58 protein-coding genes and 1 tRNA gene (2 of these 59 running past the window's edge) are annotated in these 55,890 nt (G+C 58.3%); 27 read left to right on the top strand and 32 right to left on the bottom strand.

Annotated features, from left to right (window positions below):
• Positions 1-1,951, bottom strand: the beginning of a protein-coding gene (locus DY251_RS05880) for a DUF4082 domain-containing protein (protein ID WP_116622934.1). The gene continues 3,515 nt to the left of window position 1, outside the view; the window shows 1,951 of its 5,466 coding nt (coding positions 1-1,951); the start codon lies at positions 1,949-1,951; the stop codon falls past the left edge of the window.
• Positions 1,952-2,261: 310 nt separating this feature from the next.
• Here DY251_RS05880 and DY251_RS05875 point away from each other — a divergent pair, with 310 nt between their 5' ends.
• The 5 genes from DY251_RS05875 to DY251_RS05855 all read left to right on the top strand — a co-directional run bounded on the left by DY251_RS05875 (position 2,262) and on the right by DY251_RS05855 (position 6,754).
• Positions 2,262-3,209 (top strand): ring-cleaving dioxygenase, encoded by a 948-nt coding sequence (locus DY251_RS05875; protein ID WP_116622933.1) that lies wholly within the window; start codon positions 2,262-2,264, stop codon positions 3,207-3,209.
• Positions 3,210-3,313: 104 nt separating this feature from the next.
• Entirely contained in the window at positions 3,314-3,862 is a 549-nt protein-coding gene (gene hslV, locus DY251_RS05870; RefSeq protein WP_116622932.1) for an ATP-dependent protease subunit HslV, read from the top strand.
• Complete coding sequence (locus DY251_RS05865; RefSeq protein ID WP_116622931.1) at positions 3,852-4,361, top strand: GNAT family N-acetyltransferase; 510 nt, start codon at positions 3,852-3,854, stop codon at positions 4,359-4,361. The genes hslV and DY251_RS05865 overlap by 11 nt, the downstream gene beginning before the upstream one ends.
• A 54-nt stretch (positions 4,362-4,415) precedes the next feature.
• Positions 4,416-5,723, top strand: coding sequence for an ATP-dependent protease ATPase subunit HslU (gene hslU, locus DY251_RS05860; protein ID WP_116622930.1), 1,308 nt, complete (start codon positions 4,416-4,418; stop codon positions 5,721-5,723).
• A gap of 68 nt (positions 5,724-5,791) precedes the next feature.
• Positions 5,792-6,754: a DUF1402 family protein gene (locus tag DY251_RS05855; protein ID WP_116622929.1), complete on the top strand. Its 963-nt coding sequence runs from the start codon at positions 5,792-5,794 to the stop codon at positions 6,752-6,754.
• Positions 6,755-6,785: 31 nt separating this feature from the next.
• Here DY251_RS05855 and DY251_RS05850 read toward each other — a convergent pair whose 3' ends face one another.
• From DY251_RS05850 to DY251_RS05835, 4 genes are read right to left on the bottom strand one after another with little or no spacing between them, the layout of a single operon-like run.
• A complete protein-coding gene (locus DY251_RS05850) occupies positions 6,786-7,160 on the bottom strand; it encodes a helix-turn-helix domain-containing protein (RefSeq protein ID WP_116622928.1) in 375 nt (124 codons plus the stop codon).
• Positions 7,157-7,714 (bottom strand): Smr/MutS family protein, encoded by a 558-nt coding sequence (locus DY251_RS05845; protein WP_116622927.1) that lies wholly within the window; start codon positions 7,712-7,714, stop codon positions 7,157-7,159. Before DY251_RS05845 ends, DY251_RS05850 begins: the two co-directional genes overlap by 4 nt.
• Positions 7,711-8,817, bottom strand: coding sequence for a murein transglycosylase A (mltA, locus tag DY251_RS05840; RefSeq protein ID WP_116622926.1), 1,107 nt, complete (start codon positions 8,815-8,817; stop codon positions 7,711-7,713). Before mltA ends, DY251_RS05845 begins: the two co-directional genes overlap by 4 nt.
• 17 nt (positions 8,818-8,834) lie before the next feature.
• Complete coding sequence (locus tag DY251_RS05835) at positions 8,835-9,539, bottom strand: Tim44/TimA family putative adaptor protein (RefSeq protein ID WP_116623131.1); 705 nt, start codon at positions 9,537-9,539, stop codon at positions 8,835-8,837.
• Between the two features lie 168 nt (positions 9,540-9,707).
• Here DY251_RS05835 and DY251_RS05830 point away from each other — a divergent pair, with 168 nt between their 5' ends.
• On the top strand, positions 9,708-10,193 hold the full coding sequence (locus DY251_RS05830; protein ID WP_116622925.1) for an FxsA family protein: 486 nt from the start codon (positions 9,708-9,710) through the stop codon (positions 10,191-10,193).
• An 82-nt stretch (positions 10,194-10,275) separates the two neighbouring features.
• The gene (gene secB, locus DY251_RS05825) at positions 10,276-10,815 is read left to right on the top strand and encodes a protein-export chaperone SecB (protein WP_116622924.1); all 540 of its coding nucleotides are present in this window, start codon (positions 10,276-10,278) and stop codon (positions 10,813-10,815) included.
• Here the strand turns inward: secB and dnaQ are convergent, their stop codons facing one another.
• From dnaQ to DY251_RS05800, 5 genes are all read right to left on the bottom strand, one after another.
• Positions 10,816-11,541, bottom strand: coding sequence for a DNA polymerase III subunit epsilon (dnaQ, locus tag DY251_RS05820; protein ID WP_116622923.1), 726 nt, complete (start codon positions 11,539-11,541; stop codon positions 10,816-10,818).
• Positions 11,542-11,615: 74 nt separating this feature from the next.
• Positions 11,616-12,203, bottom strand: a complete 588-nt coding sequence (gene coaE, locus DY251_RS05815; protein ID WP_116622922.1) for a dephospho-CoA kinase — start codon at positions 12,201-12,203, stop codon at positions 11,616-11,618.
• Positions 12,203-13,042, bottom strand: coding sequence for a shikimate dehydrogenase (locus DY251_RS05810; protein ID WP_116622921.1), 840 nt, complete (start codon positions 13,040-13,042; stop codon positions 12,203-12,205). Before DY251_RS05810 ends, coaE begins: the two co-directional genes overlap by 1 nt.
• Positions 13,035-13,634, bottom strand: coding sequence for a Maf-like protein (locus DY251_RS05805; protein WP_116622920.1), 600 nt, complete (start codon positions 13,632-13,634; stop codon positions 13,035-13,037). Before DY251_RS05805 ends, DY251_RS05810 begins: the two co-directional genes overlap by 8 nt.
• A 9-nt stretch (positions 13,635-13,643) precedes the next feature.
• Positions 13,644-14,465 (bottom strand): pyruvate, water dikinase regulatory protein, encoded by an 822-nt coding sequence (locus tag DY251_RS05800; protein ID WP_116622919.1) that lies wholly within the window; start codon positions 14,463-14,465, stop codon positions 13,644-13,646.
• A 374-nt stretch (positions 14,466-14,839) separates the two neighbouring features.
• On the opposite strand from DY251_RS05800, the gene hemE reads away from it, so the two are divergent.
• The 3 genes from hemE (at position 14,840) to rho (ending at position 17,838) form a co-directional block, all read left to right on the top strand.
• Complete coding sequence (gene hemE, locus DY251_RS05795; protein ID WP_116622918.1) at positions 14,840-15,877, top strand: uroporphyrinogen decarboxylase; 1,038 nt, start codon at positions 14,840-14,842, stop codon at positions 15,875-15,877.
• Entirely contained in the window at positions 15,874-16,407 is a 534-nt protein-coding gene (hemJ, locus tag DY251_RS05790; protein ID WP_116622917.1) for a protoporphyrinogen oxidase HemJ, read from the top strand. The genes hemE and hemJ overlap by 4 nt, the downstream gene beginning before the upstream one ends.
• Before the next feature lie 165 nt (positions 16,408-16,572).
• Positions 16,573-17,838, top strand: a complete 1,266-nt coding sequence (gene rho, locus DY251_RS05785; RefSeq protein WP_116622916.1) for a transcription termination factor Rho — start codon at positions 16,573-16,575, stop codon at positions 17,836-17,838.
• A 20-nt stretch (positions 17,839-17,858) separates the two neighbouring features.
• Here rho and DY251_RS05780 read toward each other — a convergent pair whose 3' ends face one another.
• On the bottom strand, positions 17,859-19,886 hold the full coding sequence (locus tag DY251_RS05780) for a thioredoxin domain-containing protein (protein WP_116623130.1): 2,028 nt from the start codon (positions 19,884-19,886) through the stop codon (positions 17,859-17,861).
• Between the two features lie 36 nt (positions 19,887-19,922).
• Between DY251_RS05780 and mnmE the strand changes: the two genes are divergently transcribed.
• The 5 genes from mnmE to DY251_RS05755 all read left to right on the top strand — a co-directional run bounded on the left by mnmE (position 19,923) and on the right by DY251_RS05755 (position 25,524).
• Positions 19,923-21,221, top strand: coding sequence for a tRNA uridine-5-carboxymethylaminomethyl(34) synthesis GTPase MnmE (mnmE, locus tag DY251_RS05775; protein WP_116622915.1), 1,299 nt, complete (start codon positions 19,923-19,925; stop codon positions 21,219-21,221).
• 85 nt (positions 21,222-21,306) lie between these two features.
• Entirely contained in the window at positions 21,307-23,184 is a 1,878-nt protein-coding gene (gene mnmG / locus DY251_RS05770) for a tRNA uridine-5-carboxymethylaminomethyl(34) synthesis enzyme MnmG (protein WP_116622914.1), read from the top strand.
• A complete protein-coding gene (gene rsmG / locus DY251_RS05765) occupies positions 23,181-23,825 on the top strand; it encodes a 16S rRNA (guanine(527)-N(7))-methyltransferase RsmG (protein WP_116622913.1) in 645 nt (214 codons plus the stop codon). Before mnmG ends, rsmG begins: the two co-directional genes overlap by 4 nt.
• A gap of 2 nt (positions 23,826-23,827) precedes the next feature.
• A complete protein-coding gene (locus DY251_RS05760; RefSeq protein ID WP_116622912.1) occupies positions 23,828-24,619 on the top strand; it encodes a ParA family protein in 792 nt (263 codons plus the stop codon).
• A 17-nt stretch (positions 24,620-24,636) separates the two neighbouring features.
• The gene (locus DY251_RS05755) at positions 24,637-25,524 is read left to right on the top strand and encodes a ParB/RepB/Spo0J family partition protein (protein WP_116622911.1); all 888 of its coding nucleotides are present in this window, start codon (positions 24,637-24,639) and stop codon (positions 25,522-25,524) included.
• Between the two features lie 34 nt (positions 25,525-25,558).
• Here DY251_RS05755 and holA read toward each other — a convergent pair whose 3' ends face one another.
• Both holA and DY251_RS05745 read right to left on the bottom strand, forming a co-directional pair.
• Positions 25,559-26,584 carry a DNA polymerase III subunit delta gene (holA, locus tag DY251_RS05750; RefSeq protein WP_116622910.1) on the bottom strand — a complete coding sequence of 342 codons (1,026 nt, stop codon included), beginning with the start codon at positions 26,582-26,584 and terminating at the stop codon, positions 25,559-25,561.
• Positions 26,585-26,622: 38 nt separating this feature from the next.
• Complete coding sequence (locus DY251_RS05745; RefSeq protein ID WP_116622909.1) at positions 26,623-27,552, bottom strand: LysR family transcriptional regulator; 930 nt, start codon at positions 27,550-27,552, stop codon at positions 26,623-26,625.
• A gap of 81 nt (positions 27,553-27,633) precedes the next feature.
• Between DY251_RS05745 and DY251_RS05740 the strand changes: the two genes are divergently transcribed.
• Positions 27,634-28,536 carry a DMT family transporter gene (locus DY251_RS05740; RefSeq protein ID WP_116622908.1) on the top strand — a complete coding sequence of 301 codons (903 nt, stop codon included), beginning with the start codon at positions 27,634-27,636 and terminating at the stop codon, positions 28,534-28,536.
• Here the strand turns inward: DY251_RS05740 and DY251_RS05735 are convergent.
• From DY251_RS05735 to DY251_RS05715, 5 genes are read right to left on the bottom strand one after another with little or no spacing between them, the layout of a single operon-like run.
• Positions 28,533-29,309, bottom strand: coding sequence for an ABC transporter ATP-binding protein (locus DY251_RS05735; protein WP_116622907.1), 777 nt, complete (start codon positions 29,307-29,309; stop codon positions 28,533-28,535). The two genes, DY251_RS05740 and DY251_RS05735, sit on opposite strands and share 4 nt — an antisense overlap.
• Positions 29,306-30,088, bottom strand: coding sequence for an ABC transporter ATP-binding protein (locus tag DY251_RS05730; protein WP_116622906.1), 783 nt, complete (start codon positions 30,086-30,088; stop codon positions 29,306-29,308). Before DY251_RS05730 ends, DY251_RS05735 begins: the two co-directional genes overlap by 4 nt.
• Positions 30,085-30,915 carry an ABC transporter permease gene (locus tag DY251_RS05725; protein WP_116622905.1) on the bottom strand — a complete coding sequence of 277 codons (831 nt, stop codon included), beginning with the start codon at positions 30,913-30,915 and terminating at the stop codon, positions 30,085-30,087. The genes DY251_RS05730 and DY251_RS05725 overlap by 4 nt, the downstream gene beginning before the upstream one ends.
• A complete protein-coding gene (locus DY251_RS05720) occupies positions 30,912-31,895 on the bottom strand; it encodes an ABC transporter permease (protein WP_116622904.1) in 984 nt (327 codons plus the stop codon). The genes DY251_RS05725 and DY251_RS05720 overlap by 4 nt, the downstream gene beginning before the upstream one ends.
• 25 nt (positions 31,896-31,920) lie before the next feature.
• The gene (locus DY251_RS05715; RefSeq protein WP_116622903.1) at positions 31,921-33,525 is read right to left on the bottom strand and encodes an ABC transporter substrate-binding protein; all 1,605 of its coding nucleotides are present in this window, start codon (positions 33,523-33,525) and stop codon (positions 31,921-31,923) included.
• 335 nt (positions 33,526-33,860) lie between these two features.
• Between DY251_RS05715 and rimM the strand changes: the two genes are divergently transcribed.
• Both rimM and trmD read left to right on the top strand, forming a co-directional pair.
• Positions 33,861-34,460, top strand: a complete 600-nt coding sequence (rimM, locus tag DY251_RS05710) for a ribosome maturation factor RimM (protein ID WP_116623129.1) — start codon at positions 33,861-33,863, stop codon at positions 34,458-34,460.
• Positions 34,457-35,152 carry a tRNA (guanosine(37)-N1)-methyltransferase TrmD gene (trmD, locus tag DY251_RS05705; protein ID WP_116622902.1) on the top strand — a complete coding sequence of 232 codons (696 nt, stop codon included), beginning with the start codon at positions 34,457-34,459 and terminating at the stop codon, positions 35,150-35,152. Before rimM ends, trmD begins: the two co-directional genes overlap by 4 nt.
• On the opposite strand, the gene DY251_RS05700 is transcribed toward trmD, so the two are convergent.
• On the bottom strand, positions 35,134-35,886 hold the full coding sequence (locus DY251_RS05700) for a sulfite exporter TauE/SafE family protein (RefSeq protein ID WP_116622901.1): 753 nt from the start codon (positions 35,884-35,886) through the stop codon (positions 35,134-35,136). The genes trmD and DY251_RS05700 overlap by 19 nt on opposite strands.
• Before the next feature lie 278 nt (positions 35,887-36,164).
• Between DY251_RS05700 and rplS the strand changes: the two genes are divergently transcribed.
• Positions 36,165-36,689 (top strand): 50S ribosomal protein L19, encoded by a 525-nt coding sequence (rplS, locus tag DY251_RS05695; RefSeq protein WP_116622900.1) that lies wholly within the window; start codon positions 36,165-36,167, stop codon positions 36,687-36,689.
• A 125-nt stretch (positions 36,690-36,814) separates the two neighbouring features.
• On the top strand, positions 36,815-37,231 hold the full coding sequence (locus tag DY251_RS05690) for an organic hydroperoxide resistance protein (RefSeq protein ID WP_116622899.1): 417 nt from the start codon (positions 36,815-36,817) through the stop codon (positions 37,229-37,231).
• On the opposite strand, the gene trxA is transcribed toward DY251_RS05690, so the two are convergent.
• Positions 37,228-38,220 (bottom strand): thioredoxin, encoded by a 993-nt coding sequence (trxA, locus tag DY251_RS05685; RefSeq protein WP_116622898.1) that lies wholly within the window; start codon positions 38,218-38,220, stop codon positions 37,228-37,230. The two genes, DY251_RS05690 and trxA, sit on opposite strands and share 4 nt — an antisense overlap.
• 46 nt (positions 38,221-38,266) lie before the next feature.
• The gene (locus DY251_RS05680; protein WP_116622897.1) at positions 38,267-38,758 is read right to left on the bottom strand and encodes a prolyl-tRNA synthetase associated domain-containing protein; all 492 of its coding nucleotides are present in this window, start codon (positions 38,756-38,758) and stop codon (positions 38,267-38,269) included.
• Positions 38,759-38,924: 166 nt separating this feature from the next.
• Here DY251_RS05680 and DY251_RS05675 point away from each other — a divergent pair.
• Together DY251_RS05675 and DY251_RS05665 are read left to right on the top strand one after the other, a co-directional pair.
• Positions 38,925-38,999, top strand: a tRNA-Gly gene (locus tag DY251_RS05675).
• A 333-nt stretch (positions 39,000-39,332) separates the two neighbouring features.
• On the top strand, positions 39,333-40,400 hold the full coding sequence (locus tag DY251_RS05665; protein ID WP_116622895.1) for a tellurite resistance/C4-dicarboxylate transporter family protein: 1,068 nt from the start codon (positions 39,333-39,335) through the stop codon (positions 40,398-40,400).
• Between the two features lie 60 nt (positions 40,401-40,460).
• Here DY251_RS05665 and doeB read toward each other — a convergent pair whose 3' ends face one another.
• The 10 genes from doeB to ehuR all read right to left on the bottom strand — a co-directional run bounded on the left by doeB (position 40,461) and on the right by ehuR (position 50,082).
• A complete protein-coding gene (gene doeB / locus DY251_RS05660) occupies positions 40,461-41,453 on the bottom strand; it encodes a N(2)-acetyl-L-2,4-diaminobutanoate deacetylase DoeB (RefSeq protein WP_116622894.1) in 993 nt (330 codons plus the stop codon).
• 6 nt (positions 41,454-41,459) lie between these two features.
• Positions 41,460-42,641, bottom strand: a complete 1,182-nt coding sequence (gene doeA / locus DY251_RS05655) for an ectoine hydrolase DoeA (protein ID WP_116622893.1) — start codon at positions 42,639-42,641, stop codon at positions 41,460-41,462.
• Positions 42,642-42,677: 36 nt separating this feature from the next.
• A complete protein-coding gene (gene eutC, locus DY251_RS05650) occupies positions 42,678-43,670 on the bottom strand; it encodes an ectoine utilization protein EutC (protein WP_116622892.1) in 993 nt (330 codons plus the stop codon).
• Positions 43,670-44,680: a hydroxyectoine utilization dehydratase EutB gene (gene eutB, locus DY251_RS05645; RefSeq protein WP_116622891.1), complete on the bottom strand. Its 1,011-nt coding sequence runs from the start codon at positions 44,678-44,680 to the stop codon at positions 43,670-43,672. Before eutB ends, eutC begins: the two co-directional genes overlap by 1 nt.
• Entirely contained in the window at positions 44,677-45,468 is a 792-nt protein-coding gene (eutA, locus tag DY251_RS05640; protein WP_116622890.1) for an ectoine utilization protein EutA, read from the bottom strand. Before eutA ends, eutB begins: the two co-directional genes overlap by 4 nt.
• Complete coding sequence (gene ehuD / locus DY251_RS05635) at positions 45,465-46,124, bottom strand: ectoine/hydroxyectoine ABC transporter permease subunit EhuD (RefSeq protein WP_116622889.1); 660 nt, start codon at positions 46,122-46,124, stop codon at positions 45,465-45,467. Before ehuD ends, eutA begins: the two co-directional genes overlap by 4 nt.
• Positions 46,124-46,783, bottom strand: coding sequence for an ectoine/hydroxyectoine ABC transporter permease subunit EhuC (gene ehuC / locus DY251_RS05630; protein WP_116622888.1), 660 nt, complete (start codon positions 46,781-46,783; stop codon positions 46,124-46,126). Before ehuC ends, ehuD begins: the two co-directional genes overlap by 1 nt.
• A gap of 83 nt (positions 46,784-46,866) precedes the next feature.
• Positions 46,867-47,694, bottom strand: coding sequence for an ectoine/hydroxyectoine ABC transporter substrate-binding protein EhuB (ehuB, locus tag DY251_RS05625; RefSeq protein WP_245415880.1), 828 nt, complete (start codon positions 47,692-47,694; stop codon positions 46,867-46,869).
• 99 nt (positions 47,695-47,793) lie between these two features.
• Positions 47,794-48,579, bottom strand: a complete 786-nt coding sequence (gene ehuA / locus DY251_RS05620; protein ID WP_116622886.1) for an ectoine/hydroxyectoine ABC transporter ATP-binding protein EhuA — start codon at positions 48,577-48,579, stop codon at positions 47,794-47,796.
• Between the two features lie 117 nt (positions 48,580-48,696).
• Positions 48,697-50,082, bottom strand: coding sequence for a MocR-like ectoine utilization transcription factor EhuR (ehuR, locus tag DY251_RS05615; protein WP_116622885.1), 1,386 nt, complete (start codon positions 50,080-50,082; stop codon positions 48,697-48,699).
• A gap of 83 nt (positions 50,083-50,165) precedes the next feature.
• Between ehuR and DY251_RS05610 the strand changes: the two genes are divergently transcribed.
• The 3 genes from DY251_RS05610 to DY251_RS05600 all read left to right on the top strand — a co-directional run bounded on the left by DY251_RS05610 (position 50,166) and on the right by DY251_RS05600 (position 53,637).
• Positions 50,166-50,645: an Lrp/AsnC family transcriptional regulator gene (locus DY251_RS05610; protein ID WP_116623128.1), complete on the top strand. Its 480-nt coding sequence runs from the start codon at positions 50,166-50,168 to the stop codon at positions 50,643-50,645.
• Positions 50,646-50,762: 117 nt separating this feature from the next.
• The gene (locus DY251_RS05605; protein WP_116622884.1) at positions 50,763-52,253 is read left to right on the top strand and encodes an NAD-dependent succinate-semialdehyde dehydrogenase; all 1,491 of its coding nucleotides are present in this window, start codon (positions 50,763-50,765) and stop codon (positions 52,251-52,253) included.
• A gap of 10 nt (positions 52,254-52,263) precedes the next feature.
• Positions 52,264-53,637, top strand: coding sequence for an aspartate aminotransferase family protein (locus DY251_RS05600; RefSeq protein WP_116623127.1), 1,374 nt, complete (start codon positions 52,264-52,266; stop codon positions 53,635-53,637).
• Positions 53,638-53,697: 60 nt separating this feature from the next.
• Here DY251_RS05600 and DY251_RS05595 read toward each other — a convergent pair whose 3' ends face one another.
• The gene (locus DY251_RS05595) at positions 53,698-55,017 is read right to left on the bottom strand and encodes an NAD(P)/FAD-dependent oxidoreductase (protein ID WP_116623126.1); all 1,320 of its coding nucleotides are present in this window, start codon (positions 55,015-55,017) and stop codon (positions 53,698-53,700) included.
• A gap of 137 nt (positions 55,018-55,154) precedes the next feature.
• Between DY251_RS05595 and DY251_RS05590 the strand changes: the two genes are divergently transcribed.
• Both DY251_RS05590 and DY251_RS05585 read left to right on the top strand, forming a co-directional pair.
• Positions 55,155-55,796: a sigma-70 family RNA polymerase sigma factor gene (locus tag DY251_RS05590; RefSeq protein WP_116622883.1), complete on the top strand. Its 642-nt coding sequence runs from the start codon at positions 55,155-55,157 to the stop codon at positions 55,794-55,796.
• Positions 55,793-55,890: the start of a ChrR family anti-sigma-E factor gene (locus DY251_RS05585; protein WP_116622882.1), read on the top strand. It continues 556 nt past the right edge of the window; only the first 98 of its 654 coding nucleotides appear in the window; its start codon is at positions 55,793-55,795; the stop codon falls past the right edge of the window. Before DY251_RS05590 ends, DY251_RS05585 begins: the two co-directional genes overlap by 4 nt.

Raw genomic sequence — 55,890 nt, 5'->3', positions numbered from 1 at the left:
CCATTGCCTGCTGCACGTTCGGATCGGTCGGTGTCGGAGTGCCCAGGTGGGCGTCGCTCAGACCCCAGCTCCAGAACACAGTACCAGCGCCGAACACCAAAGCGCCGCTCTCGGCGCGATACATTGTCAGGCTGTGGTCGACGGTATTGGAGCCAATCTGCGTACCGTAGTCACGCAGATAGGATTCGACCGAAACCGTCGACAGGGACATGTTGATCAGGCCCGCCGGGCGGTAGCCGTTTTCAACGTCCGAATCCCATTCATAACCCAACAGGTTTTTGACGAGCGAATATGTCTGCCCCTGCTGAAGATCGGCAACCGAGGTGTCGCGCCAGAACCGGAAATTCGACATTTCGTAAGGAACGGTAATCGTGTCTGCACGATAGCTGTCGACCGTGAACATGGTGCCGGTGAGTGAGTTCTCCGGCTCCTGACCCGGATCAGAATAGCGCGGGTCGCGCCACGTACCGGTGGAGATATTACTTGGATCTTCGCGCACACCCCACGTTTCCTTGTAGGAAACCATGGTGCGGTAGGCATTTCCTGCTGCGTCGGTTTCCCAACGGACTTTCCAGTAAACTTCGTTGCCGCTCCAGAACGCGAGGTTCACGCCCGAATCGCGCGCGTTCTCTACGTTTGCGCGTTGCTCGGCGGACCAATACTCGTCGTGTCCGACCGACAGGAACGCTTCGTGATTGAGCAGCTGCGCGCCATTCCGGGTCGTATCAACGCCCGAAATGTACGAGACGTCATAGCCGTTCTGCTCAAGCCAGTTAACCGCCGCCATTTCAGGACCAAAGACAAAGTCCCAGGTCCCGCCCATGGCGCTGGTTTGCGTCACAAACGGGCGGTTGTAGCTTACAGCTGTCGCCTTGCCGATCGCGTTGATCGAGCAATTGCAGTTTGGTGGAACCCAACCAATCATATTGTTTGGATCGACTGGCAGATCGCCTTCATACAGACTTGCACCGCCCCAGGCATTGTAAGCCTGCCAAGTGGTATCTGAGGTCTGGAACACGATATTGCTGGTGGAACCATCCTCGCGAACGATGAACGGAATCATGCTGGCGCCGCCATTGGACCCGCCGCCATCTTCGCGCACGAGCTTGGCGAAATAGATACCGGACGTGGCATCGGACGGAATTGCCCAGCTTGCCGAAACTGACCAGTTGGAGCAGTCGATAAGGCCGGTCGTATAATCGACGATCGGGTGTGGCTGAACCTGCGCCGTGGTCAGGTTCTTGTCGATGGTCGCAACCTTGCGCGCGCCGTCGCCGCCATAATAGCCCATACGATAGATTTCGATGCGGTAGTCTTTCGAATCCGTCGCAATCTTGAAATCGACCGTGCCGCCGACATTGGTGCTGATCTGCGTCGCAAAACCTTGAATCGAGGGATCGCCGTCACCCTGTACGGCCCATTCGCTCTGCGGATTACCCTGCTTCTGGTTTTCCAGAACGATCTTGTTAGGCGTTGCGGCAAGTGCCGTCAGTCCCGCGGCAGCCGGGGCGGCGGCTGGTGCAGAAAGCGTGTTCAGCGAGGTGGTGCGAGGAGCAATCGTTGCGCTGGCAGAGGTTGAGAACGTGTCGGCCGCGGACGCGTCGGTCGAGCTCGACAATGCGTTGAACGCGCTGCCAAGGTCCAATGTCGATGAGCCACCGGCTTCGCTGGAAGACGAACTGGTCTGAGAAGCGGAAGGACCATCGACCGTGGCGAACGTCGCCGAATCCACAGTGAAGGTGCGAACAGCCTGTTGGCCCGAAGTCGTTACAGCCGTCGTAGCCTCTGCCTGAGAAGTCGTTGTCTGTGCGACAGTCCAGATGCCCGCCTGGACACCATCCTGCTGCGTTACATCGCCCTGCTGCCCGGCATAGCGGAAAACCTTGTCCGCCTTGTCGCCCTTTTCGGCCGCACGCTTGTTGATGAGTTGGCGCTTGCCAATCTTCTGCATAGTCCGCCCCTTAACTTTGCCAGACTGCACAATGACGCAAAGGCAGACCAGACAAACGATGGCAAATCAGACGGGGGGCGGCCTCATTGGTGGATAGGATTACGATTATTCCCACGGCGTAAGGCGTAGTCTGTTCTACGCCATAGCCCGTAAAGTTCTACGCCTTTGGAGGTAAATTCCGGGAAGCGACCGAATCACACGACGATGCGCGCCGTTCGCTATTGCGCGACAAACTGTTTCCGAAAGGCCGCTTTTAAATAGGGTCCGGCGCGCCAATATGGGCTAAAAGCAATTAAGCAGGAGAAAGCCCATGCAACTCGAAGGCCTCCACCATCTCACCGCAATTACTGCGGACGCGCCCGGCAACAAGCGATTCTATACGGAAACGCTGGGCCTGCGACTGGTCAAGAAAACCGTCAATCAGGACGACACCAGCGCGTACCATCTCTTTTACGCCGATGCGGTCGCCACGCCGGGAACCGATATAACCTTTTTCGATTGGCCCGTTGGTCGTGAAAAGCGCGGAACACATTCGATCAGCCTGACTGGTTTGCGTGTTTCCGGGCAGCAGAGCCTGAACTATTGGCGTGATCGGCTGTCAGCAGCCGGCGTCAAGACATCCGATGTTCTGGAAATCGATGGCCGCGCCAGTTTGAATTTCGAAGACCCGGAAGGCCAGCGCTTCCGTCTGGTTGACGATGGCGGCGATGCACCAGCCCATCCGTGGTCTGGCACCGACGTTCCAGCTTTGAACCAGATCAAGGGACTTGGCCCTGTGACCATTTCGATACCGGACAAATATGCGACAGATCTCGTGCTTACGCAGGTTCTCGGCATGAAGGAGGTACGCGAATATCCATCGCCAGACGGCAGTGGCATCGTGCACGTCTATAAAATGAATGGCGAGGGACTGGCGTCGGAGCTTCATGTGGCGGTTCAGCCAGACCTCCCTGTCTCCCGGCAGGGCGCTGGCGGCGTTCATCACGTTGCATTCCGCACGCCGGACGTAAAAGCCATCAACGAATGGGCGAATCGGCTGCAGGAGCTGCGCATTCCCAACTCCGGCGAGGTTGAACGCTATTATTTCCGCTCGCTCTATTTCCGTGAGCCGGGCGGCAATTTGTTCGAAATCGCAACCGATGGACCCGGCTTTGCAGTGGACGAACCGCTGGCGAACCTTGGCGAGAGCCTTGCCTTGCCTCCATTCCTCGAGCCACGGCGCAAGGAAATCGAGGCCAATCTGAAGCCTTTGGGCTGATGGTTGATTGGCGGTTTGCATTCGCGCCGCCGCAGCCTACATAACGCTGCATCAACTCGTACCGCGCGGCTGCTTTTCAGGGCCGCGCGCCATCGGAGAAGCGTATGTCGAATGAACAGAGTATGCACGCCACGACAATCGTGACCGTGCGCAAGGGTAATAAGGTTGTGATTGCTGGCGATGGGCAGGTAAGCCTCGGCCAGACCATAATGAAGGGCAACGCCCGTAAGGTCCGCCGTCTCGGCAAAGGTAATGTTATCGCCGGTTTTGCCGGTGCGACCGCCGATGCCTTCACGCTGCTTGAGCGTCTCGAAGCCAAGCTTGAACAATATCCAGATCAGCTAACGCGCGCCTGTGTCGAGCTGGCCAAGGATTGGCGCACCGACCGCTATTTACGACGGCTGGAAGCCATGATGCTGGTTGCCGACAAGAGTGTCACTTTAGCGCTTACCGGAACCGGCGATGTGCTGGAGCCGGAACATGGCGTCATGGCCATCGGTTCGGGCGGAAACTATGCACTTTCCGCAGCTCGCGCGCTGATGGATACCGATATCGACGCCGAAGCAATTGCTCGCAAGGCGATGCAGATCGCGGCTGACATCTGCGTCTACACGAACCACAACATCGTGGTCGAGACGCTCGATGCCGAATAGCGCAAAGCAGACCTACGTCTTTCGCGACGTTGAAGAAGACGACCTGCCGCTTCTGCACGACTGGCTCGCACAGCCCCACAATGTGGAATGGTGGGACGATGCAGACGAAGCGATTGAGGAAATCCGCGAGGCGATGGATTCGGTCGAAACCGAGCCACTGATCGTAGAATTGAAAGGCAAGCCCATTGCCTATCTGCAATGCTACGATCCGCATCTCGAAGAAGGCCACCCATATCAGGATCAGCCCTTTGGGACCCTCGGCCTCGATATTTCCATAGGCGAGCCGGAACTGATCGGCGTGGGCCACGGCTCAGCAATCGTCAGCCAGTTCGCCGAGCAGCTTTTCGAGGAAGGCTGTCCGCGCGTCATCATTGACCCGCATCCGGACAATGCGCGGGCGATTCGCGCCTATGAAAAAGCAGGTTTTCGCGAGCTATATCGCATCGCGTCAATCTACGGCGAGGCCGTGCTGATGGCATTGGATGCGCCTGCGGACTGAAGCCACACAGCAATCACGCTCTCTACCAGGAGCATTGAATTCATTGAGGATACCATGAGCAGTTTTTCTCCCCGTGAAATTGTTTCGGAACTCGACCGTTTCATCATCGGCCAAAAGGACGCGAAGCGCGCCGTCGCAATCGCGCTGCGCAATCGCTGGCGGCGCCAGCAACTCGAAGGCCAGATGCGCGAAGAGGTCATGCCGAAAAACATTCTGATGATCGGACCGACCGGCGTCGGCAAGACCGAGATTTCCCGCCGTCTCGCCAAGCTGGCGGGTGCGCCGTTCGTCAAAGTCGAGGCAACCAAATTCACCGAGGTCGGTTATGTCGGCCGCGATGTCGAGCAGATCGTTCGCGATCTGGTGGAAATCTCAATCGGCCTGGTGCGCGACAAAATGCGCGAAGATGTGAAGGCGCGCGCGCATATCAATGCCGAAGAACGCGTTCTGGAGGCGCTGGTCGGCAAGACCGCCAGCCCTGCTACCCGCGATTCTTTCCGCAAGAAATTGCGGGACGGCGAGCTGGACGACAAGGAAATCGAAGTCGAGATTGCCGATACCGGCACCGGCGGTATGCCCGGATTCGAAGTACCGGGAATGCCGGGTGGCGTGGGCATGATCAACCTGTCCGACATGATGCAGAAGGCGATGGGCGGCAAGCGGTCAAAGACCATCAAGACCACCGTCAAGCAATCCTACGACCTGCTGATAAATGACGAGTCGGACAAGCTGCTGGATCAGGACGAGGTTATCCGTCAGGCGCTGATCTCTGCGGAAAATGACGGCATCGTCTTCCTTGACGAGATCGACAAGATCGCGGCGCGCAGCGACATTTCCGGAGGTCCGTCGCGGGAAGGTGTGCAGCGCGATCTGCTGCCTTTGGTGGAAGGAACGACCGTTGCGACCAAGTATGGGCCGGTGAAAACCGACCACATCTTGTTCATTGCATCGGGCGCCTTCCATGTTTCAAAGCCGTCGGACCTGCTGCCGGAACTGCAGGGTCGTTTGCCCATCCGCGTTGAATTGCGCGCGCTCGAAAAGGACGATTTCCGGCGGATTCTGACCGAAACCGAGGCCAGCCTCATCAAGCAATACATCGCGCTGATGAAGACCGAAGGCGTGACGCTCGACTTCACGGACGATGCAATCGACTCCCTTGCGGGCATTGCGGTTGACCTGAATGCATCCGTCGAAAACATCGGCGCACGGCGTTTGCAGACGGTCATGGAACGGGTGCTTGATGACATTTCGTACGATGCGCCGGACCGTTCGGGAACGAGTGTGACGATTGACGCGGATTACGTGAACAAGCATGTCGGCTCGCTCGCAAAGAATACCGACCTTTCGCGGTTTATTCTCTAGAAACGGCCCAAAATCATTATCGGCGGCGAGTGGTGACTTTCGCCGCCTTCCCGGTTACTTACAAACCTATGAAACGAACCCTTCTCGCAGGGCTGCTTGCGGCCTTCACACTTGCGCAAGCGCCATTGGCATATGCATTGACGGTGGTGCCACCGGGCAATCGCAATGAGGAACAGCCCGCCGTTCCGGGCGCTTCGATCAAGCGCACCAAGGCTTCAAAGGGCAGCTTTGAAGGGAAATACCAGAAGGTTTACAACCTCTTGGCCAATGACGCCAAGCTGCGATCCAAGATCAAGCAGGCAGCAGCGGCTTATGGGATCGACCCGATGCACATCGTCGGAGCAATCGTCGGCGAGCATACGTACAATGTGGATGCCTATGACCGGCTGCAGACCTACTACGTCAAGGCAATCGCATATCTCGGCAATAGCCTCGAATTTGCCTATAAGGGCGAGGACGTAGACGATTTTATCCAGCGCCCTCAATTTTCGGTTTGCGCAGGAAAATCAGATAGTTATTCGCTTTGGACCTGCCGCGAGCAGGTATGGAATCGCGAGTTTCGCGGCCAGACGGTTGATGGGCGAAGCTATCCCAACAACAGGTTCAGCGCCGTTTTCTTCCAGCCTTTTTACGCCGGGCAGACGTTTGGGCTGGGTCAGTTGAATCCGCTTACCGCGCTGCAAATGAGCGATCTTGTCAGCCGCGTTTCAGGCTTTCCCAAGCTTGATGCCGCAGACCCGAACGGCGTCTATGAAACGATCATGGATCCCGATAAATCAATACCTTACGTGGCGGCGACCTTGAAGAAATCAATCGATGCGTATCGCTCGATTGCAGACTTCGACATTTCGCAGAATCCAGGGGTAACGGCTACACTCTACAACCTCGGAAATCCCGAGGCGAGGGCGGCAGCGTTGCGCAACGAAAATGAGAAGCGCAAGGCGGCTGGGGAGCCCGAAAAATTGCCCGAAGAGAACTATTATGGGTGGCTTGTGAACGAGAAATTGCCCGAATTGCGCGCACTTTTCTGAGAATAGACGCCATTTCTCAGCGCAAAATGGATCATTTTTCGGTTTTTACGGCCGTATAATTCCGAAGTTGCGCGATAAAGTCGCTCAGTTTCGCCGTATCAAGCAGCCGAATCCGCTCCGCGATGAGGTTCGCGAACTCGGTCGCCTGAGGTGACAGACCGGACGTATCGACGATCACGCGAGGGTCTGACGCGTTGGCGAGACTGCTCAACTCTTCCGCCTCATCCCAGATCACATTGAAGTATCCGAGGATCTTCTGAAGCATCGGCCAGCTTGGCTTTCCGCGCCTTCCATGTTCGAGCGCGGAGAGATAGGCGGCCGAAACGCCGATAGCCTCAGCCATCTCTTTTTGCGAGACGCCTTTCTCTTCGCGAAGTTCGCGCAATCTGACACCGAACGGAGTCATTGGGCACGTACCCTCTTGAGCCGAACATACAACGCACCCGTTCCGCCATGGCCACGGGCAGCACCATCATGGGCAGAAACATATTGCCGGAAAGGCGCGGTAGCCAGCCAGCCCGGAACGGATCGCTTCAAAACGCCATCACCACCAGAAGACAAGCCCTTTCCGGTGATGACAAGCACATAACGAACGCCGCGCGCATGGGCACGAGCAACGAATGAGAGCAACAGGCTATAGGCTTCGTCCTGTCGCATTCCATGAAGGTCAACACGCGCTTCCAGAGCCAGGCGACCTCGCGCCAGCTTGTCGATGGTCTGCGCATCCATATGACCGCGAGGCGTATGCGGCGCAGGTGATGGAGCCTGATAGCTCGGCAGATTGATGGGCTTGGTGCGCTCAGGTTTTGAGGGGGCGGCTGGCTTCTTTTCAGGTGAAACCTGAGCCAAATCCGGCTTTGGCGACCGTTTGGGCGTTGTCGCAGGTGTGACGGATCGGGCCACCAAATCCCAAAGAATCCGGTCTTCCTCAGTCAAATCTTTGGAGCGGCTTCGGCTCATTGCGAGCCTCCAGCCAGCGAACGCGGCAGCAAGGCATAGAATGTCGCCTGATTTCGCACCACGCCGGCAATCTCGCCAGCGGCAAAACCAGAACCGGCAAACAGATCGCCGCGGGCAGGTCCGACAATTGCGGAGCCGGTGTCCTGAGCAATCATCAAGCGGGCGAAGGGTTTGCCATCAAAAGCGGTGAGACTTGGCGATTCGATGAAGAAGGGCGTTCCGAACGTATGCAGCAGACGATCCACCGCGACGGACCGCCCCGGCGTCAAAGGAACCTTGGCGGCAGCGACGGGACCGAGGCCAGGATTGTCGACCGGTGCATTCCGGAAGAAAATATAGGAACGGTTTCGCCAGAGAATTTCGTTCACGCGATGCGGATTGGCTTTGAACCATGCACGTATGGATTGCATGGTTACGTCTGCCAGCGGAATTTCCCCAAGCTCGACCAGCACCTTGCCGGCACCGGTGAAGCGTTGGCCGGATTTCGCAGCATAGGTGACGCGCCGAACCTCGCCGCCCGGCATAAGCAAACGCGCAGCGCCCTGCACATGCACGAAATAGGCGTCAACGGGATCGGCCAGCCATGCGATTTCCAGCGCTTGACCGGAAAGCACGCCCTGATCGATGGCGGATCGATCAAAATATTCGACAAGCCCAGAATCGGTTTTTCGTGCGAATGCCAGATAAGGGTCCATGGCGGCGGGGCGATTTGATTCGTCTACATCGACAAGATCGGCTGGGCGCGACAGCAACGGCACTTTGAAGTGCTCAGTGCGGATTGGCGAAGCCTCGACCTCCGGCTCATAGAAGCCAGTGACCAGACCGGTGCGTTCTCCGTTTTCGGACAGAACAAGGGCGGGAACGAAATGGCGTTCAAAGAACAGGCGCGCTTGCTCGCGGTCCAGAACGGGATTGCGCAATGCCTCGTCATAGGCAGCGCGAAAGGCATCGAACGCTACGCCCAACGCACCCGTTTTGTAGGGCTTATAGGCTGCATGTTCGGCCGACCGCCGAAAAGCCAGATAGGCAGTTGAAGCATCATCGAACCGCCAATTGGGGATATCGTCAAAGCTGAAAGGGAGAAAACCCGCCGGACAAGGCATTGCCGCTTGCCCCAGAGTTATTCTTCCTCTTCGGTAGCGACCAGCTTCCAGTTCGGATCCTTGGAGCGGGTATCTCGCGCGAAAGTCCAGACGTCTTTGACTTCTGCCACGGTTTCAGGATCGCCATTGATGACCGCACCGGTCTTGTCCCGTGTGGCGGAAATCAACTCGCTGACCAGCCGCAGTGTGACGTGAGCTTCTGTGCCCTTCAACTCTGCAGAGACATAATCGGCCTTATCAATGCCGACGAAAGACGACTGGATTTGCTCCGACTTGCTTTCGCGCTCGTTGATGGCGGCTACGAAGCCGTCAAAAACTTCCTTGGAAAGAAGATTTTTCAGGGTCTTTCGGTCGCCAGCCGCGAAGGCCGAGACAATCATCTCATAGGCCATTTTCGCGCCTTCAAGGAAAGCTTTCGGATCGAATGATGGATCGGCATCGCGGATCGCGCGCAGCCCCTTGTTCAGGTCCGTGCCGGGCTTAGCCATCGAATCGATTGCCAGATAAGCGATTTCAGGCTCGCCGGGCGCGCGCTTGCGCTGCAGCGAAACCACGTTTTCCGGCTTGGCGGGGTCAGGCGCGCCATTTGTGGTCGGGCGTGAATACGGATCGAAGGGTGGGCGCTCATTTCCCGTGCGGCGACCCAGCACGCTGCGCAGCTGGTAGAAGATCACTACCGCGGCGACCATGAATATAATCGTGCCAAAGTCCAGGAATTCCACGCTACTCATATCCTCGTTATGGTCAGTGCGCGCAAATGCGCGAATTCCCATCGCATATAGAACGCATGATCACATCATTCAAATCAAGCAATATTGTCCCTATGTAGACAAAGTGGCTCGCCTTATGACTGATCGCGGGCAGATTGTTCCAATTTTGAGGCTTCGTGCGTGAGATTTCCAGCGATATTCCTTCTCTTATGGCCCCTGCTTGAAATTGCGGGCTTTGTAATCGTCGGCAAGCAGGTTGGCGTGTTGGCAACCATTGCGCTGGTGATTGCAATGGGCGTTCTGGGTGCGGCCCTGATGCGGTTTCAGGGATTCGGGGTATTGGCGCGCATTCGAACCGAGATGGAAGCAGGGCGAAATCCCGGTCGGGAGTTGGCGCACGGCGTGATGATCTTGCTGGCCGGGGTTTTGCTTCTGGTGCCGGGATTTGTCAGCGACATAATCGGATTGGCCTTGTTTATTCCGCCGATCCGCGACCTTGCCTGGAAGTATCTCAGCCGCAATGTCGATTTTTCATCTGTGGTCGTTACGCGCGGTTTTGGTGGACGCCAACAGGGCGCGAAGACCATCGATCTGGACGAAGAGGATTACACGTCGAACCCGGACCCAAACTCGCCCTGGCGGCGAATTGACCGGCCAGACGTATAAACTTGTGTCCATCTAAGCAGCGTGGTAGCTCACCACAACTTTTCTGGGCCCAAGGGCCATATTTAGCGAGGATGGGTGGCATATGGCTGCTGAAAAAAAGACCAAGGACAAAAGTCCAGCAAGTGAAACGGCCAACACTGGACCGGCTGACGCCTCCACTATCGGGAACGGCAAGCCGCCTGTTCTGAATGTGCTGGCGCAGTATTTGAAGGATCTTTCTTTCGAAAGCCCCGGCGCGCCCAAGTCCCTGCGCGCGCGCGACAAGGCTCCGAACATCAGCATCGGCGTGAACGTCAATGCGAACCCGCTTTCTGATACGGAGTTCGACGTTCTGCTTTCGCTGAACGCAAAGGCTCAGATCGACAACGACATTCTGTTCAATGTCGAGATGCTTTACGGCGGCGTGTTCCACGTTGAGAATTTCCCGCAGGAACACATGCTGCCGATTCTCTTCATCGAGTGCCCGCGCCTGCTGTTCCCGTTCGCTCGCCAGATCATTGCCGACGCGACGCGCAATGGCGGCTTCCCGCCGCTGATGCTCGACCCGATCGATTTCGTGCAGATGTTCCAGCAGCGTATCGCTGAGGATCAGGCCCGCGCTCAGGTGCAGGCGCCGAACTGATTATTCTTCTGCCGGAGCTTCGGGTCCGGCAGCGAATTTTGACCAGATCGAATTTTCTCCGAGGCCTGCGACCAGACGGTTGTGGGCCTCGCTCTCTTCCGGGGATATGCGCGGAGGCAGAGGTACTGGACGCGAGCGAATGACGATAGGCGCATCTCGCGACGAACCACGCCCGCCAAATCCGCCAATCGGCGAATCCAGAAGCATGGCGGCCTGCTTGCCGCCAATCAGTTCCACATAGACTTCAGCCAGCAGTTCAGAGTCGAGCAACGCGCCGTGCTTGGTGCGGCGGCTGTTGTCGATGCTGTATCGACGGCAAAGGGCGTCGAGCGAATTCGGCCCCATCGGGTGCTTGCGGCGGGCGAGCACAAGTGTATCGACCACAAGCGAAGCATCGACTGCCGCAACGCCCAAGCGCTCGAACTCGGCATTGATGAAGTTCATATCGAAGGTGGCATTGTGGGCGACCAGCTTTGCGCCGTCGATAAATTCCATGAAGCGATCTGCGATGCCGGAAAAGACCGGCTTGCCGACAAGCGACTCCATAGAAATGCCGTGGACGGCCAAAGCGTCTGGATGGATATCACGGTTTTCCGGGTGGATGTATTCGTGGAATACCCGCCCGCTGGGAAAGCGATTGACCAACTCGATCGCGCCGATCTCAATCACTCTGTCGAGCTTGAAATCGAGGCCGGTGGTCTCGGTATCGAATATTATTTCACGCATGAAGTCGCCGCTTGTTTCACGTGAATCGTAGTCCGTTTGGATTCCCGAGGGAATCCCCCGATGGACAATTTCGCCTATTCGGCGCGGGACAACGCATCAATTATAACGGCTACGGCTGATCTGGCGGCGTCCAAACCCTTGCCGGTATCGATGATAAAATCAGCGCGGGCGCGCTTTTCGTCATCCGGCATCTGCTTGGCCAGGATGGTGCGAAACTTTTCCTCGGTCATGCCAGGACGGTCCAGAACGCGCTGGCGCTGAATTTCGGGCGCGGCTGTGACGACAACAACCTTGTCCACCCGGTTGCGGCCGCCGGTTTCAAACAAAAGCGGAATGTCCAGAACTGCGATGGGGGCGCCCAGCTTTCGGTGATGCTCAAGAAACGCGTCGGCATCGGCGCGAACGAGCGGGTGAATAATTGCCTCAAGCAGCTTGAGCGCTTCAGGATTGCCGAGAACCTTTTGGCCGAGCAGATTGCGGTCCACTACGCCGTTATGGGTCGAGCCAGGAAAGGCTTCCTCAATGAGAGGAGTGGCCTTGCCGCGATAAAGGCGATGCACCGCTTCGTCGGAGTCGTGAACCGGCACGCCAGCCTCCTCGAACATTTTCGCGGTGGTTGACTTACCCATGCCGATTGAGCCGGTGAGGCCGAGGACGATCATCAATGCGCGTCCATGCTGGCAAGCACGCGCTGGCGCAACTCATCCGTGACCGTGGGGCGAACGCCAAACCAGCGCTCGAAACCGGGCACCGCCTGATGCAGCAACATGCCGAGCCCGTCCACGGTTCGCAAACCGCGCTCCCGGGCCGCAGCCAGAAATGGCGTTTCGAGCGGGACGTATACGATGTCGGTCACGAGCGCCGTATCGGGCATGTATTCCGGATTGGCCGGAAGGCCGGAATCGCCATCCATGCCAAGCGCAGTCGTGTTGACCACCAAACCGGCGTCGGAAACGAGTTCATCAACGCCTTGGAGATCATGCGCGGAGACGTTTTCGCCGAACGTGTCGGCGAGTTCATGGGCGCGCGCGGTGGTGCGGTTCAGGATGCGAATGTCGGTTATGCCGCGCTCTTTCAGCGCGTGGATGATGGCGCGGGCAGCACCGCCTGCGCCGAGCACCACTGCGACGCGGACATCGCTCCAGCCGGGAGCGAAGGCGTCGAGATTTGCTGCGAAACCGTAGGCGTCGGTATTGGTACCGCACAGTTGGCCGTCTTCCAGCCAAAGCGTATTGACCGCGCCGATCTGTTCGGCGGCGGGTTCGCGGCGCGCGACCAACCGAAACGCCGCTTCCTTGTGGGGGATCGTGACATTGCCGCCGACAAAGCCACGCCGGCTGAGGCTGCTGGCGAAGGCATCGAAATCAGCGGGGGCGACATCGACGGCCTCATAGCTGCCGGCCAGGCCGTGTTGCTGCAGCCAGTAATTGTGGATTATCGGCGAGCGGGAATGCGCAATGGGATGGCCGCAAACGAATGCGCGGCGAATATTCTCAACCATCTATAGCGCCCATGCGACGAAGCTCTGCGAGCAGCGGCAGGAGCGGAAGCCCGACAATGGTGAAATAGTCGCCGTCGATTTTTTCGAAGAGCTGAATGCCCCTGCCCTCTATCTGATACGCGCCGACGCTGGTCAGCGCCTTATCGCCAACCGCCGCGAGGTATCGACCGATGAAGGTTGGCGACAGGTCGCGCATCGTCAGGTTGGCGACCGACACATGCCGCCAAAGCGCTTCGCCATCCCGCATGAGAACCAGCGCGCTGTTCAGGCTATGCGTCTTGCCGGACATGCGCAGCAATTGGCGGCGCGCGGCCTCCATGTCTGCGGGCTTGTGCAGCACATCTTCACCGAGCGACAATGTCTGGTCGCAACCCAGCACCAATGCGCCGCGCTTACGACCGCTCACCTCATCCGCCTTGGCTTCGGCAAGCACGACAGCGACGTCATCCGGCGTGAGGCCGGAACCTTCGAGAGTGGCTTCGACGGCGCGCTCATCGACATGCGCCGGCACCGCTTCCATGTCGATGCCTGCATTTTCAAGAAGCGCTTTCCGGTATTGGCTGCCGGATGCGAGGATCAATTTTTCTGTCATGGGCGTGGCCTATCTATTCTTACGCCGCAAGGCAACGATGGCCGCGGCCGTCTCTTCAATGGATCTGCGGCTGACATCGATCATCGGCCAACCATGTCGAGTACAAAGCTGACGGGCATACGCAAGTTCCTCAGAAATATGCGCACGGTCGGCATAAGCGTTCGGATCAAAGCCCGAAGTCGAGCCAAGCAGGCGATTCTGGCGGACATGAGATATGCGCTCGGCAGTAGCGACCAGACCGACAATGAGCGGATTTTCCGCATCGAACAGACTTTGCGGTAGCGGCACGCCAAGCACAATCGGGATGTTGGCGGTCTTGATACCGCGGTTGGCGAGATAGATGCTGGTGGGTGTTTTCGACGTGCGCGAAATGCCGATCAGCACGATGTCGGCATCATCAAGGTCATGCTGAAGCTGGCCGTCATCATGCTCCATCGTGAAATTGAGAGCGTCGATGCGTTTGAAATAATCCGCATCGAGTGCGTGTTGCGCCCCTACCCGACGACCAGCCGGCGCACCAAGGAAGGTCTGGAATACCGCCAGCACCGGCTCCAACACCGACACACATGGCAGGCCCATGCCCGCGCAGTGCTCGTCGATGCGGCGGCTGAGTGCCTGATCGACCACGGTGTAAAGGACAATGCCCGGCTCATCCTCGATGTCTTCAAAGACCTTGGTGAGCTGCTTTTCGGTTCGAATGAGCGGATAGATGTGCTCAATCGCCCGCGCCTCTTTATATTGTGCGGACGCAGCGCGACCTGCAGCAAGCAAGGTCTCCCCCGTCGCGTCTGAAATGAGGTGAAGATGGAAGAAATTTTGCGATCTATTCACACGCTATTCCCAGCCCTGTGGGTAAGTGTGGACAAGGCTGTAGAGAAACCCGGTCCGGTTCGGAGCGACTGTATCAGAACGCCACTTGTCCACAATTCACACCAGCAAATGGAGACTCTCCGGCCTGTGGAGGAATGCGTGGATGATTTTGACGGCCAGCAAATCTGGCGAATCCGCCCGGATTATGGAATTAAGTAAGTGTTTACTTTTATTCCCGAAATCAAAATGGTTCACGGAATTAACAGGCAGCTGTCAAAAATTCCGCGACACTATGCAATCTGGCTCTCGGGTGGGCCTTTGTGAAAAATGGCTCATTCCCGATTCCAACAGAGTCAAAGAATCAAAAGACTCTTTTCTATAAAGATTGATTATTTATGAATCCTTCCGTCGAACGACGTGTTGTTCAGGTATTGAAGGGTAAGGCGGAAGGCACTCCGCCTATCTGGATGATGCGCCAAGCAGGCCGCTATCTGCCCGAATATCGCGCAACGCGCACAAAGGCAGGAAGCTTCCTCGACCTCTGCTACAATCCGGATTTTGCCGTTGAAGTAACGCTTCAGCCAATACGCCGCTTCGGGTTCGACGCCTCTATCCTCTTCTCCGACATTCTCGTGGTGCCACATGCGTTGGGGCGCGATCTTCGCTTTGAGGAAGGTCGTGGACCATTGATGACGCCAATTCAGGCTGCAGAGATTGCCACGATAGAAACGGATAAGTTTCACGTGAATCTTTCGCCGGTCTACGAGACGGTGCGGCGGCTGCGCAAGGAACTGCCCGCCGAGACGACGCTGATCGGCTTCTGTGGTGCGCCGTGGACGGTTGCGACCTATATGATCGCCGGGCATGGAACGAGCGACCAGGCACCCGCGCGTAAATTTGCTTATAGCCACCCAAAGGAAATGAAAGCGCTGCTTGATCTGCTGGCGAAGAAGTCCGCCGAATATCTCATACGCCAGATCGAGGCCGGGGCCGATGTTATCCAGATATTCGATTCATGGGCTGGCGTGCTGGACCAGGAAAGCTTTGAGCAGCTATGCGTGCAGCCGGTGGCGGAAATCGTACGGCGCGTCGCAGAGGTCTATCCAGAAGTGCCGATCATCGCGTTTCCGCGCGGTGCCGGCAGTCGCTACTCCAACTACCGAGAAGCAACCGGCGCGACTGCGCTTGGCCTCGACTGGACTGTTCCGCTGTCGCAGGCGCGTGAGCTTCAAAAGATTGGCGCCGTGCAGGGCAATCTCGACCCGATGCGACTTGTGGCCGGTGGCGAAGCGCTGGAAAAAGGCGTGGATGCCATTTTGCAGAATCTTGGCAGTGGACCGTTGGTATTCAATCTCGGTCATGGCATTACGCCGGAGACACCTATTTCTCATGTCGAAGCGATGCTCAAACAAGTGAGGAGCTGGCCACGATGAGCCTTCAACCTGTAATGACACCGAGCATTGCCTATAAGCGAATGGTAATCTCGATTGCGGTGCTTGTTATCGGAACCGCCCTGCTCTTCCTCGTAGCCGGTGACGGATTTTATAACTGGGCGAAGGCAATCCATGTTATCGCGGTGATCTCGTGGATGGCGGGAATGCTCTATCTGCCGCGCCTGTTCGTCTATCATGTCGACGCCGCAAAAGGCTCGGTTCAATCTGAAACGTTCAAGGTGATGGAGCGGCGCTTGATGCGCGGCATCATCAACCCCTCAATGATCGTTTCGTGGATGTTTGGCCTTTGGCTGGCCTGGAAAGGCTTTGGCTTTATGGGCGGCTGGCTGCATGCGAAGATTGCAGCGGTCCTTGTTTTGTCAGGCGTGCATGGCTATCTGTCTGTTGCTGTTCGGCGCTTTGCCAATGATGAAAATACCAAGTCGGCTCGCCATTGGCGCATCGTCAACGAAGTGCCCACGGTGTTGATGATCATTATCGTCATTCTCGTTATCGTGAAGCCATTTTGATGCATTGCCGCCTATGTGCGGCTCTTGCTCTTTGCTGCAAGCAGGCGTAAGAAGAAATTCTTCCTTCCCGTGTGGCGACATTTCGATTTTTTTGAAGATCGGTCGCGTTCGGCATTCATAGCACCCGCCGGCATCTCCCCCTTACATACCCAGAGTCTAAATCTAATGCAGGAAATGAAACTCCAAGAATTCAAAAACAAGAAGCCGACCGATCTGATCGCCTTCGCGGAATCGCTTGAAGTCGAGAACGCCAGCGTGATGCGCAAGCAGGAGCTGATGTTCGCGATTCTCAAGAAACTCGCCGCGCAGGACATCGAGATCATCGGTGATGGCGTTGTTGAAGTGTTGCAGGACGGCTTCGGCTTCCTCCGCTCGGCAAACGCCAACTACCTACCCGGTCCGGATGATATTTATATTTCTCCTTCCCAGATCCGCCGGTTCTCGCTGAAGACCGGTGACACGGTGGAAGGACCAATTCGCAGCCCGAAAGAGGGAGAGCGCTATTTCGCCCTTCTTAAGGTCAACACGATCAACTTCGATGACCCGGAAAAAATCCGTCACAAGATTCATTTCGACAATCTGACGCCGCTCTATCCGACCGAACGTCTCAAGATGGAAATGGCGGTTCCGACCGGCAAAGATATTTCGCCGCGCGTCATTGATCTGGTTGCACCGCTCGGAAAAGGTCAGCGCGCGCTTATCGTAGCGCAGCCGCGCACGGGCAAAACCGTTTTGCTGCAGAACATTGCGCATTCCATCACGACCAATCATCCGGAATGCTATCTCATTGTGTTGCTGATCGATGAGCGGCCCGAGGAAGTCACCGATATGCAGCGCTCCGTGAAGGGCGAGGTTGTTTCGTCTACGTTTGACGAGCCTGCCGCGCGCCACGTTCAGGTTGCGGAAATGGTGATCGAAAAGGCCAAGCGCCTTGTCGAACATGGCCGCGATGTCGTGATCCTGCTGGACTCGATCACGCGTCTCGGTCGCGCCTACAACACCGTTGTTCCGTCATCGGGCAAGGTGTTGACCGGCGGTGTTGACGCAAACGCACTGCAAAGGCCGAAGCGTTTCTTCGGTGCGGCGCGCAACATTGAAGAAGGTGGCTCGCTCACCATTATCGCGACGGCGTTGATCGATACGGGTAGCCGCATGGACGAAGTGATCTTTGAAGAGTTCAAAGGTACCGGCAACTCTGAAATCGTGCTCGACCGCAAGGTTGCCGACAAGCGCATCTATCCGGCGATGGACATTCTCAAGTCCGGTACGCGTAAGGAAGATTTGCTGGTGCCGAAGCAGGATCTGCAGAAGATCTTTGTGTTGCGCCGCATCCTCGCGCCGATGGGGACCACGGACGCTATCGAGTTCCTTATCGACAAGCTCAAGCAGACAAAAACGAACGCCGATTTCTTCGACTCGATGAATACGTAATTACGTGGGGAATACGTAATTCAGGCTGGAGTGCGCTTGAGCGCGCGCTCCAACTCATCTGTATCGGTTATCACCGGCAGGCAGGTCTGGTTGAAACACAGCCAAGCTCCCGGTTTTTCCGGTGACACAACGATTTGCGCAGTTAGCTGAAGCGCAATTTCGTCGGCATTATGCATCACATCGACCCGGTAGGGATTGGGATTTCGATTCGCTACCGTAATGAGTTGAGGTTCATTGCCGATGATTGCCAGCTTGATTGGATTTCTCGCAATCGACGCAGCTGCAATAATTCCCGCCTGACCATATTGCTGGTCACGAATACGCGCAACGGCGTGCTCGGCAACAGCAATAGCTTGCTGCGCCAGATCAAAGTTTCCGCTCGCGGAAGCCAAACGTGCAAGCGCTTCGATGATTTGCCCATTAGCAGAAGGAATGGCTTCGTCCACATCTCCCCGCGGACGAATAATCACATCGGCCGCATCAGATGCAGTGAAGAAGTAGCCGTTGCCCGTTTCGTCAATGTGCCACTTGTCGAGTGTTACCCGCAGGTTTTCGGCATGTTTCAGATAGGTAGATGAACCGGTCGCCTCATGAAGCGAGATTGCGGCGTTTATCATCGCAGCGTAGTCGCTGGAAAATGCTGGATAGAGCCGCTTTTCATTGCGCACGGAGTGCGGAAGGCGACCGCTATCATCAGCGGTGGCGACGATGCTGGCGAAAACGTCTTCCGCAAGTTTTACCCAATCGGCGCGTTCCAATGAGCGGCCGGCCTCGGCAAGGCCCTGGATGGCGAGGCCGTTCCAATCGGTGAGCACCTTGTCGTCTCGGCCAGGCTTGTTGCGGTTCGCTTCACGGTGTGCGAGCAAGGTTGCTCTGACGGTTTCTGCGACTTCTGACGATGCTTCAGACGCGGCGATCTGTACTTCGGTTTGGAAGATAACAGGGTCGCCCTCCCAGTGAGCCACCGTGCCGAGTGAAAAGAAGCGCGAGAACTGGACCATGGTGTCGCCGAGAGCAGCGCTAAGCTGGCTCTTGGTCCAGGTGTAATAGACGCCCTCTTCACCATCGCTATCGGCATCCAGGCTCGACGCGAAGCCGTTCGCTGTTCGCATCTCACGACCCAGCCAATCAATGGTCTGTTCGATTCGCTGCCGAAACAAATCTTCTCCAGTTTCGGCATAGGCCCAGTTCGCCAGGCGGAGCAGCAGTGCGTTGTCGTAAAGCATTTTTTCGAAATGTGGGATCAACCAATCCGCATCGGTGGAGTAGCGCGCGAGACCACCGCCGATATGATCGTAAATGCCGCCGGCCAGCATTTTGCGCAGGCTGAGCAAGACAGCGTCGCGAGGCTGTATCTCACCTGACATAAGCCATTGCTGCCAAAGCACGGCGAGAAACGGGGCGTTTGGAAACTTCGGTGCGCCACGCAAGCCGCCTTTTTCGTCGTCGGTCATGGGTAGGATCGCGCTGGCGAGCTGTGCGAGAAGATTTGGGGTTTCGTTCGTGTTTGAACCCGGCCGCGCCAAGCGTGATTCGATGTGAGTGGTGAGTGTTTGCGCGCCTCGGGCAATGTCGGCTCGCTTTGCTTTCCAGGCGTGGGCGATGGAATTGAGAATTTGCACGAAGCTCGGTCGCCCATATTGAGGCGTCTTGGGGAAATAGGTGCCACCCCAGAATGGCTCGCCTTCGGGTGTCAAAAACATCGTTAATGGCCAGCCGCCCTGCTCACCCATGGCCGATAGCGCGGCCATATAGATTTGATCAACGTCTGGTCTTTCCTCACGATCGGCTTTGACGTTTACGTAAAGTGCGTTCATTATGTCGGCGGTGGTAGGGTCTTCAAATGATTCATGGGCCATCACGTGGCACCAATGGCAGGCCGCGTATCCCACAGACAGCAATATCGGGCAGTCGCGTGATTTGGCCTCCGCTAAAGCGGCTTCTCCCCACGGTCGCCAGTGGACAGGGTTCGCCGCGTGCTGCAATAGGTACGGGCTGGTTTCTTCGGAAAGCAGATTTCGTGCTTGTGAATCATTTGAGTTTTTCATGACGATGCAGCCTAAGGCGCGGAGCATGGCGCCGCAATGACCGACACCATATTTGCGCTATCGAGCGGCCCCCTGCCTGCCGGCATCGCGGTTGTACGAATTTCCGGGCCTCAGGTTCGAGATGTGCTCGTCGAATTGGTTGGGAAGCTGCCAAAACCGCGTGTTATGACCTTCTGCGACATGAAAGGCAAAGACAGTGCGATTATCGATCGAGGGTTGGCGGTTTACTTCCCCGGACCTGCGACGTTTACCGGCGATGACGTTGCTGAGCTAAATTTGCACGGCAGCCGCGCGGTAGTGGCGCGGATACTTGAAGAACTGGCAAGCATTCCGGGATTGCGCTCTGCCGAACAGGGAGAATTTACGAAGCGCGCGTTTCTTAATGGCAAGATCGATCTGACAGAGGCGGAAGGGTTGGCGGACCTGATCGATGCAGAGACGGAAGCGCAACGCCGCTTTGCCATGGTGAGCAGTGTCGGGGGTCAGCGCACCTTGTATGAGGGTTGGCGCACACGGCTGATCTGCGCGCGCGCGATGCTGGAGGCTGAACTCGACTTTTCCGATCAAGAGGATGTGCCGGGATCTGTCAGCGATACGATCAAGTGCGACCTTGAGCAACTGGCGGCTGACGTCGGGAAGCATATTGCTGGATTTAAACGCGGAGAAATTCTTCGGAGCGGATTTGATGTCGTTATTGTTGGCCCGCCGAATGCGGGAAAGTCTAGCCTCTTGAATGCACTCGCTCAGCGCGAAGTCGCGATTGTTTCCGATGAGGCGGGCACAACTCGGGATTTGATCGAAGTGTCGCTGGATCTGGGTGGCATTAGGGTGCGCCTGACGGATACGGCGGGCTTGCGGGATGCAACGGGCAAGGTCGAAGCGATTGGTATTGAGCGAGCGAAGGCACGCGCTGAACAGGCCGATTTGGTTATCCAACTGCACGACCTAACGTTGGCTGACGTGGGCGGCGCAATGAGCGGCGCGCTGCTTGTTGGATCAAAGAGCGATCTGGCGGGTTCTGTAAAGTTTGACGGAATGCGGATTTCGACACGTTCGGGAGAAGGTATCGCATCCCTGCTTGACGAGATTGAGAGCCGCGCGCGGGGAGCTGTCGGGGATGTAAGCGACATTCTTCCAGCACGAAGCAGACACATGGAATACCTCACGCGTGCGCATGTGTTGTTGCGCGATGCAATAGGAGGATTTGGCGGGCAGGTTGAGCTGCAGGCGGAAGCGCTCCGGTTGGCTGCGGATCAAATCGGAAGGATTACCGGCCAGGTAGATGTCGAGGATATTTTGGATGTGATATTCTCCCGCTTCTGTATCGGAAAATGATTCACGTGAAACACGGCCAGTGAAAAACCGGTTGGTTTCACGTGAAACACTTGACTCCCCAGAGTCAGTATGTAAGCGGCCAGCAATGAGCAATTCCATAGCATGTGATGTCGTTGTCGTGGGTGGTGGGCACGCGGGCTGTGAAGCCGCGAGTGCTTCCGCGCGGGCTGGCGCGCGCACGATTCTTCTTACCCTTGACCCGGCCACAATCGGGGTAATGTCCTGCAATCCGGCAATCGGCGGCCTCGGCAAGGGCCATCTCGTCCGCGAAATTGATGCGCTCGATGGTCTGATGGGCAGAGTGGCCGATGCGGGAGGCATTCAGTTCCGAATGCTGAATCGCCGCAAAGGCCCTGCTGTGCGTGGGCCGCGTACACAAGCGGACAGAAAGCTTTATCGTCTGGCTATGCAGGCGGCGATCGAAGAACAGAGAAATTTGGATGTCGTTGCTGGCGAGGCGCTGGATCTAGAGATTCAAGACGGCCGTGTTGCAGCACTTGTAGCGAGTGTGGGCCGAATTGCGTGTGGCGCGGTCGTGCTAACGACGGGCACATTTCTGCGGGGCTTGATCCATATCGGCGAGCGGAAGATCCCGGCCGGGCGCATGAACGAGAAGCCGTCGATGGGTCTTTCGGAAACGCTGACGAAATTCGGATTTGCGTTGGGCCGGTTGAAAACAGGGACCCCTGCTCGGCTTGACGGAAAGACAATTGACTGGGCGAGCTTGGACAAGCAAGCGGCAGACGATGAACTGCAGCCGTTTTCATTGCTGACGAATGCGATAACAAACCCACAGATTGATTGCGGGGTCACGCGCACGCGGCCTGAAACCCACCGCATTATTCGAGCAAATTTGTATCGTTCGGCGATGTATTCCGGGTCAATTGAAGGTGTTGGACCGAGATACTGCCCGTCTGTCGAGGATAAGATCGTCAAGTTCGGCGACCGTGACGGGCATCAGATATTCCTGGAGCCAGAAGGCCTGGACGACGATACGGTCTACCCCAATGGTATCTCGACCTCCTTGCCGGAAGAGGTTCAGCACGAATTTATCAAAACAATTCCGGGGCTTGAGCATGCACGGGTGCTGCAACCTGGCTATGCGATTGAGTATGATCATGTCGATCCGCGCGAACTATGGGCAACGCTTGAGACACGACGGATCGCGGGATTGTTTCTTGCGGGCCAAATCAACGGCACGACTGGCTACGAAGAAGCGGCGGCGCAGGGGCTCGTGGCTGGCCTGAATGCAGCGCGAAAAGCTGGAGGTCAGGGCGGCGTTCGATTCAGTCGGACGGAATCCTATATTGGTGTAATGTTGGATGATTTGACGTCGCGTGGAATTAGTGAGCCGTATCGGATGTTTACCTCTCGCGCGGAATTCAGGCTTTCGTTGCGTGCGGATAATGCGGATGAACGTTTGACTCCAATGGCGATTGATCTGGGGCTCGCGTCATCAAATAGGCAGAAGGCGTTCGAAGCGCTGGAGGCGGAGAAGACCGAGACGCGAGCGTTCTTAAACAGGGTTTCTCTTTCTCCCAATGAAGCGCGGGGAATTGGAATTGTTGTGAATCTTGATGGTGCACGCCGAACAGGATTCCAGTTGCTGTCTTATCCAGAGGTGGATGAAGTCCAACTCGCCGCTGTTTGGCCGGAGATTCGTGAATTCTCTGCGCGTGCAATAGAGGCCATCAAGACTGAGGCGCGCTATGCGGTGTATCTCGGTAGGCAGGCGGCGGATGTTGTTGAACTTCGAAAAGAAGAAGAGCGGGCAGTTCCGGTGAACATGAACTTCGCTGATTTGCCTGGATTATCGCGGGAGCTGCAGCAAAAGCTTGTTCAGCGTCGCCCAGCGACAATAGGCGAGGCAAAGCGCATAGATGGGATGACCCCGGCTGCGCTCGCAATTCTATTGATGCGCATCAGGCAGCACGAAAAAGATGCCATTCGGGGTGCGGCTTGAGCCTTTCCAAGTTTGATGAACTGCGCGAAATCGCGGGCGACGTTTCACGTGAAACATTCGATTCACTGGTGGAGCTCGATGGAATGCTCCATCGGTGGAATGCGCGCATCAATCTCGTGGCCCCGTCCACTGTTTCAGAGTCGTGGTCGCGCCACATTCTCGATAGTGCACAATTGTGGCCCCTGCTCCGCGACGTTGATTCGGTTGCCGATCTTGGGTCTGGCGGAGGATTTCCCGGATTGGTTCTCGGGATATTGCTGAAAGCACGGCCGAATGGTGCGATTCGCATGGTCGAAAGCAACCGTAAGAAGACGGCTTTCCTGCAAAATGTCACCGGAATGCTGCGTTTGCCGGCAAAAATTGTGCCTGAACGCATAGAAATAGCGGTTTCTGCGTCCCCTGCTCCGCAAGTGATTACTGCGCGCGCTCTCGCGTCTCTGGATATGCTTTTTGCACTTGCCGAGCCGTGGTTTGCTGCCGGTGCCAAGGGTCTTTTTCACAAAGGTCGGGATTATGAACGAGAAATCGAAGAAAGTTCTGCCAAGTGGCGGTTTGATTTGATAAAACACCCCAGTCGGATTGATGCGGAAAGCGTTGTCCTTGAGATTTCGAATGTAGCACGTATCGGTGCTGGAAGATAAAAATGAGTGGCGGAACTAGAATAATCACTGTTGCAAATCAGAAAGGCGGGGTCGGCAAGACGACGACCGCTATCAACCTTGCAACAGCCCTTGCCGCAATTGGTGAGCGCGTTTTGATCGTTGATATTGACCCGCAGGGCAATGCCAGCACCGGCCTTGGTGTCGATCGGCGTGATCGCGAGCGGTCGTCATACGATGTCTTGACCGGCGACTCGTCGCTAGAGGACGCAGTGGTCGAAACGGCGGTGCCGGGGCTATCTATCGTGCCGTCTACGCTCGATTTGCTTGGCCTCGAGATGGAAATAGCGGCTGCGCCCGACAGAGTATTGCGGCTGCGGAACGCGCTGAGGAATCAGTCACCGAATGCATATACATATATATTGATCGACTGCCCGCCGTCGCTGAATTTGCTTACCTTGAACTCCATGGCGGCGGCAGATTCGGTTTTGGTACCTTTGCAGTGTGAGTTTTTCGCACTTGAGGGCTTGAGCCAGCTTTTGCAGACAGTCGATCAGGTGCGCGGGTCCATTAACCCGGCGCTAACCATACAGGGCATCGTTATGACGATGTTCGACGGTCGAAATAACCTTGCGAATCAAGTGGTTGAGGATGTTCGGGCGAATATGGGCGATACGGTGTATCAAACCGTTATCCCGCGCAACGTTCGGGTTTCTGAAGCGCCATCGCACGGCAAACCAGCAATTTTGTACGATCTGAAATCAACCGGGAGTCAGGCTTATTTGCAGCTTGCATCCGAAGTCATTCGCCGTGAACGGCGTTTGAAGGCCGCGTAAGACAGGAAATTCTGACTATGAATGAAGATCCGACAAAAAAGCGCCTCGGGCGCGGCTTGGCAGCGCTTATCGGCGAAATGGATAAGCCATCGGCTCCCGCCACGCCGGCGGTGAGGGCTGACGGCACGGTGCCAATCGAGCTGGTTTCGCCGAATCCGCGAAATCCTCGTCGGTCATTTGGCGAAGATGATCTGGTCGATCTGGCTCAGTCGATTCGGGAACATGGTGTTGTGCAGCCGGTTGTCGTGCGCCCGGTTCAAGGCACAGATCGCTTTGAGATTATCGCGGGTGAGCGCCGCTGGCGGGCTTCGCAGCGAGCAGGTCTGGTGACGATCCCGGTGATCGTGCGCGAGGTGAATGACCGCACGGCGCTGGAACTCGCGATCATCGAAAACGTGCAGCGCGCGGACTTGAATCCAGTCGAGGAAGCGGCTGGTTATCAACAGCTGATCGATGAGCACGGATATACGCAGGCTGACCTCGGCCAGGTAATCGGCAAGAGCCGTAGCCATGTGGCGAACACGCTGCGGCTGCTGAAACTGCCGAACGTTATTCGCGACATGCTGGTGGACGGCGTGCTTTCGGCGGGTCATGCCCGGACTCTTGTTACGGCGGAAGACCCTGCCTGGCTGGCGAAGCGCATTGTCGAGGAGGGGCTTTCGGTTCGTCAGGCCGAAGCGCTGGCGCAAATGCCTGCATCGGAGCGTAACGAGGCTCCCGTCGCCAAGCAGCGGGTTCCGGTCGAAAAAGACCCGGATACGCGCGCCCTGGAAAAGCTGCTTTCGGATGTTTCCGGGTTGAACGTCTCGATCAATCACAAGGAGAAGGGCGGCGGCGGAGAAGTGCGCATCCACTATAAAACCCTTGATCAACTGGACGCACTTTGCAGGCGTTTGCAACATTAAATTGCCGGCAAATTTAGTAAAATTAGCCGGATAATTATCGGCTGCGAGCAGCTTCGGCGGCTAACGCTGTCATAGCTCGATTGACGATTGCTTGCGCAAGATCCGGGCGGCGGCGCGTTTCCAAGATCGCATATTGAAGGCGCTCTAGAGCGCGGTCGATGGAAGGCAATGCCCATTTGCGCACGGCGTTTTCGACAGTGCGCTTTCTGCTGAAAAATATGGGTGGACGGGCCCCTGCGATGATTTCGGAAGCGCTGCGCCTGCCCAAATCGAGTTCAGCGCGAAGGACGCGGAGCGTCTGCAGTTGACGCATCATTGCGTTTGCAAGCAGAAACACGGGCGAACCAGAGCGCGCATAACGCTGGTATAGTCGGTCGAATACTTCAAGCTTGCCCTCAAGGATCGCGTCAACGGCGTCGTCCAATGATAGCTCCGCGACGTCGCCGGTAAGCTCCTGAATATCGGTAAGCTCAATGCGGTCTTTGCCCCGCGCATACAGCGCGAGCTTTTCGAGCTCAGCGCGCGTTGCGAGCCGGTCACCGCCAAGATTGCGGCGAAGCGCGGTGCGCGCTTCCATCGAAATGGGCAGGCCCAGCATTTCGTCGATCAGAGCGTCGATGTCACGCTCGGCATCCGCATAGCAGGGCAGTGCGATTGATCTATCGGACGTTTCGACAGCGGAGCGCAGGGGCGCGCCTTTTTTCAGGTCACCGGCCTCAACGACGATGATGGTGGCTTCGGGCGGTGCCGCACAGAGAGCCTTGATCTCGTCGGCCAAACCCTTCTGGGCTTGAGCGTTGCGGACCCAGAGAAGGCGCTTCTCGGCAAACATCGAAACTGTGTTCGCCTCGGAAGAGAGCTTACCGCCTTCGTCGGCCTCCGTTGCGTCGAGACGCACGACGGTGAAAGGATCGTCGAGAGGCAGGCCGGTTTGTTTCACGAAACGGCTTGCCCGCTCCGAAACCAGCCCGTGATCAGGGCCGTAAAAGAGGATGATCGATTTCGAAGTGTCGGGTCGGGACAGCCACCCGTCAACTTCGTGAGCCTTTTTCTGCGCCATGCCTCTGGGTATCACCTAATTTTCGGGACGCAAGGCGTTCAGATGGGATCGCGAAGGAAAGCCTGCAGTTTTGATCGGTCCAGCTCTGCAGCTTGGGCGATGCGCTGCGCCAACGTCTCTGCGGCAGGCCGAACGGGCCCGATGGGCCGATCCATCCAGTAGGATACCGGATTGGCGACCGAGCGGCTGTCAACACAGGCGAGCCGACCCGATTCGATCTGAGCGAGTGCGAGAGGGGGGCGCGCGAGGGCGATGCCCAGGCCATTGGCGGCTGCGTCCAACACGAGGTTGTAGTCTTCAAAACGGCGGTCCTGTGCGCGCGGCACGTAGTCCAACCCGTGCGCGCCGAGCCATGCGCGCCACGCAGACGCATCGGAATCGTGGATCAAAGGATAGTCCAGCGTCCGCTTTGCGTTGCCATCCGCGCCAATCTCGCGGGCGAGCTCAGGTGAGGCGATGGGAAAGCATTTTTCCTCAAACAGTTTGACGGATACACGCCCGGCTATGCCGCCTCGTCCGCAGCGCACGGAGAGGTCTATCGCCTCCTCGGTGAGGTCGTTCTGATGAATGTCGACGTTGAGGATAATGCGAAGCCGGGGAGGACCTGCTTCCAGAGCGTGTAGCCTTGGAATGAGCCAAAGCCCCGCGACGGACGGAATGGTGGCCAGGCGGACGATTGTCGAGCCGCGCGGCTCGCTCCACCGATCGGTGTTGTCTGCGATGAGCGCAAAAGCCTCCGAAGTGCGAATAAAGAGGCGGTTACCTTCAAGAGTGAGTTGAACGCCGCGCGCTTTGCGCTCAAAGACTTTGAAGCCGAGCCATTGCTCCAGCTTCGATACCTGTCTGCTGACCGCGCCGTGCGTCAAATGAAGCTGTTCGGCGGCGGACGAGAAAGAGCCGAGCCGTGCTGCAGCCTCGAAGGCCCGCAGGGACTCAAGCGGAGGCAAATTCTTGGAGCTGTGATCCATGCTCACAGCTCATGCTCGATTCATTCGTTTGTCAATGCGTCTCGCAAGGTACATTTCATGAGCAACAGAAGGAGCGAAAGAATGAGCACCTCAGTTTGCATTGAAAGGAATGCCGCGATGGGCGGAACGGTTACGGTCGCCGCAGTTGGCATCACGATTTTGGCCTGGGCGTCGGCGTTTCCAGCGATACGGGCGGGTCTGCATGGGTTTGGGCCAGGAGAGTTGGGCGCGATGCGTTTTGCAATAGCGGCCGTGCCGGCTGCGATTTATCTGCTGGTCACGCGGCCCGCTTTGCCAGCGCGCGGGGAGATGTGGCGATTTCTTTATGGCGGTGTGTTCTTCGTGGGCGGCTACACGATATTGCTGAATATGGGCGAGATGACCGTATCCGCCGGCGCGGCAAGCTTCATCATCAATGTCGCCCCGATTATCACGGCGGCGATGGCTATGGTGCTGCTGGGCGAGCGGTTTCCGGTGTTGGCATGGGTAGGGACGTTTGTTTCGTTCGGCGGGATTGGGCTGATCGCGCTGGGTGAGGGCGGCGGCATGAGTATTGATCGCGGCGCTTTGCTTATTCTTGGAGGTGCGCTGTGTGCGGCGACTTCGACGATTGTGCAGAAGCCACTGTTCAAGAACCATCAGCCGCTGACGATTGCCGCGTGGAACATGATACTGGGCGCGGCTGTGCTGTCACCATTTCTGCCGAATGCGATTTTTGAGGCGCAGGCTGCAAGCTCGCAGGCTCTTGGCGCGGCGCTGTATCTTGGGTTCATTCCAAGCCTCGTTGCCTATGCGAGCTGGGCGGTTGCGCTGTCTCGCCTACCGGCAAGCCGGGCAAGCAACTATCTTTATTGCATTCCGCCAGTTTCGACCGCGCTTGGCTTTGTGTGGCTTGGTGAAGTGCCGACGACGCTGGGAATTATCGGTGGTGTGCTGGCGATGGGGGGCGTTGCGATTGCCAATCTGAGCCGGGCCAGAGCTTAGGGCTGGTCAGCTACGTGGAACAGACGCGGAGCGGCCGCAACAAGTTGCTGGCCGATCTGCGTTTGAGGGGCGGCAATGATGCTCTGCGTGGGGCCAATCTCCGCGATACGTCCCGCGTCCAGAATGGCGGTGCGGTGCGCGATGGCGCGGATCATGCCGAGATCATGCGCGATGAACAGATAGCTGATGCCTTGCTCGCGCTGGAGATCGAGCAGCAATTCCAGAAGGTCGATGCGGATGGAGGCGTCTACGGCAGAGAGCGCTTCATCCAACACGATCAGCGCGGGACGGCTGGCAAGGGCACGGGCGATGGCGACGCGTTGGCGCTGGCCGCCGGAGAGTTCGTGAATGGAGCGGTCGAATAAGCCGGGAGAGAGGCCGACGCGTTCGAGCAGATGGCGGACTTCATGCGCGCGCTGCGGTTTGGGCAGGATGTCGAACGTGTTGAGCGGATCGAGCAGGGCAGACGCGACGGTGGCGCGCGGGTTAAAAGAGGAATTGGTGTCCTGAAAGACCATCTGGATGTGGCGGCGGCGGGCGCGCAATGCGCTACCGCTATGGCGCGTGAGGTCTTCGCCCATGAAGTCGATGCGACCGGCGTCCGGCTCGATGAGGCGCATGACCATGCGCGCGACGGTCGATTTACCGCTGCCGGATAGCCCGGCAAGTGCAAGTGTTTCGCCTGCTGCAAGATCGAACGAGACTTTATCCACGGCACGAGTGCCGCCGAAGGATTTGGCGAGGTCGTGAACCGAAAGAAGCGGCGCGGTCATTGCGCAGGCTCGCGCTGTGTTTCGAGAAGGGTGGGGCCTTCAAGCGCGAGATGCGAAGCGACGAGGCTGGCGACATAAGGATGGCGCGGGTGTTCGATGATTTCGCGCGGCGTGCCAGCTTCGAGTATGCGGCCATTGCGCATGACGACGAGGCGGTCGGCGAGTGTGCTGGCGAGCGCGAGGTCATGCGTGATGAAGAGCAGGCTTGATCCGGTATCTGCTGTGAGTCGGCTAAGCAGTCGCACGATGCCAGCCTGAACGATGGTGTCGAGCGCGCTCGTGGCTTCGTCCGCGATGAGAAGACGGGGCTGACCTGCAAGTGCGCAGGCGATTGCAACGCGCTGCTTTTGTCCGCCGGAGAGTTGGTGCGGATAGCGGGCGGCAATGATTTCAGGATCGGGGAAACCAACGCGCGCGAGCAGTTCCGGGACGTCGAGTTGAGATTGTTTGCCGCGAAGAACGCGGAGGATTTCCGCAAGCTGCGCGCCGATGCGCATAACGGGATCAAGACTACCGGCGGGGTCTTGAAATACGTAACCGATATCGGTGCCCTTGCGCGGCACAGTGTCGGTCTGCTGCCAGCGGATGGAACCGGAGACGCGAGCGGTACGCGGAAGCAGACCAGCGATGGCCAATGCGAGCGTGCTTTTGCCGGATCCGCTTTCGCCGATCAGGCCGACGCGTTCACCAGCGGCGACGGTGAGATTGGCTTCGTGCAGCGCGGGGGTTGTGCCGTCATAGCTGACGGTCAGCTTGGTGATTTCGAGCAGCGGAGTCATGCGTAGCTCCGCTTGCTGAGCCGGGCTTTGGCGGCTCCCTCGCCAAGCAGATAGACGGCCAGCACCGCGACGACCAAGGCAATGCCCGGAATGATCGAGAGATAGGAAGCGCTGCGCAGCACGGTACGGCCTTCTGCAATCATGCCGCCCCATGTGATGCGGTTGGGGTCCCCCAGACCGAGAAATGAAAGTGCTGCTTCGATGAGGATGGCGCTTGCAACGATGACAGAGGACAGCGCGAGCACCGGCGGCAGCGCGTTTGGCAGGATTTCGCGAAACGCAATTTCGAGCGGACGCTTGCCGACGACGCGGGCGGCGGCGACATAATCCTTTTCGCGGATAGAAAGCACCTCTGCGCGTGCAACGCGGGCAGGAGCAGGCCACGCGCCGAGCGCGATGGCAAAGACAACAGACGCAAGCGTGGGGCCGATGACGCTGACAAAGGCCAGCGCGAGAAGGAACGCCGGAACAGTCTGGAAGGCTTCGGTGATGCGCATGAGAACTTCGTCAGCGACGCGACCACCAAAGCCAGCGATTGTGCCGATTACCGCGCCGATGCAAAGTGCCGACAATGCGGCGGCGAGGCCCACGAGCAGCGATGTTTGCGCGCCGTGAACGAGTTGAGCAAGGACGTCGCGGCCAAGGCGATCTGTGCCGAGCGGCAGAGCGCTTTCCTGAAAAGGGGGCAGCAGGGGTTGCCCGACGATCGCCATGGGATCACCCGGAAAAAGCACCGGAGCAAGCAGGGCAAGCACGATGAGTGGCAGCAGCATTGCGAGACCGGCGCGGGCTTCGCCTGTTGAGAGAAACCGCCGCAGACTGGTCATAGCGTTTCTCCGCTGGCGCCGATGCGAGGGTCCAGCCACGCGTAGAGCAGATCGACAATGAGGTTCACGGCGATGACGAATACGGCGCTGACCAGAATGATGCCGAGCAGAAGCGGCGTGTCGCGCTGGGCGACGGCTTCCTGTGTCAGCCGACCCAGGCCGGGAACAGCGAAAACGCTTTCGATGACCACCGAGCCGCCGAGCATGACAGCGGCCTGTACTCCAAGCATAGTGACGAGCGGCAGCAGCGCGTTGCGGGCGACATGGCGAACGATGCGGAAATGACCGAAGCCACGCGCGATGAGCGCTCGCACGAAATCCTCACGCCAGATCTCTGCCATGCTGGCGCGCATGACGCGCATGTAGAGCGCCATATAGACCAGACCGAGGGCAGTGACTGGCAAGGCAAGATGGCTGGCGATATCCAGCGCGCGGCTGATGCCGGTCTTGCTTGATGCGATTGTTTCGAAGCCGGAGAGGGGAAACCAGCGAAGGTTCACCGCGAAGACGACGCTGAGGACAAGACCAAGCCAGAAGCTGGGCATGGCATAGAGCGCAAGCGAACCCGCGGACAGGATGCGGTCGCGTATGCTTCCCGGTCGCGCGCCTGCAATAATGCCGAGGAGAGTGCCGAGCGCGAAGGAAAGCGCGGTGGCGGAGCCCATGAGTAGCAGGGTGCGCGGCAAGCGTTCCATGATGACGTCCAGCACAGGCCGTGAAAAGCTGATCGACCAGCCGAGGTCGCCGTGTGCCAAACGTGAAACAAAGAGGCCGAAGCGGGCCGCCGCGGATTGGTTCAGCCCCCACGATTCGCGAAGCGCGGTGATCATCGTGGCGTCGCCTCCGGTCGAGGCGATGTAGGCATCAACCGCGTCGCCGGGGGCGAGTTCCAACAGCAGGAACGTGCCGGCGACTACGATTGCCAGTACGGGAATTGCGCCCAGCAGTCTGCGTGCGACCAGACGAAGGGCTCGCTGCATCGCCAGGCGTATCAGGCCAGAAGCATCAGGAATCGATCGCCGTGTCGGCCCAATTGGACACTGCCCAACGGGGATTGTTCGACACGTTTTTGACCGACCAGCGGCTGACGGTGATGAAGTTCCACTCCACCACATTTATCAGCGGCAGATCGTCAACTACCCTGCGCTGGAACTCCTGATAGAGCGCGATGCGGGCTTGCTCATCCAGCGTGACGGCGGCGCGGTCAATCAGATTGTCCAGTTCTGAATTTACGTAGCCACCCTGATTGGAGAACGGCACGCCATCAGGTGTCCCGCTGCGCACGAGGATGGTGGTGGAAATAGCCGGGTCGCCACGGAAGACAGGAGGCGCGATGGCAAGGTCGAAATCATGGTCGGTGTAGACGGCCTTTTGATGCCCTGCGGCGTCATTGCTGACAAGCTGCGCATCAATGCCGATTTCCGCCAGCGCCTGGCGCAGATAATCACCGAACTGCTTCGTCTCGTTGAAATAGGGCGCGGGCAAAAGCCTCAAGCTGAAGCGGCGGCCGTTGGTGTCGCGGCGATAACCAGCCTCGTCAAGCAAGGCATTGGCCTTGGCGACGTCGTAAGGATAGGACGGCACATCGGATGTATAGAACTGCGTGTCGTTGCGCGGGACCGGCCCAGTGGATGCAGTTGCATGGCCGAGGAATATTGTGCGCACGACGTAGTCACGGTCGATTGCGTGAGCGATGGCGCGGCGCACCTTCAGGTCGGCCAGTTCCTTGCGGCGATGGTTGATCTCAACGATAAGCTGATAGGTCAGCGCCTCATAGCCGGTGGTTACGACAGCGATGCCCTCGATCTTGGACACGCGATCCAGATCAGCTAACGGCACTGCTGAGAAGGCGGCGAGCTGGATTTCATCGGCCTCAATGGCGTTGGCCGCCGCCGCGCGGTCTGGCAGCACGCGATAGAGAATTTCGTCGAGCTTCGGCAAATCCTTCTGCCAGTAGTTCTCGTTGCGCACGAGCTTGTAATATTCGCCGGGCTTGTGTTCGCCGAAACGGAACGGACCGGTGCCGATGGGTGCGGTGTTGGCCGGGTTTTCAGCGATGTCGCCAGTCTCATAAATGTGCTTCGGCACTACGCTGGTGAGCGCAGGCAGCGCGTTGCGGACAAGCTGGAATGGCGTCGGCTTTGAGAAACGGAAAATTGCGGTTGTTTCGTCGGGCGTTTCGACGCTTTCAAGATCCTTGAATACGATACGCCCAAGGTTCTGGAGTGGCTTCCAGATTTGCATTGCGGAGAATGCGACGTCAGCGGACGTGAAAGGCTTTCCATCGTGCCAGGTGACACCGCTTCGCAGTTTGAAGGTGGCACTCAAGCCATCTTCGGAGCCTGACCAGCCCACGGCGAGCCGGGGCGCGAGGCCGTTTGGCCCATCATAGGAGGCTTCTGCCAACGGCTCGACAATTTTGCTGGAAACGAAGAACACGCCGTTGGATGCAATCATAGCCGGGTTGAGATTGCGCGGTTCTGAATCGGCTGCGACAATCAACCGGCGTGCCGCATCCTGTGCAAATGCGAGCTTAGGGGCAAAGCCGGCAGCGGCGACCATAGCCGCGCCCTGCAACAATTCTCGTCTGGTTGTCGAAATCACTCTCATCGCTCTTCTTTCCCCTTCGCATCTGGGGGGCTCATATGGGCGGAACGTCCGCAGCCTGCGGATCAAATAGCACTCACTTCAGCAACAGAAAAGAATAAGGCACAGTCTGTGCCAAACGTTCATTCCTACAGCCTCATCGTGGCGCAAAACATTTGCCGCGCCAACTGCCTGAATAACATGAAATGCGGCAGATAGATGGACCAATCCGAATTGCTTTGCTTATGACACGTGAAAAGATTTTCCGGCTTTCGCGGGGGAAGCGGAATTCATATGCAAAACTTGCTCTCCATGCCCGTTCGGTGGCAAACGGACACACAAACAAGAAGATGCGACCGATGAACAAGCCAGAAAGCCCTGTACTCCTTGCCGTTATTGGCGCCGCGCACGGCATAAAGGGTGAACTGCGCGTCAAGAGTTTTACCGGCGACCCTGCGGCGCTGGGTGACTATGGCCCATTATTCGACAAGGCGGGGCGTGCTTTCGCGATCGAATCGATCCGTCCACAGCAAGATGTTGTGGTTGTTCGGTTCAAGGGGGTTGCAGATCGCACTGAGGCCGAGCGGCTGAATGGCACTGAGCTTTTCGTGGACAGGTCACGCCTGCCACTGACTGACGAAGAAGAATTTTATCACGAAGATCTCGTGGGCCTGGCGGTGCGTGACGAAAGCGGCGCGACTATCGGCAAGGTTACGGCGGTGCAGAATTTTGGCGGCGGCGATGTGCTGGAGTTGCGCGTTCATGGTCGTAAGGGCGTGCTGATCCCCTTTTCGCATGCGGCAGTGCCGGAGATTTTTGTCGGCGAGGGCTATATCCGGATCGATACAGTTGCTGCGGGACTGATAGACGCTGACGATTCCGACGATGAAGGTGAGCCGCATAGCCTGAAAGTGCGTAGCCGAAACCGTGGTCCCAAAGAAGCCGGAGGCAACAGGTGAGCGGATTTCGCGCAACCGTGCTGACACTCTATCCGGAAATGTTTCCGGGTGCGCTTGGTGTTTCCCTGGCTGGCCGTGCGATGCAGGCGGGTAGCTGGTCGCTGGATGCCGTGCAAATTCGCGATTTCGCGACGGATCGACATAGGACCGTGGATGATACGCCGGCCGGGGGTGGGGCGGGAATGGTGATGCGAGCCGATGTGCTCGCCCGCGCGATTGATCATGCCGCGCCTGCCGGAGATGCGAGGCCGAAGCTGCTGATGAGCCCGCGCGGCAAGCCGCTGACCCAGGCGCGAGTGCGCGAACTGGCCGATGGGCCGGGGGCCGTGATTCTCTGCGGGCGGTTTGAAGGTGTAGATCAACGTTTGATTGAGGCGCGGCAATTGGAAGAGGTTTCCATCGGCGATTACATTCTCTCCGGCGGTGAACCTGCCGCACTGGTGCTGCTGGATGCGGTGGTGCGCCTGCTGCCGGGGGTGATGGGAAATGAAGAATCCGGCGTGCAGGAAAGCTTTGAGAATGGCCTGCTGGAGCATCCGCACTACACACGACCAGCGGAATTCGAAGGGCGAACGATCCCTGAAATACTGACCTCGGGCAATCACGCGCGCATTGCCGCCTGGCGACACGCGGAGTCCGAGCGGTTGACGGCGGAGCGGCGCCCGGACCTGCTTCAGCCGGTTACGAAATAATAAACCGCAAGCAGGATGCCCACGACGATGACGAAAGCGCGCATGATGCTTTGCGGCATTCGTTTCGCTGCCCAGACACCGGAATAGCCGCCGAGCGCGACCGCCGGGATCATGACGATGGCCTCCGGCCACGCCACCACACCGCCGACAACGAACACGATGATGGCGATGGCGGCGATGACAATTGCGAGCATGTTCTTGAGCGCGTTCAGGCGGTGGTAGTCGCCGCTCTGGGTCAGGCCGAGCGTTGCGAGCATCATGACGCCCATGCCTGCACCAAAGAACCCGCCATAGACGGAGGTGATGAACTGGACGACCGCGCCAACGAATATGCCAGCGGATGGCTGTGCGCCCGGCTTTGGCTTTGGCTTGAGCCAAGGGCCAGCGGCAAAAAGCGCGGTAGCCGCAACCAGCAGCCAAGGCACCATCGACCGGAACGAAGGGTTATCCAGCGCGAGCAGGATCATGGCGCCCGCAAACGCGCCGAGCGCGGAGACGAAGCACAGAAGCAACGCCTCACGCCAGAATGTCTTTATATCGGTCCAATAGGCGAGCGTTGAAGTGACGTAGCCGGGAAACTGCGTGATCGAAGATGTAGCGTTCGCCACGATGGGCGGCACACCCGTTACAGAAAGGGCGCCGAATGTGAGAAAGGTGCCGCCACCTGCGACCGCGTTGACCATGCCAGCCGCATAACCCGCGACAAACAACAAAACAGCGTCGAAAATGCTCAATGAAATCTCCCCCGCACACGTTCCGAGCGTGTAAAGCCCTATTGCACAAGCTGCAAGGGTAGATGATTCGACAAAATTGCCGCTAAAGACGTGACAAAGTCATAAATCTCGTGTATCGCCCGGCCCGAAATCGGACAAAAAGTCCGGTCCCGTCAATGATGACGGTGAATTCGCTCCTGCTGGACCATTCGTGGAAAGGCATAGCCGAACGGTGATTGCACTGGTTGGCAAGCGTTGGGCGCTCTGACTGTCGGAAGAACAAGAAGTGGATTTGTAAGATGGACATCATCCGTCAGCTTGAGGCCGAACAGGCTGCCCGTATCGAAGCCAAGCGCAAGCTTCCAGAATTCCAGCCCGGCGACACCGTTCGCGTTCAGGTGCGCGTTACTGAAGGTACGCGTACCCGCGTGCAGGCCTATGAAGGCGTTTGCATCGCTCGTTCGGGTGCTGGCATCAATGAGAGCTTCACCGTTCGCAAGATTTCCTATGGCGAAGGCGTGGAGCGCGTTTTCCCGGTTTACTCGCCGCTGGTTGAAGGCGTTGAGATCGTTCGTCGCGGTAAGGTGCGTCGCGCCAAGCTGTACTATCTGCGCGATCGTCGCGGCAAGTCTGCACGTATCACTGAAAACACCGGCGTTCGCGCCCGCAAGCTGAACGACGCCGAGCGCGCCGCAGTGCAGCAGGAGCAGGCTCGCATTGAGGCCGAGAAGGTTGCAGCCGCTGAGGCGCTGGCCGTTGAGAAGGCCGCTCAGGATGCGGCTGAAAAGAAGGCAGCTGAAGCAGCAGCCGCTGCTGCCGAATAATTCGGTTTTTTATGGTTTTGAAAGAAGCGGCCTTCGGGCCGCTTTTTTTATGCGCGAAAACGGCTTGACGAACATTAAATCGTGTGCGATTAGTTTGTGCGCGATTTAAATGAAGGATAAGCGATATGTCTGCTCTTTATACTGCGCATGCGCATGTAACCGGTGGCCGCAATGGTCACGGCAAGACCGATGACGGCCTTCTGGAAGTGAATCTGGCTGTGCCGAAAGCAATGGGTGGTGCAGGTGGCGCGACGAACCCGGAGCAGCTCTTCGCAATTGGCTATGCGGCGTGCTTTGAGGGTGCGCTGCAGCTTGTAGCGCGGCGAGCAAAAGCGACCTTGCAGGATGCGTCGATCAATTCCAGCGTTTCGTTATTGCCGCAGGGTGAAGGCTTCAAGCTGGGCGTCGCGCTGGAAGTGCTGACCAAGGGTGTTGACCAGGCGACCGCCGAACAACTCGTCGCGGCGGCGCATCAGGTTTGCCCATACTCCAACGCGGTGCGCGGCAATATCGATGTCGCGCTGAGCGTGAAGGCCTCTTAAGAAAACAGGATCGACGACAGCTTGCGGCGCGCTGAAAGCGTCGCATCGTCGGTCGGTCCCCATGCTTCGAAAAGCTTGAGCAATTGCGCGCGCGCGCCGTCGTCATTCCAGGTGCGGTCTGCCTTGAAGATCGCAAGCAGGTTGTCGGCGGCGGCTTCGCGTTCGCCATGCGCATTCTGGATCAACGCAAGATCAAAGCGCGCCTGATGGTCTTTCGGGTTTTCGGCAAGGCGCTGTTCAAGCGCGCTCGCGTCACCCAGAGATTCAGCTTCCTCGGAAAGTGCAAGGCGGGCGCGAAGGGCCGCGATGGGTGCCGCGTCGGACTTTGCGGGTGGCACGGATTCCAGCAATTTCTTGAGACCTTCGACGTCTTTCGCATCGAACAGAATTTCGCCGAGGCCGGCCAGAGCATCGACCGATTCGGGATCCTGCTGGAGAATCATCTGATAGATCTGTGATGCGGTTTCTGTATCGCCTGCAGCCCGCGCCTCGGTAGCAGCGGCGAGCGCTTCCTCTAGCTCAGCCTTGGCGCTGTCGCCGCCGAGTTTTTTGATAAATGCGTCAATCTGGCTTTCCGGCACTGCGCCCATGAAGCCATCGACGGGCTGGCCGTTTTTGAAGGCGATAACGGCAGGAATGGACTGAATGCCAAGCTGCCCGGCCACGGACGGGTGATCGTCAATGTTCATCTTGACCAGCTTCACTGCGCCGCGAGCGGCCAATACAGCCTTTTCCAGAACGGGCGTGAGTTGCTTGCATGGTCCGCACCACGGAGCCCAGAAATCCACCAGCACCGGCTGATTGCGCGATTCCTGAATGACGTCGGCGGTGAAGCCGGCAGTCGTGGTGTCCTTGATGAGATCGCCCGGCGTGCCGACGCTCGGTGTGGGCGCGCTTTGGGCAGGCGTGCTCTGGACGTTGGTGGTGTATTGAGGCGCGTTCATCGTGTAGCCGCTGCCTGCTCCGTAGGATCTGTCCTGACCGCTCATGGAACTCAGCCTTTCTGTTTGGTTGGCCGGGATGTGGAGATCCCGCCTAGAGTTTCAAGACCTGCGCCTCATGTCCGGTCGCTTTCACGAACTGTAAGAGGTCGTCCGACTTGATGGAAGTGGTTGCCGTGTTGACCAGCGGATGCACATTCACGACCTCGCTTTGCAGCAGATCGGCAGCGATGAACGGCGTCACGCGATGGCCGGTATCGTTGATGAGGCCCATGATGGAGACGGAACCCGGAACCACGCCGAGCAACTCCATAAGCGCTTCGGGTTTGCCGAACGACACCTTGCCGGCCGCGCCGATGACGTGATGGATCGTTTTGAGATCGACGCTCGCCGTTTCCTCCACAGTGAGAAGGAAGAAATTGTCCTTCTTGTCCTTGAGGAACAGGTTCTTGGTATGCGCGCCCGCAATCTGGCCGCGCAGTTCCTGTGATTCGGCAACCGTGTGGAGAGCCGGGTGCTCGAAAGTGGTCACCTGGATGCCGTGATCGGCCAGGAAGGCGAAAAGTTGTTCAGGTGTTGCCGGCATTTGAAGTCCCTTATGCCTCGCGGTCTAAGCAAACAGGCCGCAGGAAACAAGGAAAATCAATGAAACCAGCGCCATGAAAATAGGTCGAATTATCGTGAGATTCCCTGTTGCAATGTTACGGCTCTTCGGCCATATAGGCGCGGCTTGCGGCGGCAACGTCGCACGAGCGGGTGTAGCTCAGGGGTAGAGCATAACCTTGCCAAGGTTAGGGTCGAGCGTTCGAATCGCTTCACCCGCTCCAAATTCCTTCACAGGAACAAGCATTTAAAGCGGCTGCCTTCGGGTGGCCGTTTTGCTTTTTGCGGCGTGTCGCCGCCATATCGCCACGCCGTTGGAAGTTTGGCCGTCCGAGCCAAATGTCTTGCTGACAGACATATTCGGCGCTCGGGTTTTCCGCGCTGACCTGCTCGTGATATGGTTCCTGGTGGCGATGCATGGTGTTTATGGAAATGGGGCTTATTTCTTTGCAGCGTGTTCTCGGCGGGGATGAGAGCATCTCGCTTGCGGCAAAGAAAAAGATGACCGGAGCGGCACCGCAAATGCGAGTGCCCCAGCCACCACGGGCGAGAAGATCATGACGATTGGTAGCGTGGCACTCAAGCCGCAGGCGCCGACCACAGGCCTTGCCGAACTGTCACCCGCCTATTTCGGGCTGGTAATGGCCACCGGCATCGTCTCGCTGGCGGCCTTCATGATGGAACACCAGACGCTTGCGATGGCACTGTTCTATCTCAATATCGGGCAGTATGTCGTGCTGTGCATACTTTTTGCCTTACGAGCGTGGCGTTATCCGCGCCGTTTCTTCGGCGACATGGTAGCCCACCTGACTGGGCCTGGTTACTTCACCACCGTAGCCGGCACGGGCATCCTTGCCAGTCAGTTCATGGTGTTAAAAGAGAACCTCATGATCGGTCGTGGCTTGTGGCTGCTGGCTGTCGTTTTGTGGATATGCCTGACCTACACGATCTTCACTGCCTTCACCGTTCGCCAGGAAAAACCCACCCTCGACAAGGGCATCACCGGTAGCTGGCTGCTGGCGGTAGTTGCAACCCAGTCGGTGTCGGTATCCAGCGCATTGCTGGCGGCACGCATCGACCAGCCCTACCGGCTTGAACTCAATCTTGTGGCGTTGTCGATGTGGCTGTGGGGAGGCATGCTCTACATCTGGATGATGTCGCTGATCTTCTACCGCTATGCCTTTTTCCGCTTCTCTCCCGGCGATCTGGCGCCGCCTTACTGGATCAATATGGGAGCTATGGCGATTTCCACCCTTGCCGGCTCATTGCTGATCCTGAATGCGCCACATGCGCCCTATCTGTCGTCGCTGCTTCCATTCCTGAAGGGGTTCACCCTCTTCTACTGGGCAACCGGAACATGGTGGATTCCAATGCTGCTACTGCTCGGCATTTGGCGCCACGGCTATCGGCGATTTCCGTTTAGCTACGATCCGCTCTACTGGGGCGCTGTATTCCCGCTCGGCATGTATGCTGCTTGTACCTTGCAGATGGATCGCGCCATGCAATTCGGCTTTCTTACCGCGTTGCCGCGCATCTTTCTCTATATCGCTCTAACTGCCTGGATCATCACCTTCTTCGGCATGGTGCGCGCAATAGTCCGCAACCTTAAAGGCGTGAATACGTGAAAGCGGATGACACCGCGCAGCAGGCGATGTTCTCAACGTCATCGCTCACTCAGGGCACGCCTAAGGGACAACCTGCGTGGCGACAACTGCAACGCAGTCGCCGCTCTGGGTCAGGCCGGGGAAGTGTCGTGCGATCAGCATTCCTGAAATCCGCGCTTTGACTTCGACGGGGTCGGTTCCCGTCCGTCCGACGGGCCAGATGCGTGCTACCGTGCTGCCTGCTGCAACTGGCTCACCCAGATCAACCATCGGCTCCACCATGCCGTCATTCTCGGCAAAGGAGAAACAGCCTTCCGGCATGTCGAGCCACTGCGTCGGTGAAGTTTCGACCGCTCCGCGCAGGATTCCTGCGTGTTTGAGCACATTGGCGACACCCAGGCGGGCGATGCGAACGGTTTCAGCACGCGCAGTGCCGCCGCCGCCAAGTTCTGTGGTGACGAAAATCTTTCCCATATCTTCGGCGGCGGTATCGTACATGCCAACGGCGTCAATCTCCGTCATGCGCATGGAATATGGTGCGCCGAATGCCTCGACAGCAGCGAAGGTCTCCGCCTCCTTCTTCTTGTCGGGCAGTATGTGGCCCGCGCAGAATGGCAGGAAATCAAGTGTTTTTCCGCCGGAATGGAAATCGAGCACGATGTCGGCACGAGGCAGCAATTCGCGTTGGAAGAAGTCGGCGATCTTCTGCGTTACCGAGCCATCGGGAGCGCCGGGGAAGGCGCGGTTCATGTTGCCCTTGTCGATGGGGGAAGTTCGCGTTCCGGCACGGAATGCCGGATAGTTCATCGCGGGCACGATGATGACCGTGCCCGATACATCCTTTGCGGCCAGGTTGCGTGCGAGATCGAACAACGCCAGCGGTCCTTCATATTCATCGCCGTGGTTGCCGCCGGTAAGCAGTGCAGTTGGACCTGAGCCGTTTCTCACGACGCATATGGGGATCATCACGGAGCCCCAGGCCGAATCGTCGCGGCTATAGGGCAGGCGAAGGTGGCCGTGATGGACACCTTCTGCGTCGAGTGGAATGGTTGGCGAAATTGGATTGGCCTTCATGATCGATTAGTCCTTCACGAAGAGCTTTCGCGGAACGTTCGCGAGGCATTCGACACCCGTATCCGTGATCAGGATCGACTCGGTTATCTCCAAACCCATCGTTTCCAGCCATAGTCCCGTCATGAAATGGAAGGTCATGCCGGGCTTGAGTTCGGAACGGTCGCCGGGGCGCAGGCTCATGGTGCGCTCGCCCCAATCGGGCGGATAGGAAACGCCGATCGGATAGCCGGTGCGATTGTCCTTTACGATGCCGTATTTCTTCAGGACCGCGAAGAAACCGTTGGCGATATCCTCGCAGGTGTTGCCGGGCTTAGCGGCCGCGAGGCCCGCCTCCATGCCTTCGAGTGTCGCCTTTTCCGCATCGAGAAAGGCCTGCGTCGGCTTACCCAGAAAGACGGTGCGCGACAGCGGCACGTGGTAGCGATTGTAGCAGCCCGCAATCTCGAAGAAGGTGCCTTCGCCGCGCTTCATGGGTTTGTCGTCCCATGTCAGGTGGGGGGCCGAAGCGTCCGCCCCCGAAGGCAGCAGCGGGACGATTGCGGGATAATCGCCGCCCGCGCCGTCAACGCCGCGCGTTCCTGCATCATATATTTCCGCTACGAGATCGCATTTTCTCATGCCGACCTCGATCTTGTCGAAAATGCGCTGGTGCATGGCTTCCACGATTCGGGCGGCCTTGCGCATGTAGTCGATTTCGGTGGGGCTTTTCACGGCGCGCTGCCAGTTTACCAGCGCGGTGGCGTCCACGAATCTGGCGTTAGGCAAGTGGCGCTGGAGGGACGCGAAAGCGGCAGCGGAAAACCAGTAATTGTCCATCTCGACGCCAATGGTGAGCTTGTCCCAGCCGCGCTCGGCGATCACTTGAGAAAGGTAGTCCATCGGGTGGCGCTCGGTGGACTGAACGTAGTGATCAGCATAGCCGATGATGTTGTCATGGTTGAGGTAGGCGGTGCGCTTCGCGCCATTGGCGTCCTGGCCACGGCCATACCAGACAGGTTCGCCATCCGGCGGAACCAGAACTGCCTGATGAACATAGAACGACCAACCGTCATAGCCGGTAAGCCAGTTCATGTTTGACGGATCGGAGCAGATGAGCAGGTCTACGCCCCTGGCTTGCATGGCGCGGCGCGTCTTTGCGAGACGGTCGGCAAATTCCGCACGGGTGAATTTCAGATTGGGTTCGACCATTTCATTTCCTCGTCATGGGCGGGTGCGCCCCTCAATTCAACTTTCGAAAGGTGTGCCTGCGCCAACGGTTCGGGCGCGGTCGCGGGCGAGCGTTGCAATTGCTGTGTCCTGCACGCCGGTTCCCGTCAGATCCGCTATCGTCAGGTCGCGGGCACTCAGCCGGCCCGCGATCTTTCCGGCGACGACCGCGCCGAGTTCTGCTGTGTCTGCATCCGCATTGATGAGCCCGGCCGCAATGGCGTGATGTAGTTCGCCCAGCCGGCGCGTCTGCTTCGCGCTGTCCGCGACATAGAGGTCAGCGTGGGTGATGGCCGCAGGCGCGATCTCGTTCTTGTGTTCGGAATCGGATCCCATCGCAGTCAGGTGCTGGCCGGGTGCAAGGTGCTCGGCCTTGATGATCGGCTCGGTTGCCGGGGTGGTGGTGACAATGATGTCGGCACCGGCGACAGCGCGCGCGACGTCGGATGCGGCCTCGACCTTGATCCCAAGTTTTTCGCTGAGGTCGGAAGCGGCTTGTAGAGCCTTGCCTGCGTCGCGTGCCCAGATGCGGGCGGTTTCGATGGGCCGCACGAGCTTGAGCGCTTCCAGTTGAAGCCGCGCCTGAACGCCTGCGCCGATAATTGCGGCAACGGATGAATCCGACCGCGACAGGTGCTTGGCCGCAACGGCTCCGGCGGCAGCTGTGCGGATATCGGTCAAGTAGCCATTGTCGAGGAGTAGCGCTTCGACGAGGCCGGTTTTCGACGACAGCAGCACCATCATGCCGTTGAGGGAAGGCAGGCCGAGCTTCGGATTGTCGAAGAAGCCGGGGCTGATCTTGATCGCGAAACCGTCGATGCCTGGGACATAGGCGGTCTTGACGTCGACCTCGCCGCGATGTTCGGGAATGTCTAGACGCAGGATCGGCGGCATGGCGACAGCTTCGGTCGCCAGCGCGCGGAATGCGTTTTCCACAGCGGCGACCGCGTCCAGATCGAGCCGGACGATCTTGCGCAGATCGGCCTCGGTGAGAATGGTCATGCGCGGCATCAGGCTGCCCTTCCATTCCGTTGGGTGTCGAGCCGTTCGAATTCAGTTGCGTCGCCGTCCACGATCTTGCGGTGCAGCGTCATGTCGATGTTTCGTCCGGAAACGAGTGTGACTATCGGGCCTTGCGCGTTGATTTTCCCGGCAAGCAACGCCGCCACGCCGACCGCGCCGGCGCCTTCGGCTATTTCGCGTTCGACTGCGTAGAGATGGCGAATACCGGCGGCTATTTCGCTTTCCGACAGCAGCACGATATCGTCGAGGAGGTTCCGGCAAATGGAGAAGGTCAGGCGATTGTCCAGACCGATCCCACCGCCGAGCGAATCCGCCAGCGTGGGCAGCTCCGTGACGTTCACCGGGTGGCCCGCGTCGATGCTTGCTTTCATCGCCGCGCCGCGCGCCATGGAAATGCCGATGACGCGCGTGTCTGGATTGAGCGCCTTGACCGCGGTGGCAATGCCGGCAGCCAGACCGCCGCCCGACAGTTGCACCAATACCGTCGTTGCATCCGGCACGGCCTCGATCATTTCGAGGCCGAGCGTTCCTTGCCCGGCAATGACGTGCGGGTCGTCGAATGGCGGCACCATCGAAAGCCCGCTCTCTCTTGCGAGCCTTTCGGCTTCTTCCTGCGCGTCGTCCTGACTGTCACCGACAATACGGATTTCGGCTCCCAACCGCTCGATTTCAGCGAGCTTGTTGGCGGGCACCAGAGATGACATGCAGATCACCGCGCGAATGCCTTCCAGCTTCGCAGCATAAGCCAGCGCCCTGCCGTGGTTGCCGGTTGAAGCTGTAACGACGCCTTTGCCGCGGGCCGTTGCACTGAGTTGCGCAATGGCGTTCGATGCGCCGCGCAGCTTGAAGCTGCCGGTCGTCTGGCGGCTTTCCAGCTTGAGATGGACCGGCAATCCCATGCGCTCGGTCAGGCTGGGAGAGAGAGCCATATCCGTTCGCGAAATGCGCCCGGCGATGCGGCGTGCCGCATCCTTTATGTCGGCAAGTGTGGGGGTCATGGCGATGGCAGCGCCTGTTCCATCAGTCGCCCAAGTTTCGGCGTGAAGGCCGTTTCGCCGCAAAGGCGCAGGCACATCCATGCCGTTGCCAGATTGCTGCTGACCACCGGACGTCCGATGGCGGCCTCGATCTGCGGCACCGCCACGGCGGCGCGCACGGCTGTGCAGGAAATGAACAAGGCATCGGAATCCGGGTGCGTCGCCTCGCGCGCAAGGTCAACCAGCGCATCGGGCTTGATGCGAGCCATCTCACGGTCGTCGTCGAACCCGAGGCAGGTGAATCGGTCGATATGGAAACCTTCGCCCGTCAGGTAGTTCGCCATCGGTCGGCTCGTCTCTATCGTGTAGGGGGTAAGTACGCTGATGCGTTGCGCGCCCAATACCTTTAGTCCGGTTGTCACTGCGTGAGTTGGCGTAATAACCGGCACACCGGGCTTTGACTTGTGCAGGGCGCGTTCGACTTCGCTCTCGCCGATGACTGCGGAAGCGGAGGTGCAGGAATAGCAAATCGCGTCGAGCGTTTCGTTTGGCAGGATGAGCGATGCGGCCTCTGTGAGCGATGGCAACATACGCCGCAAATTCTCCGGCGTTGTGGGATTGGCGTAAGCGATACGGGCGACATAGACGCCGATGCGGTCGCTGGCGACCATGCGCTGGAAATCTGGCTCGGTGGTGTGGTCGGTCGCAAGGATCACCAGACCCACGCGTTTTGCCAAAGGACGATCATCAAGGGCTGGACGCTCGGCGCGAAGCTCGATTTCCACTGGCGGACTTGCATGTGCGGTCATCGTTCGATCCTTCCGTAGCGTTGTTCGAGCCAGCGGAGCACGACAACGGAGATCAGGCTGATGGTCAGGAAAAATACGCCGACGAGCGTGATTGGCTCGATGTAGCGATAGTAAGTGTTCGCGACGCTTTTTGCCTGATTCATCAGTTCCAGCACTGTGATTGCGGAAAGCAGCGGCGTTTCCTTGAACATGGCGATGAAGTAATTGGCCAGCGCCGGCATCATGGGCGGAATGGCTTGCGGCAGTATGATGCGCGTCCATGTCTGGCGGGCGGTCAGGTTGCAGGCTTTTGCAGCCTCCCACTGGCCGCGCGGCACGTTGTCGATTCCAGCGCGATAGACTTCCGCGGTGTAGGTTCCATAGTGCAGGCCGAGGCCGATAACACCTGCCACCAGGGGCGGCAGGAGGATGCCGATGTCCGGCAATACGTAGAAGATGAAATAGAGCTGGACCAGCAGCGGGGTGCCACGAATGAATTCAGCGATGAAGCCGGTTGTCGTCGAAACCAGCCTGTTTGGTGAACGGCGCAGCAGCGCGATGGCGAGCCCAACGAAAACAGCCAGGACCGAGCCAAGCAATGTCGCGATGATGGTGATTTTTACGCCCTGAAGCAGGGTCGGAAAAATTTGCCAGACGAAGTTCCAATCCCATTCCATCAGGTGCGCACTCCATCGAGGCCGCGCGCCATGTGCCTTTCGAGTGCCCGCACACCGAAGGAAATCAACAAAGCGAAGACGAAATAGAGGAACAGGATCGTCGCAAAGGGAATGAGCGTGCTGCCCGTCTGCGAACGCACAATATTAGCCTGAAAGGTCATGTCGGCGAGCGAGATCAGCGAGACGACGGAGGTCGCCTTGAGCAACTCGATGGCGTTGTTGCCGAAGGTAGGCAGCATGACCAGAAGCGCCTGCGGCAGGATCACCTTTCGCATGCATTGCCACCGCGACAGGTTGAGCGCGGTACAGGCTTCATATTGCTCCCGGCCGACCGACAGGATCGCACCGCGCACCACTTCAGCGGCGTATGCGCCGACATTCAGACCAAGGGCCAGAACGCCAGCCTGAAGCGGCGTCAGCGAAATTCCCATGAAGGGCAGCACGAAATAGGCGAAGAAAAGCTGCACGAAAATCGACGTGCCGCGAAAAAACTCGATATAGGCGGTTGCCAGCCAGCGCAGGATCGCAAAGCGCGAAATGCGACCGAGGCCAGCGATGAACGCGACGATCAGCGCGAGGATGGAGCCCATCACAGTGAGTTGCACCGTGACGACGGCGCCTTGCAGGATGAGACTGAGATAACCGGACCAGTCGATCATGAATGGCTTGGTTCCGTGTTGCGGAAAATGCGAGCGGGCAGAACGAGGCGGCATGCGCTTCCTCGTTCTGCCGCCGATTAAGGTTATTTAGCTGCGCAGAGCTTTTCCATCGTCGTGGACATGGCCGCGGCAGCGGAGAAGCCGTAAGGCTCGATGATCTTGGCGAATTCACCGGATTTCTTCAGCTTCGCCAACTCGACGTTGAAGGCATCGCGCAGGGCCTCGTCGCCTTTCTTGAATGCCGCGCCGTCGCAATAGACCGGCGCGCCTTCGACTGGCGCGATCACCTCGAGATTCGGGTCGTTCGCCTTCTTGATAAGGTCGTTGATGGAAAGAACCGGCAGCGAATAGGCGTCTATGCGGCCGTCCTGAACCATTTTCAGGCCGCTTTGCCCGTCTGGAACCACGACGACGCGGTCACGCGGAACGCCCGCTTCGAGCGCGAGCTTTTCCTCCGTACCGCCGCCCGGCGCGCCTACGGTTGCAGACGTGTCCTTGGCAATGTCGCCATAGGATTTGAAGCCTTTCGGATTGCCCTTCTTTACAAGGAGGGCTTCCGCGTCGCACAGGACCGGCTCGGAGTAGGCGACCGCTGCGCAGCGCTCCGGCTTCATGAACAGGCCCGCGGTGACAACGTCAAAACGCCCTGCCTGCAGGCCGGGGATCATTGCGCCATATTCGGAGATCGAGGCGACGATGTCCGGCACGCCAAGATGCTGGAAGATCACACGAGCGACGTCCGGAGCTGCGCCTGATACCTTGCCGTCTGCTGCGACGGCCGTGTAGGGCGGCTCATTCGCGATTGCGACGCGCGCAAAGCCCTGAGCGCGCAACTGTTCCAGCTTGGCGTCATCTTGCGCGGTGGACGGCATTGTGACGGCAATGATGGCGGCGACGGCGGCGGCGCCCATCCCACCCAGAATTGCAAATTTCTTCATTGTTCCCGGCTCCTTCGGAGTTGTTTTCAGTTTTACAGCGGGTGCGGTCCTCCCAGACCGCGCTACATGCGGTCAGACGCGATGCCCGGCCGCGATGATCTTGCGCAGGAAAGTCTGCGTCCTCTCCTGCTTGGGATGACGGAAAATATCATCGGGCTTGCCTTCCTCGACGATCCGTCCGCGATCGAAGAAAAGTACGCGGTCGGCAAAGTCGTGCGCGAAGCCCATTTCATGCGTGACCAGAAGCATGGTCATGTCGGTTTCAGCCGCCAGCTTGCGCATGACGTTCAGGACTTCCTCAACCAGTTCGGGATCGAGTGCCGACGTGACTTCGTCAAACAGCATGATCTTTGGCGAGAGCGCGAGAGCCCGAGCGATCGCCACACGCTGCTTCTGCCCGCCTGACAATTGCGAGGGCATGGCATCTGCCTTGGCCGACATGCCCACCATGTCGAGCAATTCCATCGCCCGCTTACGGGCATCAGCGCGCGAGACGCCTTTCGTCAGGATCGGAGCAAGCGTGACATTGTCGAGTACGCTCATATGCGGAAACAGATTGAAGAGCTGAAACACCATGCCGATCTTCTGACGCATCTTGGTCAGGTGCTTCTCATCAGCGGGCGCGAGGCCGCCGTTCTTCGACATGTGATAAAGTTCCTCGCCCTCGATGCGAATATGTCCGCCATCGATGCGCTCCAGCGTCATGAGAATACGCAGGATGGTCGTCTTGCCCGACCCCGATGGCCCGATCAGCGCAAGCTTCTCGCCCGGCATTACCTGCATCGAGAGCTGATCCAGCACCTGGAAGGCGCCAAAGCTCTTGCTGATGCTTTCGATCTCGATGATCGGCGCGGCCATTCAGAACCTTTCCCACATAGTCATGGCTAAACGATGTGAGAAGCTTTAAATCATGTCAATTCGGAAAATAAAATCATGACAATTTAGTCGGAATGCCCGAGTTTCGGTATAGCGCGGCTAAATCGCCAGCAACAGATGTTCCGCCTCGCTGATCAGGAGACGAGAGATGACGCCGAGTCCTGCGCGCAGTTCGTTTTCCGTTGTTGAGCCCAGCGACACGCGCACTGCGGGCCGCCAAGGGGCATCGGACGTACGGAAGGACATGCCCGGCGCAATTGCCACGCCCTGAAGACGTGCCTGCGCGACGAACCCGTCTTCCGCGCGGTTGTCGGGCAGTGGAATCCAGATGTGCAGAGCGCGCTCATGGGTGAGATAGGACCCTTCGCCCATCACCTCGCGGACTATGGCCTGACGGCGCAGGAGAGCGTCGCGCTGCCATTCGACCAGCCGGATCGCCGTGCCGTCGGTCACCCATTTTGTTGCAATTTCGGCGACCATGGGCGTTGCCATCCAGTTTGAAACGAGATGCCTGTTGGCGACGGCGGCGACATAGCGGTCGGGCGCCACGAGGTAACCGATGCGCAGGCCCGGAACGGTGTTCTTGGTAAAGCTGGTGTAATAGAGCGTGCGTTCCGGTGCGATGGCTGCAATTGGTGAAAGGCCAGCATCGACAAGCGGGCCAAGCACGTCGCCCTCGATAATGGCGAGATCGTGCTTGCGGGCTACGTCCACAAGGTCGCTGCGCCGCTGGCTGCCCATCAGCATTGCGGTTGGATTTATGACCGATGGCTGCACGAAAATCGCGCGGATGTCGGACCCTTGGCAGGCCTGATCCAGGGCTTGCGGGAGGATGCCTTCCTTGTCCACCGGGAGGCCGTGCAAATGAAAGCCGAGATATGTTGATAGCGGTATGAGCGTGTGGTGGCCGAGCGCTTCGGTGGCAACGGTAGAACCGGGCGGCGCAACGCTCATGAGCGCGACGGTCATGGCGGCGGTTGCGCCGTTGGTGACGCTGATATTTTGCGCGGGAACGTTGAGGCCGCATAATTTGAGCCATTCCGTGGCCGCAGCCCGGTGGCGCGGGAAAACGACATTTGGCCTGAAGGACAGGCCCGAACTTGACGGAAGATTGGAGCCGAGCCAGGTCAACGCGCCTTTCAACTCTTCAAGATGCATCGGCTCGCAGACCGGTTTCAGGATGGAAAGGTCGATCAGCTCGCCAAGGCGCTCGGGCAGGTATGGTGGCTCGACCTCACGCCGCATGGTCTGAACGAAGCTGCCGCGGCCGATCTCGCCCGAAACCAGATCACGCCGAATAAGCTCCTCATAGGCTCGGCTCACTGTCTGGACCGATAGACCGAGATCATAGGCGAGCTTGCGGTGCGGCGGCAGACGCGTGCCGTGTGGCAGGTGCCCATCGTGGATGGCGCGCGCGATCTGATCGGCCAGAGACAGGTAGGCTGGGCGACGGATGAGCGTTGGATCGGGTTGCCAGATTGTCATGATTGAGTAGAGCCTGAATTCAGTGCAATTGACAATGGGGCTTAGTAGCCCTCATCTGGAATAAACGGAATGTCATGAACAAAATGGCTGGCATCAAACTCGACAGCATTGACGTGAAGATACTCGACGCCGTGCAGCATGACGGGCGAATTACCAAGCTCGCGCTGGCCGAAAAGGTTGGCCTGTCTGCCACACCTGCGTGGCTGCGGCTCCGCAGGTTGGAAAAGGCCGGGATCGTCCGTGGCTATCGCGCTGAGATCGACCTGCGCGCGGTCGCGCCAATTACCACGGTGCTGGTCGAGGTTACGCTTGGCAGCCATAGACAAGCTGATTTTGATCGCTTCGAGCGCACCATTCGTGACATTCCAGAAATCGTCGCCTGCTGGTCGGTGGGTGGCGGGATAGATTACATGCTCAAGGTGACCGCGCGCGACATCGATGCCTATCAGCGGCTGATCGACCGGCTGCTGGCGTCTGAAATCGGCATCGACCGCTACTTCACCTATATCGTTACGCGGGTTGTGAAGGACCGGGCCTTATCCGCCCAAATCCTCGCCGAATAGACCATCTCTCTATTCAGGCCGCCGCGTTTAGCCCGAATGAGGGTTGGGCGCGCATGATTTGGGCTCTGTCTCTCAGTGTTGCGGACTAGCATTCCCGCAAATGGGAGATCTGCACGCATGAGCGCCAAACTCGCTACGATTGCGCATCGCAACGAGCTCGACGGTTTGTCGGACCGCAGGTTGCTGCGCGAGCTGGCCTATATCGACGGCAAATGGACTGCCGACGGCGCGGCCTCTACCTTTCCCGTTATCAATCCGGCGGACGGTGGGACGATTGCGCAGGTTGCTTCGCTGTGTGTGCGGGCGACGAGTGGGGCAATAGAGGCTGCATCGCGTGCGTTTGCGGGCTGGCAAAGCCTGCTGCCGCAGGAGCGCGCGGCGATCTTGCGCAAATGGTTCGAGCTTATAATCGAGGCAAAGGACGATCTGGCGCTCATCATGACGATTGAGCAGGGCAAGCCGCTGAAAGAGTCGCGCGGCGAGATCGACTACGCGGCATCGTTTGTCGAGTGGTATGCGGAAGAGGCAAAGCGCCTTAATGCGGAAGGGATCACGAGCCACCTTGCAGGGGCTGCGATGCTGGTGCAGCGCGAGCCGGTGGGCGTGGTGGGCGTGGTCACGCCGTGGAACTTTCCGGCTGCCATGCTGACGCGAAAAGCCGCTGCCGCTCTGGCCGCGGGATGCACGATTGTTGCGCACCCGTCTTCCGAAACGCCGCTTACTGCGCTGGCATTGGCGGAACTTGGCGAGCGGGCGGGCCTGCCGGCCGGCGTGTTCAACGTGATAACCGGCGATGCGGCCACCATCGTGGGATGCATGTGCGAAGACCGGCGCGTGCGTGCAATGAGCTTCACCGGTTCCACCGAAATCGGCCGCCGGATCGCGGAACAATGTGCGCCGACAATGAAGCGGTTGGTGATGGAATTGGGTGGTCACGCACCGCTTATTGTTTTTGACGATGCGGATATTGAGCGGGTAGTTCAGATCGCGCTCGATGCGAAATTCGCAACCTCTGGACAGGATTGCCTGGCCGCCAATCGCATCTTTGTGCAGCGCTCAATCTACGCCAAGTTCTGTGGGGCGTTCGCTGCGCGTGTCGCCGGCCTGACGCTCGGCGCAGGTCTGGACGACCCGGATATAGGTCCGCTGATGCACGAACGCGCCGTCTCAAAAGTCGAGGAGCATGTTGCAGATGCGTTGGCGAAGGGCGCCAGGTGCCTGACCGGAGGAAAACGCAGCCATCCGGGCGCTCTGTTTTATGAACCCACCGTGCTCGCGGATGTGACGGCAGATGCGCTCATCATGCACGAGGAAACGTTCGGCCCGGTTGCGGCGGTCACGCCTTTCGACACCGAAGACGAGGTGATCGAACGCGCCAACGACACGGAATATGGGCTGGTAGCCTATGTCGTCACCGAAAGTGCCCGCCGCCAGCTCAGAATGGGCAAGGCACTCGCCTACGGCATGGTCGCCGTCAACCGCGTCAAGATTACCGGCGCACCGGTGCCTTTCGGCGGCGTGAAACAATCCGGACTCGGGCGCGAAGGTTCGCGCCACGGAATAGAGGCGTTCACCGACCTCAAATATCTTTGCATCGATGCAGCGTAAGGAAAATCCAATGCTTGACCTGACAAACGAACGCACGGCGTGGGACCGCGACCATTTCTTCCATCCCTCGACCCATATGGGAATGCACGCGCGCGGCGAGTCGCCGACGCGTGTGATGGCGGGCGGGGAGGGTGTGCGCGTGCGCGACATCACAGGCAAGGAAAGCATTGACGCCTTCGCCGGGCTTTACTGCGTGAACGTGGGATATGGCCGGCAGAAGATCGCCGATGCAATTGCGGAGCAGGCTAAGGAACTCGCCTATTATCACGCTTATGTCGGGCATGGCACAGACGCCTCGATCCGTCTTGCCAAGATGATCATCGACCGCGCGCCGCAGGGCATGAGCCGCGTCTATTTCGGCCTTTCGGGTTCGGATGCCAATGAAACCAACATCAAGCTGATCTGGTACTACAACAACATTCTCGGCCGTCCCGAAAAGAAGAAGATCATCTCGCGCTGGCGCGGCTATCACGGATCGGGCGTCATGACCGGCTCGCTGACCGGCCTGCACGTGTTCCACAATGCTTTCGACCTGCCGCGCGCGCCGATCCTGCACACGGAGGCGCCCTATTATTTCCGCCGCGACGATCGCTCGATGAGCGAGGAGCAGTTTTCGCAATATTGTGCGGACAGACTGGAAGAGATGATTCTCGCGGAAGGTCCGGAAACCGTTGCAGCATTTATTGGCGAGCCGATTCTCGGAACGGGCGGCATCGTTCCGCCGCCGGCCGGTTACTGGGAAAAGATCCAGGCCGTGTTGAAGAAATATGACGTGCTGCTCGTCGCTGACGAAGTGGTGACAGGATTTGGACGGCTGGGCACCATGTTCGGTTCGGATCATTATGGCATCAGGCCCGATCTCATCACCATCGCCAAGGGATTGACCTCGGCCTACGCGCCGCTGTCGGGCGTGATCGTTTCCGATAAAGTCTGGCAGGTGTTGGTGCAGGGTTCCGATGAACTCGGCCCAATCGGCCACGGCTGGACCTACTCCGCGCATCCCATCTGCGCTGCTGCGGGCGTGGCCAATCTCGAACTGATCGACGAACTCGGCCTTGTCGAGAACGCCGGAAGCGTAGGCGCATATTTTCGCGCTGGCCTTGCGGATGCTCTTGCGGGCCACAAGCATGTCGGGGAAGTGCGCGGCGATGGGATGCTCGCGGCAATAGAATTTGTCGAGGATAAGGATGACCGCGCGTTCTTCGATGCGTCCAGGAAAGTCGGCCCGCAGGTTGCTGCGGCGTTGCTCGAACGCGGCGTTATTGGACGCGCCATGCCGCAAGGCGACATTCTAGGCTTTGCGCCCCCGCTCTGCCTGACAAAAGAAGATGCAGACACGGTGATTGCGGCCGCGGCGGGTGCTGTGAAGTCGGTGCTGGGATAAGCCCGTGAACGGCGCATTGTCCGATACGACGACGGTGCCGGACCTAACGCCGGCATTCGGTCATATAACGTGTATCCGGCTGGACTGCCCCTCAACGGCCCACGGTCTTATCAAGCCTCCAACCGCCTCACCTGCGGCAAGGCCAGCTTGTATCGCATCTTCGTGGAACCCCGACCCAAAGTAAGAGCCGCAGAACCACGTGTTTCTGACCCCCTGCAAGGACCAGAGACGTTTCTGCGCATTGAGCGTGCCCGTATCAAATAAGGGGTGCGCATATGCACCGCGCCAAAGCACGCTTTCCGCGCGCGGTTCATGAAGTGGGCTGAGGGTGACAAACACCGGCTCGCGGGTGCGCAGGCTTTGCAGGCGGTTCATCCAATACGTGACGCATGGCTTACGACGTAACACGTCATTCGCGGACGATTGAGCGAGATAGTTCCAACTCGACCACACGCGATGCCGCTTGGGCATGAGCGATGCGTCGGTGTGAAGGACTGTTTCGTTCAGCCCATATTTGAACGCGCCGAGCAGTTCGACCTCGGCATCTGAAGGGTCTGCAAGCATCTTGAGCGCCTGATCCGCATGCGCGCCGATGACCACCTCATCGAACCACTCTGGATCGCTGCCTGAAGCAGATATTTCCACAACACCATTCACGCGCCTGACAGAAGTGACCGCGGCGTTAGTGCGTATGCGGTGCCTGAAAGGAGCGATGAGCTTTTCTATATATGCACGGCTTCCGCCTTCGACAGTTCGCCAAACAGGCCGCCGGAACAGCTTCAACAGGCCATGGTTCTCGCAAAAGCGGATGAAGGAAACAGCAGGATAGTTGCCGATCTCAAATGCCGGTGTGGACCAGATCGCGGCTGCCATGGGGTATAGATGGTCTTCCCTAAACGCTGTACCGAAACCCGCCGCGTTCAAGTACTCGTCGAGACTTGCGCCTGAATCGATATCGCGGATTTTTACAGGCGCTTCGCGGTAAAAGCGGACAACATCGCGCAACATCGACCAGAAGCGCGGACTGGCAATATTACTTCCCTGCGCGAAAATTCCTGCAAGATTGGTTCCAGAATATTCCAGCGCGCCACCATCCATAGAAACAGAGAAGGACATGTTCGACGGCTTGGTGGGAACGCCAAGATGCGCGAACAACGCTGACAAGTTTTGATACGTTGTGTCGTTGTAGACGATGAAACCTGTGTCGACCTGTGTCTCGCCGGTGTCGATGGTGTGGCAATGGCCACCAATGCGGGAATCGGCCTCGAATACCGTGACTTCGTGGCGCTGTGAAAGCAGCCATGCTGCGGAAAGTCCGGCGATTCCCGTTCCGATAACGGCTATTTTCAGAGGGCGTTCGTTGGGAGGGAAATGTTTCATCGCTTCGCTGAAATTCGCCACCCGACAGAAATCGGTTTGCTTTTGTTGCTCGAGTAGTAGGTTCTACGCAGCGAACGCGCGGTCGGATCACTGTCGCGACTGTGATCCGGTTTCGGACTCGCGACGTAGAATGGCGCATGCATGAGGCTTTGAATCACGTTGCTGTACGATCTTTATGGCCCGTTCCAATCGGCAGGCAGTTGGTCGTGACAAATCGTGAAGAAGGCGAATCCTTATATCTGACCGCTGAAGTTTTGGAGAAGCTGCTCGTGGCAGTTGCGACACGTCAGGATCGTGACGCGTTCGGTTCCCTATTTGGTCACTTTGGGCCGCGCATTAAGACATTTTTCCGGCGCGGGGGAATGAGCCCGGAAATGGCGGAAGAACTCGTTCAGGAGACGATGTTGCGCGTGTGGCGAAAAGCCAGCCATTATGATCCGGGTCGCGCAGCGGTATCGACATGGATCTTCACGATTGCGCGCAACCTGCGCATCGACTTCAACCGCCGCCAGCGAGATCCATCACTTTTGCCGTCGGATCCAGTTGATGTGCCGCCATCGATTGAAGACGAACTTTTGGCGGCAGAACGGGATGAGAATGTGCGGCTTGCGCTAGCCAAGCTCTCGCCCGAGCAGCAGGCGATAATACGCTTGTCCTACTATATCGAAAAATCCCAAACGGAGATCGCCAGTGAGCTCGGCATACCGCTCGGGACCGTGAAATCCAGGATTAGGCTGGCGATGAATCGGCTTCGTGCAGTGTTGGATGAAGATCAATGACAATTACACATCATCCGACTGACGAGACACTTATGCGCTATGCCGCCGGCACGATTGGCGCTGGACCGGCGATAGTGGTGGGGGCGCATGTGTC

Source organism: Mesorhizobium denitrificans (genome assembly GCF_003403035.1).
Lineage (GTDB): Bacteria > Pseudomonadota > Alphaproteobacteria > Rhizobiales > Rhizobiaceae > Mesorhizobium_G > Mesorhizobium_G denitrificans.
This window is presented reverse-complemented; position numbering and strand designations above follow the sequence as displayed.

Coding starts and splice junctions, on each gene's coding strand:
- DY251_RS05875 (WP_116622933.1), top strand. CDS start 2,262: ATGCAACTCGAAGGCCTCCACCATCTCACCGCAATTACTGCGGACGCG.
- hslV (WP_116622932.1), top strand. CDS start 3,314: ATGTCGAATGAACAGAGTATGCACGCCACGACAATCGTGACCGTGCGC.
- DY251_RS05865 (WP_116622931.1), top strand. CDS start 3,852: ATGCCGAATAGCGCAAAGCAGACCTACGTCTTTCGCGACGTTGAAGAA.
- hslU (WP_116622930.1), top strand. CDS start 4,416: ATGAGCAGTTTTTCTCCCCGTGAAATTGTTTCGGAACTCGACCGTTTC.
- DY251_RS05855 (WP_116622929.1), top strand. CDS start 5,792: ATGAAACGAACCCTTCTCGCAGGGCTGCTTGCGGCCTTCACACTTGCG.
- DY251_RS05850 (WP_116622928.1), bottom strand. CDS start 7,160: ATGACTCCGTTCGGTGTCAGATTGCGCGAACTTCGCGAAGAGAAAGGC.
- DY251_RS05845 (WP_116622927.1), bottom strand. CDS start 7,714: ATGAGCCGAAGCCGCTCCAAAGATTTGACTGAGGAAGACCGGATTCTT.
- mltA (WP_116622926.1), bottom strand. CDS start 8,817: ATGCCTTGTCCGGCGGGTTTTCTCCCTTTCAGCTTTGACGATATCCCC.
- secB (WP_116622924.1), top strand. CDS start 10,276: ATGGCTGCTGAAAAAAAGACCAAGGACAAAAGTCCAGCAAGTGAAACG.
- dnaQ (WP_116622923.1), bottom strand. CDS start 11,541: ATGCGTGAAATAATATTCGATACCGAGACCACCGGCCTCGATTTCAAG.
- coaE (WP_116622922.1), bottom strand. CDS start 12,203: ATGATCGTCCTCGGCCTCACCGGCTCAATCGGCATGGGTAAGTCAACC.
- DY251_RS05810 (WP_116622921.1), bottom strand. CDS start 13,042: ATGGTTGAGAATATTCGCCGCGCATTCGTTTGCGGCCATCCCATTGCG.
- DY251_RS05805 (WP_116622920.1), bottom strand. CDS start 13,634: ATGACAGAAAAATTGATCCTCGCATCCGGCAGCCAATACCGGAAAGCG.
- hemE (WP_116622918.1), top strand. CDS start 14,840: ATGAATCCTTCCGTCGAACGACGTGTTGTTCAGGTATTGAAGGGTAAG.
- hemJ (WP_116622917.1), top strand. CDS start 15,874: ATGAGCCTTCAACCTGTAATGACACCGAGCATTGCCTATAAGCGAATG.
- rho (WP_116622916.1), top strand. CDS start 16,573: ATGCAGGAAATGAAACTCCAAGAATTCAAAAACAAGAAGCCGACCGAT.
- DY251_RS05780 (WP_116623130.1), bottom strand. CDS start 19,886: ATGAAAAACTCAAATGATTCACAAGCACGAAATCTGCTTTCCGAAGAA.
- mnmE (WP_116622915.1), top strand. CDS start 19,923: ATGACCGACACCATATTTGCGCTATCGAGCGGCCCCCTGCCTGCCGGC.
- mnmG (WP_116622914.1), top strand. CDS start 21,307: ATGAGCAATTCCATAGCATGTGATGTCGTTGTCGTGGGTGGTGGGCAC.
- DY251_RS05760 (WP_116622912.1), top strand. CDS start 23,828: ATGAGTGGCGGAACTAGAATAATCACTGTTGCAAATCAGAAAGGCGGG.
- DY251_RS05755 (WP_116622911.1), top strand. CDS start 24,637: ATGAATGAAGATCCGACAAAAAAGCGCCTCGGGCGCGGCTTGGCAGCG.
- holA (WP_116622910.1), bottom strand. CDS start 26,584: ATGGCGCAGAAAAAGGCTCACGAAGTTGACGGGTGGCTGTCCCGACCC.
- DY251_RS05745 (WP_116622909.1), bottom strand. CDS start 27,552: ATGGATCACAGCTCCAAGAATTTGCCTCCGCTTGAGTCCCTGCGGGCC.
- DY251_RS05740 (WP_116622908.1), top strand. CDS start 27,634: ATGAGCACCTCAGTTTGCATTGAAAGGAATGCCGCGATGGGCGGAACG.
- DY251_RS05735 (WP_116622907.1), bottom strand. CDS start 29,309: ATGACCGCGCCGCTTCTTTCGGTTCACGACCTCGCCAAATCCTTCGGC.
- DY251_RS05730 (WP_116622906.1), bottom strand. CDS start 30,088: ATGACTCCGCTGCTCGAAATCACCAAGCTGACCGTCAGCTATGACGGC.
- DY251_RS05725 (WP_116622905.1), bottom strand. CDS start 30,915: ATGACCAGTCTGCGGCGGTTTCTCTCAACAGGCGAAGCCCGCGCCGGT.
- DY251_RS05720 (WP_116622904.1), bottom strand. CDS start 31,895: ATGCAGCGAGCCCTTCGTCTGGTCGCACGCAGACTGCTGGGCGCAATT.
- DY251_RS05715 (WP_116622903.1), bottom strand. CDS start 33,525: ATGAGAGTGATTTCGACAACCAGACGAGAATTGTTGCAGGGCGCGGCT.
- rimM (WP_116623129.1), top strand. CDS start 33,861: ATGAACAAGCCAGAAAGCCCTGTACTCCTTGCCGTTATTGGCGCCGCG.
- rplS (WP_116622900.1), top strand. CDS start 36,165: ATGGACATCATCCGTCAGCTTGAGGCCGAACAGGCTGCCCGTATCGAA.
- DY251_RS05690 (WP_116622899.1), top strand. CDS start 36,815: ATGTCTGCTCTTTATACTGCGCATGCGCATGTAACCGGTGGCCGCAAT.
- trxA (WP_116622898.1), bottom strand. CDS start 38,220: ATGAGCGGTCAGGACAGATCCTACGGAGCAGGCAGCGGCTACACGATG.
- DY251_RS05680 (WP_116622897.1), bottom strand. CDS start 38,758: ATGCCGGCAACACCTGAACAACTTTTCGCCTTCCTGGCCGATCACGGC.
- DY251_RS05665 (WP_116622895.1), top strand. CDS start 39,333: ATGACGATTGGTAGCGTGGCACTCAAGCCGCAGGCGCCGACCACAGGC.
- doeB (WP_116622894.1), bottom strand. CDS start 41,453: ATGAAGGCCAATCCAATTTCGCCAACCATTCCACTCGACGCAGAAGGT.
- doeA (WP_116622893.1), bottom strand. CDS start 42,641: ATGGTCGAACCCAATCTGAAATTCACCCGTGCGGAATTTGCCGACCGT.
- eutC (WP_116622892.1), bottom strand. CDS start 43,670: ATGCCGCGCATGACCATTCTCACCGAGGCCGATCTGCGCAAGATCGTC.
- eutB (WP_116622891.1), bottom strand. CDS start 44,680: ATGACCCCCACACTTGCCGACATAAAGGATGCGGCACGCCGCATCGCC.
- eutA (WP_116622890.1), bottom strand. CDS start 45,468: ATGACCGCACATGCAAGTCCGCCAGTGGAAATCGAGCTTCGCGCCGAG.
- ehuD (WP_116622889.1), bottom strand. CDS start 46,124: ATGGAATGGGATTGGAACTTCGTCTGGCAAATTTTTCCGACCCTGCTT.
- ehuC (WP_116622888.1), bottom strand. CDS start 46,783: ATGATCGACTGGTCCGGTTATCTCAGTCTCATCCTGCAAGGCGCCGTC.
- ehuB (WP_245415880.1), bottom strand. CDS start 47,694: ATGGGCGCCGCCGCCGTCGCCGCCATCATTGCCGTCACAATGCCGTCC.
- ehuA (WP_116622886.1), bottom strand. CDS start 48,579: ATGGCCGCGCCGATCATCGAGATCGAAAGCATCAGCAAGAGCTTTGGC.
- ehuR (WP_116622885.1), bottom strand. CDS start 50,082: ATGACAATCTGGCAACCCGATCCAACGCTCATCCGTCGCCCAGCCTAC.
- DY251_RS05610 (WP_116623128.1), top strand. CDS start 50,166: ATGGCTGGCATCAAACTCGACAGCATTGACGTGAAGATACTCGACGCC.
- DY251_RS05605 (WP_116622884.1), top strand. CDS start 50,763: ATGAGCGCCAAACTCGCTACGATTGCGCATCGCAACGAGCTCGACGGT.
- DY251_RS05600 (WP_116623127.1), top strand. CDS start 52,264: ATGCTTGACCTGACAAACGAACGCACGGCGTGGGACCGCGACCATTTC.
- DY251_RS05595 (WP_116623126.1), bottom strand. CDS start 55,017: ATGAAACATTTCCCTCCCAACGAACGCCCTCTGAAAATAGCCGTTATC.
- DY251_RS05590 (WP_116622883.1), top strand. CDS start 55,155: ATGCATGAGGCTTTGAATCACGTTGCTGTACGATCTTTATGGCCCGTT.